Source organism: Falsiroseomonas sp. HW251 (assembly GCF_050563545.1).
Taxonomy (GTDB): Bacteria; Pseudomonadota; Alphaproteobacteria; order Acetobacterales; family Acetobacteraceae; genus Falsiroseomonas.
On sequence record NZ_JBNXUM010000011.1, the window covers coordinates 164,566 to 210,584 of the forward strand.

Consider the following 46,019-nt stretch of genomic DNA (forward strand, 5'->3'; position numbering starts at 1 on the left):
GGGGCGCCGCCTTGGCGCGGATCCCGATCGTGCCCCGCGTCATCGGCCGTCTCCCGCCCGGGCCCATGCGGCGCGCGCTTCGGGGGAGACGCTGGCCCATCGGCCGGCCGCGTCGAGCGACGCCGCGACGGCATCGTCGCCGCAGGCCTCGCGCGCCTGGCGCTCGGCGAGGCGCAATTCGGCCGCGCTTGCCGCGCCGGCCCGGTGGAAGCCTCGCATGAGCAGGACGAACTGGCCGGGCGTCACCGGTGTCTCGATCTGTTCGATCGAGCAGAGGCAGGGCCGCCCTGCATCGGCCTGGGGGCGGCAGAAGGCGATCAGGGCGTCGCCCCAGTCCTGGCCCGGCGGCGCGTCGGCCCCGGGCTGCTGGGCGGCGGTGAGCTGCCCGGCGCCGGCCCAGACCCGGGGAGCGGTGTCTGCCGGGTCCTTTGGCCGATCCTTCGGTGCGATCGCTTCCGCGGCCTTGCTGGCCGCGTGACCCGCTGCAACCGGGGCGATGCCGAGCACGGCCGCGAGGAGCAGGATCCGCGGCCGGCCGCGAGGCCGGCCCCGGAGCGGCTGTAAGACGTGCATGCTCGATCGCCTCCTTTCGTCGGGTGCCGCTCACCGATTGGGCTGGCGGATTTCCGAAGGCGGAGGGTCATCGAGTTGGATCGGCCCGCCGCGTCGAAGGGGATCAGGGCCCGGATTCCGTCGGCGGGTCCTGAAGGTTCGGTGAAATGACAGCGAAAGACCGGCTAAACCTGTATACGAAGCCCATCACGGGCGAGCCAGGAATGGACATCGGGAACCTACCGACGGAGAGCGCCTATCGCTTCGCCGGCTTCGTGCTGGAGCCGGCGCGCGCTGCCCTGCGCGGGCCGGACGATGCGCCCGTCGAGCTTCGGCCGAAGTCCTTCGATGTGCTCTGCCACCTCGTCCTGCATGCCGGGCGCGTGGTGACGCGCGAGGCCCTGCTCGACGCGATCTGGCCCCAGGTGACGGTCGGCGACGAGGCGATCACCCAATGCGTCCGCGACATCAGGCGCGCGCTGGGCGAGGCCGGCCCGGCGATCCTCAGGACGATCCCGCGGCGGGGCTACATGATCGACGCCGAGGTCACGCGTGTCCCGACCATGCCGGCGCTGGACCCGCAGCCGGCGTCGCTGCCCCCCGAGCCGCTCACGCCGCCGGCCTGGCCTCACCGGGAAGGACCGGGGACGGATGCGCCGTCGGGCAGACCAGGCCTTTCCGGCCCGCCGCCAGGCGTCGCCCGCCGTGTCCTGCTGCCGGCTGCCCTGCTACTTTCCGCGGCATTGGCGGTCGTGCTCGCCTGGCGGCCGGGCCAGTTGCCGGCCCCGGTCGCGGCAGCGGTCGTCGCGGCGCCGGCCATGCCGCCGGCCGCCGCCGAACCCGACATCGCCACGCGCCGCGCGCAGGCCGTCGAACTCCGCCGGCAGGCCTTGGCAATCCGCGGCAGCGGCGCGGGGCCATGGCTCGCGCAGCGCGCGCTCTTCGAGCGCGCGACGGCGCTCGACCCCGGCTTCGCCCCGGGCTGGGCCGGGCTCGCCTTCACCTATACCAACATGGCGGCATCCGGGCTCAGCGACGATTGGGCCGCGGACCTCGCCCGGGCCGAGGCGGCCGCGACGCGGGCGCTTGCCTTCGGCGCGGACCAGAGCAATGCCCATACCGCGCATTGCGCGGTGCTGCGCCAGTACCGCCGGCTGGAAGAGGCGTTGCAGGCATGCCGGCGCGGGCTGCTGCTGGACCCCACGGCGTATCCGGCGCGCGCCAATGTCGGCTACGTGCTCATCATGCTCGGCCGCCCGGCCGAGGCCGAGCCCTTCGTGCGGGACAGCATCGCCGCGGCTCCGCCCGATGATTCCCTGCAGCCCGCCTGGCGCTACTACCTCGGGATGATCGATCTCCTGCTGGATCGCGGCGACCACGGCGTGGGCGACTTCCGCCGTGCGCATTGCTGCTGGCCGCGGGAAGGGCGCACCGTGTTGCTGGGCCTCACCGCGGCGTTGGCCCTGAACGGGCAGCTTCCGGAAGCGCGCGAGATGCTCGACGAGACACGGGCGCGCTGGCCCGGCCTCACCCTGGCCGCGCTGCGCGCCGATCCGCCCTGGCCGAGCCGCGAGCCCGCCTTCGTCGCACAGGTGCAACGCGTCGCCGACGGGCTTGCCCTGGCCGGGCTGGACTAGGCGCGCCCGCCGCCATCGCCCCTCGGGCGTTCGCGCCCCCGGGCGCCTACCCCAGCAGCCCCATCACCTCCTCCGCCAGCGCCAGCGACGCCGTCAGGCCGGGGCTCTCGATCCCGAAGAGGTTGACCAGACCCGGCACACCATGCGTGGCCGGCCCCTGCACCACGAAGTCCTGCGCCGGTGCGCCCTTCGGCACGGTTTTCGGCCGGATGCCCGAATAGCCCGGCGCCAGGGCACCATCGGGCAACTCCGGCCAGTACCGCCGGATCGCGGCGTAGAAGCTGTCGCCGCGCCTGGGGTCCACGGCGTAGTCGATCCGATCGATCCACTCGACATCCGGCCCAAACCGCGCCTGGCCCGCCAGGTCGATCGTCAGGTGCGTCCCGAGGCCGCCCGGCACCGGCACGGGATAGATCAGGCGCGAGAAGGGAGAGCGGCCCGTCAGGGTGAAGTAGTTGCCCTTCGCGTAGTGGGTGGGCGGCACCTGGGCTTCCGGCATGCCCCGGATCGCGCGCGCCAGGCGCGGCGCGTGCAGCCCGGCCGAGTTCACCACCAGCCGCGCGCGCAGCGCCATGGGCTCGGCGCCGCCGACCTCGATCTCGATGCCGCTGTTCGTGACCCGGCCGCGCTCCACCGGTGCGTGGAAGGCGAAGATCGCGCCGGCGTTCTCGGCATCGCCCTGCAGCGCCAGCATGAAGGCGTGGCTGTCCACGATCCCGGTGGAGGGCGAATGCAGCGCGGCCGTGCAGTGCAGCTCGGGCTCCATCGCCAGCGCCTCCGCCCGCGTCAGGAGGCGCAGCTCGACGCCGTTGAGCGCGGCGCGCCGGCGGATGCCCTCGAGCCGTCCGGCCTCCTCCTCGTCCGTCGCGACGATCAGCTTGCCGCAGTTGCGGTGCGGCACGCCGCGTTCCGCGCAATAGGCGTAGAGAAGCTGCTTCCCCGTCACGCAGCTGCGCGCCATCAGGCTGCCCTGGGGGTAGTAGATGCCGGCATGGATGACCTCGGAATTGCGCGACGAGGTCTCGGTTCCGATGCCCTCCGCGGCGTCGAGTACCAGCACCTCGCGCCCTGTCAGCGCCAGCGCGCGCGCAATGGCGAGCCCCACCACCCCCGCGCCGACCACCACGGCGTCCACGTCTTCCAAGCCACGCTCCCCGGGTAACCCCTTCGGATTGCTAGGCCCGACGATCCCCCTGGGACAAGGCCTCGCCAGGCCCTATCCTTGGGCGGAACGCGGCCGGCGTCTCCCCCGATCGGCCTGCGCGAGGAAAGGCCTGATGTCCTATCGTCCCTACCAGCAGATCCTGCGCCGGAAGTCGCGCCAGATCCGGGTCGGCAAGGTGCTTGTGGGCGGCGACGCCCCGATCTCCGTCCAGACCATGACCAACACCCCGACCGAGGACGCCAAGGCGACGATCGAGCAGATCCGCCGCTGCGAGCTCGCCGGCGCCGACATCGTGCGCGTGAGCGTGCCGACCGAGGAAGCCACCGCTGCGCTGCACGAAATCGTCCGCGAGGTGAATGTCCCTGTTGTCGCCGACATCCACTTCCACTACCGCCGCGCCATCGAGGCCGCGGAGGCGGGTGCGGCCTGCCTGCGCATCAATCCCGGCAACATCGGCTCGAAGGACCGCGTGAAGGAGGTCGTAAAGGCCGCGCGCGACCATGGCTGCTCGATCCGCATCGGCGTCAACGCCGGCAGCCTCGAGAAGCACCTGCTGGAGAAATACGGCGAGCCCAACCCCGAGGCGCTGGTGGAATCCGCGCTGTGGCACGCCGCGCATCTGCTCGATGAGGGCTTCGACGAGTTCAAGATCAGCGTGAAGGCGTCCGACGTCTTCCTCGCTGTCGCGGCCTACCAGCAGCTGGCCGAGGCCTGCGACCACCCGCTCCACATCGGCGTCACCGAGGCCGGGGGCAAGCGCGCCGGCACGGTGAAATCAGCCATCGGCCTGGGGTCGCTGCTCTGGGCCGGCATCGGCGACACGCTGCGGGTGTCGCTGAGCGCCGAGCCCGAGGAAGAGGTTTCGGTCGGCTGGGAGATGCTGAAGTCGCTGCACCTGCGCCATCGCGGCGTGAAGGTGATCTCCTGCCCATCCTGCGCGCGGCAGGGCTTCGACGTCATCCGAACCGTCGAGAAGCTGGAGGAGCGGCTGGCCCATATCAGCGAGCCGATCAGCCTCTCCATCATCGGCTGCGTCGTGAACGGCCCGGGCGAGGCGCTGATGACCGACATCGGGCTCACCGGCGGCGGGGCGGGGACGCACATGGTCTACGGCATGGGCAAGACCAGCCACACCGTGAAGACCGAGGAGATGGTCGAGCATATCGTCGGCCTGGTCGAGGCCCGCGCCGAGGTGCTGAAGGCCGCGAAGGCCGCGGAGCTCACCAAGGCGGCGGCGGAGTAGCCCTCAGCCGAGCGCCGCCGCCGCGAACCGCGCCGCCAGCAGCGCGCGGTTCCCGGCCTCGAACATCCCGTGGTGCGAACCCGGCACCTCCACCACCTCGAGGTTGGCGCAGAGCCTGCCCCAGCCCAGGTCGGCCGGCGTTCCCGGGGGATGCCCGCCCGAGCGGAACAGCACGGTCCTGAGCCCCGCGGGCAGTCGCGGCGCCTGCGCCAGCCAGTCCCGCGACGCCTCCGCCCGCAGCAGCGCGTGCAGCCAAGCCTGCGTGGCGAAGCGGAGCCTCAGCGGCAGCGGCGGCGCCGTCACCCGCGCCAGGCCACGCAGCAGCGGCGCGAAGCCCGGCCGCGCCAGCGTCTCCGCGACGCCCATGCCGAGCACATCCGCGACGCGCCGCTCCACCAGCGCCTGGCGCATCACGCCATGTCCGGCGATGGCGCGACGCAGCGCGCGCCCATGCTGCGGCCGTGCGGGCAGCATCGCGGTGGCATCGATCAGCCCGAGGAACGCGACCTCCCGCCCCATCGCGGCCAGCCGCGCGACAGCCGCCGCCGCGACCACGCCGCCGAAGGAATAGCCGCCGAGCCGGACCGGTCCCTCCGGCGTCTCCGCCGCGATGCGCGCCGCCACCGCACCGGCGATCGCCTCCACCCCGCCGCCCTCGGACACCTGCTCCCGCCAGTCCGGATACTCGAAGGTCGTCGCTTCCAGCTTTTCGGCGAGCTCGGTCCGGAACAGCGCCAGCAGCGGCTCGTCGCCCGCCAGCCCCGGCAGGAGCCAGAGACGCGGCCGGGACGCTTGCGCCGGCCGGGCGCGCAGCGCGCCGCTGATCGCCGCGGCCATCTCGCCCGGGCGCATGTCGAGCGTGAACAGGTCGAGCGGCAGATAGGTGAAGGCGCCGAGCCCCTGCTCGATGTCGTAGACCAGCCGCAGCAGCCCCAACGAGTCCCCGCCCGCATCCTGGAAGCTCTCGTTGGCGCGCAGCGACGCGCGGCCGAAGCTCCGTCGCCAGGCGCGCGCCACGGCCCAGGTGATGTCGGCATCGACCTGCGGCAGCGCGGACGCTTCGACCGCCGCATCGAAGATCGAAAGCGCCGCGCGGTCCGGCTTGCCGGCCGATGTCAGCGGCAGGGACTCGATCACGTGCAGCCGCGAGGGCTGCATGGCGGTCGGCAGCGCCGCCCGCAGCCGCCGCCGCGCCGTCGCCGCCAGGTCCGGCGCCTCGCCCTTGGGCGCGACGAAGGCCACCAGGCGCGGCCGCGCGGGGTCCACCACGATGACGGCGGCGTCCTCCACCTCCGGCCAGCCGCGCATCACGGCCTCGATCTCGCGCGGCTCCACCCGCTGCCCCGCGATCTTCACCATGCCGTCCACGCGCCCGAGCAACTGCAGGCGCCCATCCGCGAGCAGCCGCGCGCGGTCGCCGCTGCGCAGGATACGGGACCGCGGATCCTCGGGATCCGGCGCCACCGGCCCGGCGACGAGGCGCCCGCGCTGCCAGAGCCCGAGCGCGACATGCCGTCCGCGCAGCACCAGCTCGCCCTCCGCCGCGTCCTGCCCGGCCTCGTCGAGGATGCGGAAGCGCCCGCCTGGCGCGATCCAGCCGCCGGGCACGGTCGGCGTGTCGCGCGGCGCGTCAGCCGGCACGAACCAGTGCGTCCCCGCGGCCTCGGTCGAGCTGTAGGCCGCCATGATATGCGCGCCGCCCGGCAGGTGCGGCCGCAGCGCGTCGAGGTCGGCCCAGTGGATCGCCTCGCCGCCGAGGCGCAGCACGCGCAGCGCCGTGAAGCCGCGCGCCGCGCCCGGCAGGCGGCAGAGCGCGCGCAGCAGCGTCGGCACGGCATAGACGACCGTCGGTCGCGTCGCGGCGAGGCGATCAAGCGTCGCCCCGGCCTCGCGCCCGCGCGGCTCGATCAGCAGGACGCAGGCGCCGGTGACGAGGCCGGTCAGCACCTCGCGCAGCCCGGCGATGCTGCCCGGCCAGCTCAGCGGCGCCAGCCGGTCATCGCTGCCGACGTGGCTGGCGCCGACGTGGTCGGCGACACGAATCGTCAGCGCGGCCTGGCTGAGCACGATGCCCTTCGGCGCCCCGGTGCTGCCCGAGGTCAGCAGCAGGAAGGCCGGCGCGTCGGGATCGGTCGCGGGCAGCTCCCCATCGGGGGTGGCGATGGCGAGCGCTTCCGCGTCCAGCCATTGCATGCCCGGCGGCAGGCCGCGCGCGGTCGCCGCATCGGTCAGCACGCAGGCCGCGCCGGCAGCCTCGATCAACTGTGCCTGGCGCTGCGGCGGCGCCTGCGGATCGATCGGCGCGGCGATGCGTCCGGCCGCGGCGACGGCGAGCAGCGCGACAGGCAGCATCGCGCCGACCGGCAGCGCGATCGCGACCGGGGCGCCCTCCGACGTCGCCTCCGCCACGGCGCGCGCCAGGCGGCGGACGCGGTCCAGCGTCGCCGCGAAGCTCAGCCGCGTCAGGCCGTCGTCGAGCGCCGGCGCCGCCGGCCGCCGCGCCGTGGCCTCGGCCAGCAGCGCGGCAAGTGGAAGATCCACCGCCTGTGCGGGCAGGGGTGTGAAAGGATGCGCGCGCGGCCCGTTCAGGTCCGGCGGCACCGAACCCGCGTCGAGCCATGCCTCGTCGAGCAGGCCACGGGTGTGCGGGTCACGATCGAAAACACCATCCATCCCATGGAAAAAGCATGAACAGCGCGCGCGTTGCCTGTCCTGATGGTAGCGTGTGGAACAAAGCTCCGTGTCGGCAACGAATGCCCGAGGCATCGTTCCCGCCGCGGGTACCGGCGCTCAGCTTGAGGGGCGGCCGGGCTGGTTGGCCGGCACCACCATCCCGCACGCGAGCGAGAGGCGCATCCGGTCCCATTCGTCCCAGCTCTCGACGATCCGGCCGTCCCGCACGCGCGCCATCGACATGCCGGTGAGCGTCACCGCCTTGCCCGTTGGATCTACGCCGAGCCCGTCGCCGCTATGGGTGAGCTTGGCGCTCCAGCGTCCGGCCGCGATCTCGCCGGACTCGATGACCTCGTGCATCGTGATCCAGATGTCGGGAAAGGCCGCGAGGATGCGCGCCTGGAAGGCGCGCAGCGCCGCCGGCCCGTGCGCGTCGCCGCCGGTCTCGTCGATGTTGTGGATGACGCAGCCCGGCGCGGCGAGCGCGTCGATCCGGTCCGCCCGCCGCTCGTTCCAGACCTCCTGGAACCAGAGGCGCATCAGCTCTGCGGGAGACAGCGTGGCCATGGTGTGATCCCTCGGGCGGTGTCCCGGGAGCCTACACCATCAGCCCGGCCTGATGGCCGAGAAGAAGATCGCCTCCATCGGCGCGCTGACCGGGGTGTTCATCGCGCCGCCCGCCAGCTTCCGCGCGAGCGCCTGTGCCGCGATCTCCGTCACGGCGTCGAGGCCGGGAACGCGCCGCGCCTCAATCTCGGCCCGCAGCGGCGTGCCCTGGCAGATCGCAGTCGCGGCCAGTCGCGCGGACGGGCTGCGGCAGGGCAGCTCCACGCGCTCCGCGCCGAAATCTGTGAAGCCCGCCGCCTCCAGCGCGGCCGTCATGCCGGGGATGTCGCCATGCCCATGCGGCGTCCGCGCCATGAAGAGCGGGGGATCGTCCGGGAACTGCGCGGCCACCGCCGCCTGCACGATCGCGGGGATCGGATTGCGGTCGAGGCCGCTCCAGACGCTGAACAGAAGCCGCCCGCCCGGCCGCAGCACGCGCCGCGCCTCGGCCAGCGCAGCCGGCTTGTCCGGGAAGAACATGACGCCGAACTGGCAGACCAGCGCGTCGAAGGCCCCGTCCTCGAACGGCAGGCGCTGCGCGTCGGCCTGGCGCAGCGTCACGCGCCCGGAAGGCAAGCGCGGCGCGGCACGGTCCAGCATGGGCGGGTTGAGGTCGGTCGCCGTGATCGCGACGGCAGCGGGCAGGGCGGCCGCCATGGCCGCGGTGACGATCCCTGTGCCGGCCGCGGTCTCCAGGACATGGCCCTCGGCCAGCCGCGGCAGGCGCGGCGGCACCTCGGCGGCATACGCCTCGAAGAGCATGGGGACCATGAGCCGGTCGTAGCCCTCGGCCACGCGCCCGGCGAAGACGGCGTCGGTGGCGGACATCGCGGGCTCCTTCCTTGCTGGCCCGGCCAGCATGGCACGGCCAAGCCGGCGGCGGCGATGCCGGCCAGCCCTTGCCCCCGCCGTTGCTCCCACGCGCTACCCGCGCCCCTGCTCCCACGCGCTACCCGCGCCCTTGCTCCCACGCGCTACCCGCGCCCTTGCTCCCACGCGCTACCCGCGCCCTTGCTCCCACGCGCTACCCGCGCGATAGCACGCCGCATGGCCAGCCCCCTGCAGCCCGTCCGCGGCACCCGTGACCTCATCGGCGAGGACTTCCGGGCCCATCACCACGTCGTCGAGACCGCGCGCCGCGTCGCCGCCCTCTATGGCTTCGAGGAATGGTCCACGCCGGTCTTCGAGGACACCCGCGTCTTCAGCCGCGGCCTCGGCGACACCTCCGACGTCGTCTCGAAGGAGATGTATTCCTTCACCGACCGCGGCGGCGATTCCATCACGCTCCGGCCCGAGGCGACCGCGGGCCTCTGCCGCGCGCTCGTCTCCAACGGCCTTGCGCAGTCCAACCTGCCGCGCAAGGTCTTCTACCAGGGGCCGATGTTCCGCTACGAGCGGCCGCAGAAGGGCCGCTACCGCCAGTTCCACCAGATCGACGTCGAGGTGCTGGGCGCCGCCGAGCCGCTGGCCGACGCCGAGGTCATCGCCTGCGGCTGGGACGTGCTGAACGCGCTGCAGATCGCGGACGGCGTGGTGCTCGAGATCAACACGCTCGGCGACGCCGCAAGCCGCGACGCCTATCGCAGCGCCCTCGTCGCCTATCTCTCCCGGCACCGCGACGCGCTGAGCCCGGACAGCCAGGTGCGGCTGGAGAAGAACCCGCTCCGTGTGCTGGACAGCAAGGACGAGGGCGACAGGCGCATCGTCGCGGACGCGCCCGTCATGCGCGACCACCTCACCCCCGACGCCGCGCGCTTCTACGACAGCGTGCTGGGCTACCTCACCCGCTTCGGCGTGCCCTTCCGGCAGAACGACCGCATCGTGCGGGGCCTCGACTACTACAGCCACACGGCGTTCGAGTTCGTGACCAACCGGCTCGGCGCGCAGGGCACCGTGCTCGGCGGCGGCCGCTACAACGGCCTGGTCGAGGAGATGGGCGGGCCCTCCACGCCCTCCGTCGGCTGGGCCGCGGGGATCGAGCGCCTGTCCATGCTGCTGAGCGCGCCGCCGCCCGCGCCGCGCCCCGTGGCGGTGATCCCCGTCGCGGAAGCCCAGGAAGCCGACGCACTCGGCCTGGTGATGCAGCTCCGCGCCGCCGGCGTCTCCGCCGAGATCGCGTACAAGGGCAACCTCAAGCGCCGCATGGAGCGCGCGAACAAGCTGGGCGCCCGCGTCGCGCTGATCCTCGGCGAGACCGAGGCCGCGTCCGGCCAGGTCCAGTTCCGTGACCTCGATGCCGGCAGCCAGGAGACGCTGGCCCAGGCCGAGGCCGTGCAGCGCCTGACGCGATGAGCGACACCGCCCGCCTTCTCACGCTCCGCCCTGTCCCCATTCTACCCATACCCTCTCCCCCCAAAGGGGGGAGAGGGCCGGGTGAGGGGGGCTCGCCTGACGCCGCACGCCGCGCGCGCATCCGCGTCGCCGCGGCCTGACCATGCCGCTCCCGCAGAAACTCGACCGCCTGCTAAACCGCGCCGACGAGCTCCGCCACCAGCTCGAGACCGCGGACGGCACGCAGTTCGGCGCGCTGTCGCGCGAGCTGTCGGAGCTCGATCCCCTCGTAGAGAAGGTGCAGGCCTACCGCGCCGCCGAACGCGCCCGCGACGAGGCCGAGGCCATGCTCGGCGACCCCGAGCTGAAGGAATTGGCCGAGGCCGAATATCTCGACCTCAAGGACCGTCTGCCCGCGCTGGAGCGCGAGATCCGCCTCATGCTCCTGCCGCGCGACATCGCGGACGAGCGCAGCGCGATCCTGGAAATCCGCCCCGCCGCCGGCGGCGACGAGGCCGCGCTCTTCGCAGCCGAGCTCTTCGGCGCCTACCAGCGCTATGCCGCCCGCCAGGGCTGGCGCTTCGAGGTGCTGGACTACGACGAGAGCGACCTCGGCGGCGTGAAGGGTGCGACGGCCTCGATCGAAGGCCGCGGCGTCTTCGCCAAGCTGAAGTTCGAGAGCGGCGTTCACCGCGTGCAGCGCGTCCCCGAGACCGAGAACCAGGGCCGCATCCACACCTCCACCGTCACCGTCGCGGTCCTGCCGGAAGCCGAGGAAGTGGACGTGCAGGTGAACGAGGGCGACCTCCGCATCGACACCTATCGCGCGTCGGGCGCCGGCGGCCAGCACGTCAACAAGACCGACAGCGCCGTGCGCATCACGCATATCCCGTCCGGCATCGTCGTCGCGATGCAGGAGGAGAAGTCGCAGCACAAGAACCGCGCCAAGGCGATGAAGGTCCTGCGCGCGCGGCTGTTCGATGCGGAGCGGTCGCGCGTGGACAGCATCCGCGCCGCCGACCGCAAGGGCCAGGTCGGCACGGGTGATCGGTCCGAGCGCATCCGCACCTACAACTTCCCGCAGGGCCGCGTGACCGACCACCGCATCGGGCTGACGATCCACAAGATCGACCGCGTGATGCTCGGCGAATTCGACGAGGTCATCGACGCCCTGGTCGCGGAGGACGAGGCAGCCAGGCTGGCAGCGGACGCGGAGTAGCTGAAAACCTCCCGCCAAACTTCCCTCTCCCGCTTGCGGGGGAGGGTGGCCGCGCAGCGGCCGGGTGGGGGTGAGCGCAACAGCGTCAGTCAATCGCGACGCTCGTCACGCGCCTCCCGCTCGCAGCAGTTCGCTCCGCCACCCCGGCGATGTCGCGATGCCCACCCGGACGCGGTCGCGCGGAATCCACGGCGCGGCGGCCATCAGGCGGGCAGGTCCCGCTCGGCGCACTGTTCTTGCGCTCAAACGACGGCGCCGACACGAAGTCGTTTCGGAGAGGCCACAACGGTTCCGCTGTCATGGCCGTCCCCACTATCCGCACGCGGCTATCCTCTACGCGAGGCGCCCCGTTCGCCTACCGCTCGCTCAGGCAATCCTCCGCAGTCTCGCCCGCTTCGGGCTGCGCGATGGAAGCCAGCAGCCGCGTCGTATTCGCGGGCGTGCCGAGTGGGTGGATCGTCTCGGCCTCACCTATCGACGCCGGCCGCCGGGGTCACGACCGCGCTCTCGCCAAGCTGGCGGGCACGCGCAGCGGCCAACCGCCGACGACAACGCGGTCCATACAATCCGCGAGGTTGTCGCGGAATCCCGTCTCGCTTGTCGTGTTGATCCGCTGCCAGAGGTCGCCGCTGGACCGCCATCCCAACACCAGGGTGCCGCGATCGCGCCCCCCATTTTCCTTGCTCCCGCCGAAAATGTTCCCGTATTGTTCCCGCCATGCCCCGACCCATTCCTCAACCCCCGCCGATCCCCTCGGCGGGAAAAGCGGGGCAATTTGTCCGAAGCTCCGCCACGCCACCCCGGACCACGCCGTTTGTCCGAAGCCCACCCGCCCTAAACGCTAAAACGCTAAAATCCCAAAACGCTAAAACTGGCGCCGACCCGCGCCGTCCGGGCCGCCTCCTACGGCGCGCTCCCCTCCGTCACGGCCCGGCTCGCCGGCCGCGCGGCGAGTTGCGCCCCGCCGCAGACATGGATCACCTCGCCCGTGACGAAGCGCGCTTCCTCGCCCGCCAGGAAGGCGATCGCGCCGGCGACGTCCTCCGGCGTCGCGATGCGGTCCAGCACGCCGAGCGCGATGTGCTCCGCCTCCGCCGCCCGCCGCGCTTCGTCCTGGCCGGGGAAGTTGAAGCCGCTGGCGAGGTAGCTCGGCGCTACCGCGTTGACCGTGACGCCGAGCGGGCCGAGCTGCACCGCGAGCGAGCGCGTCAGCCCGACCAGCCCTGCCTTGGACGCGGTATAGGCCGGCCCCGCGCCGCTGACCCAGACGCGCGAGGCGACATTGACGATGCTGCCCGCGCGCTGGCGTTGCCAGAAGCGCAGCGATTCCTGCGCCAGCAGCATCGGCGCGGTGAGGTTCACCGCCATCACCGCATCCCAGTCCGCGAGATCGACCTCCCCGATGCGGCGCGCGCGGCTGAGCCCCGCATTGTTCACCAGCACGTCGAGCCGCCCGAACGCGGCCTCGATCCGGTCCATTACCTGCCGCGGCGCGTCGCGGTCCGACAGGTCCGCGGGGATGCCGAGCGCGTTGGACGCGCCCTCCGCCTGCAGCGCGGCGACGCCGGCGGCCAGCGCCGCCGCGTCGCGATCCGCGAGCACCGGCACCACGCCGTCGCGCGCCAGGCGCCGCGCGGTCGCCATCCCGATCGCGCCGGCGCCGCCGGTGATCAGCGCGACCCGCCATTCCTGGGTCATGGCCCGCTATCCCACCGCCGCGACATGCTGCCGGAAGCGCGGCATCACGTCCTCGGCCAGGCGCCGCATCGTCTCCTGCTCCCAGGCCGCGTTCGGGCCGCTCCAGTCGAGCCCCGCCATCAGCAGGTGGTCGAAGGGCCCGACCCGCTCGCGCAGCGCGACCAGCCGGTCCAGCAGCCCCGCGGGAGAGCCGCAGATCACGCAATCCCCGATGATCGCCTCGAGGCTGACCGCGTCGTCCGGCATCGCCTCCTCCGGCTTGAAGGTGCCGAGCAGCCCGGCGCGGCGCGCCAGCGTCGAGAGGTAGTCGAAATAGTAGCGGTTGGCCGAGGCCGCGTCGAAGACCCGCGCGCGGGCTTCCGCCTCCGTCGCGCCGATGCAGATGTTGCGCGCGACGCGCCACTCCGTTCGGTGCCCGGCCTCCCGCGCGGCGCGCAGCGTGCGGCCATGCGCCTCCACGATGCGCTCGGCGACGAAGTTGGCGGAGACGACGCCCCAGCCGCGCTCCACCGCCGTCCGCACGCCGAAGCTGTCGCCGCTGCGCGCGGTGATGGCGATGGGCGGGTGCGGGCGCTGGAAGGGCTTCGGCATGGTGCCGACTCCGAACTCCGGCAGCACGGCCTTGGTGATGCGCGTGGTCCAGGTCGGGCCCTCGATGTCGTAGGGCGGGTCGCTGCGCCAGATCGCGAGCATCGCGTCGATCGCTTCCAGCATGCGTTGGCCGCGCTGCATCGCATCGGTGTTGCCGAAGAGCTCGAAGTCGGACGGCAGCCCGCCCGGCCCGATGCCGAGGATCAACCGCCCGCCCGTCATGTGGTCGAACTGCGCGACCTCCGCCGCGACCTTCGCGGGGTGGTGGTTCGGCAGGTTGATCACGCCCGTCGCGAAGGTCAGCTTCGTCCGCGGCGCAAGCCCCGCCATGAACATCAGCGGCGAAGCGATCGGCTCCGAGGACGCCGAGAAATGCTCGCCGACCCAGAGCTCCTCGAAGCCCAGGCGGTCGGCCAGCAGCGATTTCTCCGTATCCTCCGCCAGCATCGCCTGCATCGGCCGCTCGGGCGGGTGAAGTGGCATCATGAACAGGCCGAGACGCATGCTTCCCTCCCCCTCGCCGTGCCTTCGTCCCACGCCGCGGCGGCGCGCGGCAAGGGCGGCGTCCCGGCATCGGCCCTTCCGCCGCCGTGCCACTATGACAGCGCGATGCTCCCCGAAGCCATCACCGCGGCCGAGGCCGCCGCCGTGATCCCCGACGGCGCCAGCGCTATGTCCGGCGGCTTGGCCATCGGCACGCCGGAGGGCATCGTGGACGCCTTGGTTGCGCGGGGCGCGCGCGGGCTGACGGTCATCGGCAACGACACCGCGCGGCCCGGCCTGGGCGCGCGGGCAGCTCGCGAATTGGATCGTGCCGGGCAGGATCGTGCCGGCGAGGGGCCGCGCGATGGACCTGGTTTCCGGCGAGCGGCGCGTGGAACGCGAGCCCGGCGTCAACGTGCAGGACGTGCTGGCCGCGACCATCGCGGCGCTGATCGTCCCGGGCGAGGTGCCGGAAGTGTCGTTGTAGGTCAGACCTCCACGACGATGAGACTGTCCTCGACGCTGACGGGGATCGTCGTTGCGGCGAGCTCCTCCGCCGTCAGCTCGGCGGCGCCGACGGCGCCGGCGGGATAGCTGCGCGTGCGGATGCGCGCGGGCTCGGCGCGCGACAGGCCCGTGCGGATGTCGAATTCCCAGCCATGCCAGGGGCAGCGCAGGATCTCACCCGCCCGGGAATAGCGCACGCAGCCCGGGCGTGCAGGATCGGCCTCGACCAGGCCCGTCGTGATACCCGCGGCGAGCGGCCCGCCCTGGTGCGGGCAGCGGTTGAGCAGGCCGAAGAACTCGCCGCCGAGGTTGAAGATCACGATCTGCTTCCCGCCGGCCTCCGTCACCAGACGCCCGCCCGGCGGCACGGCGGAGACGGGTGCCACGACATGCCGCGCCATCACGCCAGCCCGTAGAGTGCCCGTGCGTTGTCGAGGAAGAAGCCCTGTCGCGCCGCGCCTTCCAGCGGGACGGGCAGGCTCCAGGCGGGATCGTCGTAGTCCCAATGCGGGTAGTCCGTGGCGAAGACCAGGCGATCGGCACCGATCCACTCGATCACGTCGTTGAGGTGCCGCTTGCGCTCCGGCTCCTCCATCGGCTGGGTCGTCAGCCAGACATGATCGCGGATGTACGCCGAGGGCTTGCGGCGGAGATGCGGCGTCTCCTCCCGCAGGCGGGACCAGACCTTGTCGAGCCGCCACGCATGCGCGGGCAGCCAGGCGAAGCCGGCCTCGATGAGGACCAGACGCAGGCGGGGGAAGCGCTCAAAGACGCCCTCGATCACCAGGCTCGTCAGTTGCGCCTGGCAGGCCTGGGCATGGCCGACCATCTCCTCGATGTAGAAGGATGGCCAGCCGCCGCCGGTGACGGGATAGCCGCCATAGCCGAAGGCGTGCACGCCGACGGGCAGGCCGGCTTCCTGCGCGGCCTCGTAGATCGGCCAATAGCGGCGCTGGCCCAGCGGCTCCGCGGTGCGGGACAGCAGCAGGACCTGCACGAAATCCTTGTGGCCGGCCCAGTGGCGGATCTCGGCGGCGGCGGCCTGCGCGTCCTCATACGGCACGACGACGGAGCCCTTGAGGCGGCTGTCCTTCGACGTCCATTCCGCGACCTGCCATTCGTTCAGCGCACGCGCCAGCGCGGCGCTGAAATCCAGGTTCTGCGCCGCGCCGGCCGCCGGCGCGATGACGTTCAACACGCCGAGCGCCACGTTATTGGGATCGAGGTGCTGGCGCTGCATGAAGCCCAGGTCGCTGCCGGGCCGTCCGCCCGGCGGCCAGGCATCGCGCCGCGCGGCATCGGGCTGGCCCTTGGGGTAAGCGGGGCCCGACTGATAGCCGTGCCGCGGCAGTATCCCGAAGCTCTGCATGTGGCGCTGCCAGCGCGTGGGCAGGTAGGGCAGTATGTCGCTGGCCTGCGCGAGGCAAGGATGGATGTCGCCATCCGCCATAGCGGGCCGGCTGCCCGCGGCGGGCCGCGGCGTCGTCGCTGGTGCCTGGACGTTCATGCCACGCACTCCTGCAGCCGCGCATAGGTCGCGCGCGGGTTGTCCAGCATGATCCGGCGCGCCAGCGCCTCCGGCAAGGCCGGCGGCAGCGCGCCGTCGCCGTCGAACTGCCAATGCGGCCAGTCCGTGGAGAACAGAAGCAGCTCCTCCGATCCCATCTGCTCGATCACGCGCATCAGGTCGGCTTCGTTCGGCGGGCCGTCCACGGGCTGCAGCGTCAGGCGGACCTGGTGGCGGATGATCTCGGGCGGCGGGCGGTCCACCCAGGGGATCTCCATCCGCAGCCCGCGCCAGTATTTGTGCAGCCGCCACATGTAGGCCGGCAGCCAGGTGAAGCCGGATTCGATCAGCACGACGCGGAGATTGGGGAAGCGGCCGAAGACGCCCTCGCAGACCAGGCTCGTCAGCGAGGTCTGCAGCCCCGCGGCCTGCGCGGCGTAGTCCTCGGTGTAGTAGCTCGGCCAGCCCACGGGCGTGACGGGATGGCGGTAGGCCGATCCGGCATGGATCCCGATCGCCAGGCCGTGGCGTTCCGCCGCCGCATAGATCGGCCAATGCGCGCGGCGCCCGAGCGGGAGGTCGTGCATCGCGGGCAGCAGCACCTGCACGAAGCGGCGGTCGGCGGCGCGGCGCTCGATCTCCTCCACCGCGAGCTCCGCATTCTGGATCGGCACGACAATGGACCCGCGCAGCCGCGGATCGCGATCGAGCCACTCCGCCGCAAGCCAGTCGTTGACCGCGCGCGCATAGGCCGCCGCCATGTCCTCGCTGAACAGCACGGTCACGCCGTAGAGCACGTTGCAGATCGCGGCCGAGAGGCCGAAGCCGTCCAGCGCCTGCGTCCGCAACTGATCGAGATCCGCGCCCGGCTTGCCCGCCGCAGGCCGCCAATCCGGCCGCGCCGACAGCGGGACGCGCAGCGGATACGCGACGGTGTCGAGGTCATGCACCCCGCGATGCACCAGCATGTCGCGCCAGTGATCGTCGAAATACGGCAGCAGCGCCTTCAGCGACGGCACCGCCGGATGGATGTCGCAATCTATCGCGCCGGCGGTTCGCATCACCGCGTGCCCTCCAGCAGCAGCGCGATTGCCGCCGTCCAGGAGAAGGTGGCCCCGCCGATGCCCTGGCCCGTGGTGGGGTCGAAGTATTCGCTGAAGCCGTGCGCGTCGATCAGCGTCAGCGTGTCGCCCTCCACGCGCCGCGCCAGCGCGTCGTGCCCGTTGCCGCGCAAGCCGTCCGCGATCATCCAGTTCACCACCGCCCAGACCGGCCCGCGCCAGTAGCGCAGGGGCTCGAATTGTGGATGGGCGGGATCGGTGGAGGGCACGAGCCATCGCACCATCCCCGCCCACGCTTGCAGCGTCGCCGCCAGCGCGGCTTCATGCGGCGACTCGCCCGCAAACAGCGGCAGGAACCCCGCCGAGGTCCGTACCGGGATCGCCGCGCCCGAAATCAGGTCGCGCGAGAGGTAGAAGCCGTCCTGCCAAAGCGTCTCCAGCGCCGGCGCCATGCGGGCGATGCGCCCCTCGATCTCCGTGCGCTCCGCCGGCGTGCCGAAGCGCGTGGCGAGCGCGGCCAGGTCGCGCTCCGCCCGCAGCAGGATCGCGTTCGTCCCGACATCGGCGACGCGCAACGGCGACGCGGCGAGCATCCCTGCGGGATCCCACCCCGCATCCGCGAAACACTCCACCAGGTGGATGAAGCGCTGGTAGTCGATCGCGCGTGGCCGGAAGGCGGGATCGACATGGCCGGTGTCGCGCCGGCGGATCGCGTTGCGCGTCGTGGTCGGCACGCGATCGAGCGCCGCGTCCCAGGCCGGGCTGTTGTCCATCCCCGTTTCCCAGGGATGCAGCGTCGTTACGAGGCCCGTTCCCTGCGGATCGCGCGCGCGGGCCCACCAGCGATGATTGTCGCGCAGCTTCGGCCAGATCGCGGCCATCCGCGCCTCGCTGCCGGAACCGGGCGCCGATTCCAGCACCTTGCGCGCCGCGGTCGCCAGCACCGGCGGCTGGGTGATGCCGGATGTTCGCGGATCGCGCTCGATCCCCCACACATCCGGGCCGGGAAAGTAGTCGTCGGACGGCGCGTGGAAGACGATCTGCGGGATCAGCCCGTCGTCCCACTCGCCGCGCAGCAGGCTCTCGATCTCGGCCCAGGCGCGCGGCGCGTCGAAGGTCGCGAAGCCCATCGCGACGAAGGCGGAATCCCAGTTCCACTGGAAAGGATAGAGCCGGTCCGTCGGCACGGTGTAGCCGCCGCGGTCATTCGCGCGCAGCACGCCCTGCGCGGCAAGGCGGTCGATCATTGCGCGCGCTCCAGCGCCATACCCGTATCGGCCTGCATCCAGTTCAAGCGATCCAGCCGCGGCTTCAGTTCCATCACGCGCCCGGGCCGCAGATCGGCATCGAGGTCGTGCGGCACGACGACGCGCATCTGCTGTCCTTCCGCCGTGCCGGTCAGCAGGACATGCGATCCCAGCGGTTCCGCCACGCGCAGTTCGAACCGGAAACCCTGGCCGGGCTCGGCGGGCGAGAGGTCCTCCGCGCGCAGGCCGAGCAGCACGTCGCCATCCCGCGCCTTGACCGGCAGCGAAAGCGCCCCCAGCCGCGCGACACCGCCCGCCGCGGACAGCTTCACGAAATTCATCGGCGGCGAACCCACGAAACCGCCGACGAAGCGCGTGCGGGGGTGGTGGTAGATCTCGGTGGGCGAGCCGATCTGCACGATCTCGCCGGCCTGCATCACCGCGATGCGGTCCGCCAGGCCCATTGCTTCCGTCTGGTCATGGGTGACGTAGATCGTCGTGGTGCCGCCATCGGCCAGGACCGATTTCAGCTCCGCCCGCATCTCCAGCCGCAGCAGCGCGTCCAGGTTAGACAGCGGCTCGTCCATCAGCAGGACCGCGGGTTCCACTGCCAGCGCGCGCGCCACCGCCACGCGCTGGCGCTGCCCGCCCGAAAGCTGTGCGGGGTAGCGCTGGAGATAGGGCTCGATATGCAGCAGCGCCGCGGCGCGCGCGACCTGCTGCTGCACGCGGTCCTTCGGTGCCCGCGCCATACGCAGGCCGAAGGCCACGTTCTCGAAGACCGTCAGATGGGGGAAGACCGCGTAGTTCTGGAAGACCATCGCCAGGCCCCGCGCGCGCGGGGGCAGGGTGCTGACATCGCGCTCCCCGATCAGCACGCGGCCCGCGCTCTGCGTCTCGAGCCCTGCGACGATGCGCAGCAGCGTGGTCTTGCCGCAGCCGGACGGGCCGAGCAGCGCCAGGAACTCGCCATCGCGCACTTCCAGCGCGACCTGCTTCAACGCCTGCACGCCGCCGAATTCCTTGCGGATGCCCTCGATGACGATGCGGGCCATGCTCTCCTACCGGTTGCCGATGCCCCACATCGCGAAGAGGCGATTGCGGACGAGGAAGATGAAGAGGATGGCGGGCAGGATCAGGATCAGCCCACCCGCGAATTGCAGGTGCAGCGGCGATTCCGACAGTACCGACAGCAGATAGGCCGTCAGCGTGCGGTGCCGCACCGTGAGCACCGAGGCCGCGAAGACCTCGTTCCAGGACAGCACGAAGGCGAAGATCGACGCCGCCGCAATCCCCGGCAGGGCCAGCGGCAGCACCACCCGGACGAACGCCGTGAAGCGGGAGCAGCCGAAGACCCAGGCGGCCTCTTCTAATTCGCGGGGGATCCCCTGGAACAGGCTGGCGCAGACCAGCGTCGCGAAGGGCGTCGCCAGCACCGCATGCAGCAGCGCGACGCCGAAGGGCGTGTCGTAGACGCCGAGGCGGATGAAGGACACGGTCAGCGGCAGCGCCAGGATCGCGACGGGAAAGGCGCGCGTCATCAGGATCAGCACGCGATAGGCGCCGGCGCCGCGGAAGCTGAATCGCGCCAGCGCATAGCCCGCCGGCACGCCGAAGAGCAGCGCGATCGCCATGCAGAGGGAGGCCGCCTGCACGCTGACCCAGGTCGCCGCCCATACCCCGTCGATCGCGAAGAAGCCGCGCAGCGTCTCGAGCCGCAGATCATCGAAGCCCACCGATTTCGGCCAGCGCGAGACGAAGTCCCGCCCGCCCAGCGCGCCGAGCGCCAGCAGCGCGATCGGCACCAGCGTCCAGGTGCAGAGCGCCGCGACGCCGCCGGCCAGCAGCCACTTGCCGAACGGCTTCACGACCGCTGCTCCGCCGGCGTGCGAAGGACAACCAGGTAGACCACGGTCGCCGCGAGCGAGATCGCCATGACCAGCACCGCATAGGCCGCCGCGACGCCGTAGTCCTGGCTCGCGTATTGCCAGTTGAAGGCCTCGCTCACCATCACCGGGAAGTTGCGGCCGCCCAGCGCCATGGCCATGGCGAACATCTCGAAGGCCAGCACGGTGCGCAGGATCAGCGCGGTCTGGATCGAGGGCCTGAGCAGCGGCAGCGTCACGCGGCGGAATCGCTGCCAGGGCGTGGCGCCGAAGACCTCGGCGGCTTCTTCGAATTCCTTGGGCAGAAGCTGCACGCCCGCCAGCAGGATGACGAAGACGATCGCGGTGGCGCGCCAGACCTCCGCCACCACGATCGCGGCGAGCAGCGCCATCGGCGTCTCATAGGTCAGCCAGCTCTGCGGCGTGCTGACGACGCCGAGGTGGAACAGCGCCGAATTCACCCAGCCAAGATCCGTCAGCAGCGCCAGCCAAACCAGCCCCGCCGCGAGGTCAGAGATGCCGAGCGGGATGCTCCACACCCAGAGGATCAGGTCGCGGCCCTTGCCGACATGCCGCAGCATCATCGTCATCGCCAGCGCCAGCGCGACCTGCAGCGGCACCGCCAACAGCACGACGCTGAAGGTGTTGCGGATCGCCTCCTCGAAATTGAGGTCGTCCGCCATCCGCGCGAAATTGCCGGCCGACCAGGCGCCGGTCGCCTGGAAGGCCAGCATGGCCGTCTGCACCAGCGGCGTGATGAACAGCACGCCGAGGAAGATCACCGAAGGCGCGACCAGCAGATAGGGCAAGGCGCGGCTTCGGTGCGACGGCATCAGGCCACCTGGCAGGCGCCGGTCGAGGCCGGATCCGGCTTCCAGCAGGGCGCGCCAGTTTCCTGCATGATGCGGCGCAGCGCCTCGGCCTGGCGGTCCAGCGCCGCGCGCGGACGCTCCCGGCGCAGCACGATGCGCTGGAAGGTGTCCATGTACACCTTGTCGAACTCGCCGCCCTTCTGGTCGAGGCCGACCGGCAGCAGGCTGACCATCGCGTCGCGCGCCGCGGTCTGCCTGGCGATCGCCTCCGCCGCGATCTTCAGCCCGGGCGAGAGGTCGTTCGGCATGGTCACGTTCACCACGGGGAAGAAGGCGGTGGCGCGCAGCGTGGCCACCTGCACCTCCGGCCTGGTGAGGTAGTCGATCAGCCGCGCCGCGCCGGCCGCATCCGGGGCGCCTTCCGGGATCGAAAGGCCGGCGACGACCGGCATGAAGCCGCGGCCCTTCGGCCCGGCGGGTGCGGGGAAGGCCACGAATTCCTCGGGCTTCGCGTTCAGCGCGTCGATCAGCCGCGCGACATGGTCGAAGGCGATCCAGACCTCGCCGCTCATCAGCGGTTCCTGCATGAAGCCGTAGTTCGTGGAGTTCGGCTGCACGAAGCGCCACATGTCCGCGAACTTCGTCCACATGTCCTCCGCCGCGTCCGACCGAAAGGTCGTCACCACGCCGCCGGTGAAGGACGGGTAGAGGTAGCCCTGGAAGAAGCGGTGCATCAGCCCCGTCGGCCCCGCGGGGAAACCGAGCCGCCGCTGCCCCGTGCGCGTCGCGATGTTGTTCGCCCATTGCGCGAGCTGGTCGTAGGTCAGCGCGTTGATGTCGGCGCCTTCCGGCAGGAAGGGCAGGGCCTGGCGATGCGCGGCCATGTGGTAGGTCGCCTGCATCCAGGGGATGTAGCGCTGCTGCGCGGTGCCGAGCTTGCCGGATTCCACCATGTCCGCGTTGAACCCGCGCGGCGCGAGTTGCGCCATCAGGCTGTCGAGCGAGGACAGCGAGTTCGTCGAGACCAGCGGCAGCACCTCACCATGCAGTGCCCCGATGACGCTGGTAGTGCGCGTCCCGCCCTGCTGCTCCGCGCGGACGCGCACGCCGAGCTGTGGAGGCTGCTCCGGCACGAAGTTCACGGGCGATCCGAAGCCCGAGAGGATCTCGCTGCGCATGCGCTGCGCGGATTCGATCGGGCGGAGCTGGGTCGAGAGGAAGACCAGCTCGCGCGCTTGCGCCCGGAGGTGGCGCGGCAGCGCGGCGAGAAGCGCGCCCAGTCCGGCGGCGCCGAGCCCTCGGCGCGTCAGGCCATCAACGGTCATGGATCCTCTCTCCCTCCTGCTTCTTGCGCGTCGCTGCGCGCAGCGTCCGTCCTGGCGCCTTCCCGTCGGAGGCGCGCGGCACCAGCCTCGCCTGGCGCAGCACGCTCATCCCAGCGGGCGAGGCGCCGCCGAGGAGCGCCAGCATCATCTCCACCATTGCCGCGGCGGTTTCCTCCACCGCGGGCTCGAAGCTCGTCAGCGGCGGGTCCGTGTAGGTCGCAACGGGCAGGTTGTCGTAGCCGATGACGGAGACGTCGCGCCCCGCGCGCAGCCCGGCAGACGCGATGGCGTGCAGCGCGCCCACGGCCAGCCGATCCGTCGCGCAGAGAATCGCGGTCGGCGGCTGCGACGCGTGCAACAGGGATTGCGCCAGGCGGAAGCCATTTTCCTCGGTGGCCTCGGCGTCCAGCATGACGCCGGGGGCGACGCCGGCCTCCTTCAGCGCGGCGCGCCAGCCGGCTTCGCGGTGATGGGCGAAGCTGTACACGGCCGGCGCGTTGACCAGCGCGATCTTCCGGTGGCCGAAGCGCAGCAGGCGTTCCGTCGCCTCGCGGAAGGCCGCGGCCCCGTCCACGTCGACATGCGCATGTGCGCGGCGTTCCCGCGTGCGGCCATGCACGACGAAGGGCATCCCGCTGTCGAGGAGATAGCCGATGCGCGGATCGCGCCGGCGCGTGCGCGCGACGAAGATCCCGTCCACGCGCCGGTTCTCCACGAGCTGGCGATAGAGCGCCATCTCCTGCTCGCCTGCCCGCGCGGCGGAGACGACGAGGTCGAGACCCGCCTGCGCCAGCAGCGGCCCGATCGTGCCGATCAGGCGGAGGAAGAACGCGTCCTCGAGCTGCCCCGGCCCGGTCGGCAGCACGATGCCGACGGCGTCGTTGGTGCCGGTGCGGAGGCGTCGCGCGGTGCGGTTGGCGCGGTAGCCGATGCGCGCGGCCTCGGCCTGGACGCGCGCGCGGGTCGCCGCCGCCACGTCGTCATAGCCCGCAAGCGCGCGGGAGACCGTGGTGACGGACAGCTCGAGCGCGGCCGCGATGCGGGCGAGCGACACGGTTCCGGGACGTCCCTCTCTTGCCCGGAATGAGGCGTCCAAATCGTTTTGGACGTCAAGCCCGGAGCAGCGCGCGGCTTGCCGCGCCGGCGCGCCGCGCGCGCTCCGCCGGCGACATCGCGGCGAAGTCGGAACGCGGTGCCTCGACCGCCAGCGGCGTGTCCGGCGGAAAGGCTGCGACAAACTCGGCCAGTTTCAGCCCGCCCTCGCTGGGATAGAGCCGTCCGCCGCGCGCCTCCGCCCTGATCGCCTCGGGGGGCGGCAGGCGCGCGGGCGCGTCGCAGAGATGGGCGTAGCTGAACAGCGCGGGGTCGTGGCCGGCGAGATCGGCCGGGCTGCCGCCGGAGCGGCTGAGATGCAGCGCGTCCACCAGGATGCCGGCATCGGCCGGCGCGACCTCGGCCAGGAAGGAAGCGGCCTCGCCCAGGCTGCGCAGCGCGGAATAGGGGATGAACTCCAGCATCGCGCGCAGGCCGCGCTCGTGGCAGGCCGCGCAGAACGCCGCGAAGCGCGCGGCCATCCGTCCGCGGTCGGGATCGTTGCCGACGGTCAGCACGTGCCTCGCGCCCAGCGCGACGGCGGTGTCGAGGGCGGGCAGCAGCGTCTCGACCTCGGTCGATGGATGCAGCCAGAACGCCTCGACATCCAGGATGAAGAGGCCGGTGGCGCGCAGGCGTTCCAGGATGCGCCGCTGCAGCGGCAGGTCGCCCACGACCTCCACGATGCGGTCGGCCGGGAAGGGCGGGACGATGCGCAGCCCGACAGCGTCGAAGCCGCCCGCCGCGCCGGCTTCCACTAGGCCGACGGGATCGGCATCCATCACGGTGAAGTGCGCGAGCGAGAGCAGTCGGCCTGGCGACATGGCGCGGGTCTCCTCGATCTTTGCCCACCCTGTTGCCACGATGCGCGACGGACCGCACGATCCCCCCGCAGGCCGGGAAATCGGATGGGACAGACACGACCGCTCGCGGGGCAGGTGGCGCTGGTGACGGGCGGAGCGCGCGGCATCGGCCGCGGCATCGCGGCACGGCTGGCCGAGGAGGGCGCGCGGGTGATCCTGTGGGACCTCGGCTTCGACGCCTTCGACGCGACGGCGGCCGGGTTCGAGCCGGCGCTGAAGCAGGTGGTTGATGTCGCGGACTACGCATCCGTCGAGGCCGGCGTGGCGCAGGCCGTCGCTGCCCTCGGCCAGGTGGACATCATGGTGAACAACGCCGGCATCAACGGGCCGGTGGTGGACATGTGGGACTACCCGCTCGATGCCTGGCACCGCGTCATTGCCGTGAACCTGACCGGCGTGTTCCATGGCTGCCGTGCGATCGTGCCGCATATGCGCGCGCGCGGCACCGGGCGGATCGTCAACGTCGCATCCATCGCCGGCAAGGAAGGCGTCCCCCGCATCGCGCCCTATTCGGCATCGAAGGCCGGCGTCATCGCGCTGACGAAGTCGCTCGCCAAGGAACTTGCGGAGACCCGCATCACCGTCAACTGCATCGCGCCCGCGATCACCGAGACCGAGCTCTTCAACGAGATGACGCAGGACCACATCACGGCCATGAAGGCGAAGATCCCGATGGGCCGCTTCCTGACCATCCCGGAGATCGCGGCCATGGTCGCCTTCATCGCCGGCCCCGATTGCACCTTCACCACCGGCTTCGCCTTCGACCTGACCGGCGGCCGCGCGACCTATTGAGGAGAAGCGTCATGGAAATCCGCAACCTCGGGACATCGGGGCTTCGCGTCTCGGCGATCGGGCTGGGCTGCAACAATTTCGGCGGCCGCATCGACCTCGAGGCCAGCCGCCAGGTCGTCCACGCCGCGCTCGATGCCGGCATCACGCTGCTCGACACCGCGGATGTGTACGGCGAGCGCGGCGGGTCGGAGACGGTGCTCGGCGAGATCCTGGGGCCCCGCCGCAAGGACATCGTGCTGGCGACGAAGTTCGGCATGGCGATGGACGATGCCGGCGTGAAGAAGGGCGGCAGCCGCCGCTACATCATGGCAGCGGTGGAGGACAGCCTGCGCCGCCTCAGGACCGACTGGATCGACCTGTATCAGCTGCACACCACGGATCCGCTGACGCCGATCGAGGAGACGCTGCGCGCCCTCGACGACCTGATCCGCGCGGGCAAGGTGCGCTACATCGGCTGCAGCAACCTGCCGGCCTGGGAGGTCGTGGAGGCCGCCTGGACCGCGAAGACCTGCGGATTGAACCTCTTCGTCTCCTGCCAGGACGAGGTCTCGCTGGTCGTCCGCAAGCACGAGGCCGAGCTGATGCCGGCGATGCGCCAGTATGGCCTGGGCCTGCTGCCCTATTTCCCGCTGGCGAGCGGGCTGCTGACCGGCAAGTATCGCCGCAACGCGACGATGCCGGCGGATGCGCGGCTGACGAAGACGCAGCGCCTGGCGGACAAGTACCTGACGGACCGCAACTGGGCGGTCGCGGAGAAGCTCGGTGACTTCGCGGAGGCGCGCGGGCATACGCTGCTGGAGCTCGCCTTCTCCTGGCTGCTGGCGAAGCCGCCGGTCACCAGCGTCATCGCCGGCGCGACGAAGCCCGAGCAGATCCAGGCCAACGTCGCGGCAGGCGGGTGGAAGTTGACCGCGGAGGATCTGGCGGAGATCGACGCGATCACAGGTTGACCGGTGCGCGAAAGACCCTCCCCACCCGCACACCAGGAACCCTCTCCGCCCGAAGGGGGGAGAGGGCAGGGTGAGGGGGGGCGTGAAGGACTGGCAACGACTGCTCGTCGCCAACGTCCCCCTCACCCATCCCTCTCCCCCATAAGCGGGGGAGAGGGCTTTCGCCCGTACGTCAGCCGGCCAGCTCCTTCCGCACGATTGCCGCACCCTCCGCCAGCGCCTTCAGCTTCGCGAACGCCCGCTCGCGCGGCAGATACTTCATGCCGCAATCCGGCGCCGCCACCAGGCGCTCCGCCGGCACGCGCTTCAGCCCCTCGCGCAGCCGCGCGGCAACGACCTCCGCCGTCTCGACCTCCTCCGTGCCGAGGTCGAGCACGCCCAGCATGATCGTCTTGTTCGACAGCTCCGACAGGATGCCGAGATCGAGCTTCGGCTGAGCCGCCTCGATCGAGATCTGCGCGGCGCTGCTGTCCGACAGCTGCGGCAGGAAGGAATAGCCGGACGGCTTGTCCGACACGACCGCGGCATAGCCGAAGCAGAGATGCACGACGGTGGTCCCCGGCACGCCTTCCAGCGCGCGGCTGATCGCCTTCACGCCGAAGCGCTTGGCCTGCTCGGGCCGCGCCTGCAGCCAGGGCTCGTCGAGCTGGATGACGTCGGCGCCGGCGGCGACGAGGTCCTTCGCCTCGACATTGACGACCTCAGCGTAGGCCATCGCGAGTGCCTCGTCGTCGTTGTAGAACTCGTCATGCGCCTGCATGGACAGCGTGAAGGGCCCGGGCAGCGTGATCTTCGCCTTGCGGTCGGTGTTGGTGCGCAGGAACTGCATGTCCCGCACCTCCACCGGGTTGCGCCGGCGCAGCGGCCCGACGACGCGCGGCACCGGCGTCGGCTTGCCCATGCGGCCCGTCACCATCGCGGGGTTGTCGACGTCAACGTTCTCCAGCGCGAGGGCGAAGCGGTTGGAGTAGCTCTCCCGCCGCATCTCGCCATCGGTGATGATGTCGATGCCCGCGCGTTCCATGTCGCGGATGGCGATCAGCGTCGCGTCGTCCTGCGCCTGCTCCAGCGCGTCCTCGGCCACCCGCCAGATCTCCTTGAGGCGCACGCGCGGCACGACGTTGTTCCTGCGCAGGATGCCCTGGTCCACCAGCCAGGCGGGCTGCGGGTAGCTGCCGACAACGGTGGTCGGCAGCAGCTTGGTCGTGGTCATCCGCGGAACTCCCTGGCGGCTTGTCGTCACGCGGCGCGACGGCGCACGCGGGCTTTGGATGTCTGTCGGCCTTCGAGGGCAACACGCACGAAGTCGCCCGTTGCGCCGAGATGCTGCGACAGCAGCGTCGCCGCGCGGTCGGCGTCGCGGTCCAGCGCCGCTTCGGCAATCGCCGCGTGCTCCGCGCCGACGTCGCGGCCGGGGTAAGCGACCGCATTGGCCAGCGCGCGGTAGCGGTCGGCCTCCTCGCGCAGGCGCTCGCAGAACGCCAGCAGCGGCGGCGCGTCGCAGGCCGCGATCAGCGCACGGTGAAAGGCGCGATGCGCGACCTCCCAGTCGGGGTTGGAGACGAAGCGCGTCGTCTCCAGCGACCGCGGCAGGCGGGCCAGGCGACGCTCCGCCGCCGCGACCTGGTCCTCCCACGCGGCATCGCCGCGCGCGATGGATTCGCGTAGCGCCAGCGCCTCCACCAGGCAGCGCGTGCGGATCAGCGCGGCGAAGCCGGCAGGATCGGCGTCGGCGACGCGGAAGCCGCGCTGCTCGATCCGCCGCGCGAGGCCCTCGGCCGCCAGCTGCGCCAGCGCTTCCCGCAGCGGCGCCGGGCCGGCGCCGTATTCCGCGGCGAGGTGCTGTACCTTCAGCCGCATCCCCGGCACGAGCCGGCCATCCAGGATGTCGGCGCGCAGCCGCCGGTACACCGCCGTCGCCTGGGTGTCCGGTGAGCGCATTCCCTGTTCGGTCGTGACTGGCGTCGTCATCTCGGCCGCACCATGACGATCCCGCGCCGCGTAGGCAAGAGCGGCAAAATGCATTGACAGCGGCATTTTATCGGGAAAATAAGCTGGGTTGGAAGGACCCCTCCCATGCCCCTGCCGATCCCCGGCGCCGTCATCGCCGGTCCGCGCGCGTGATGGCCGCGCCCGCCGTCACGCTGACCTTCGACAACGGGCCGGACCCCGAGGCGACGCCGGCCGTGCTCGACGTGCTGCGCCGCCGCGGGCTGCGCGCAACCTTCTTCGTGGTGGGATCGAAGCTTGCCGAGCCCGGCCGCCGCGCGCTGGCGGAGCGCGCGCATGACGAGGGCCACTGGATCGGCAACCATACCTGGACGCATGGCGGCCCGCTCGGCCAGCGCCGCAACAGCGGCCACGCGCAGGCCGAGATCGCCCGCACCCAGGACCTCATCGGCGACCTCTCGCATCCCGACCGCCTGTTCCGCCCGGTCGGCGGCGGCGGCCGGCTCGGGGCGCATCTGCTGAGCACGGAGGCGCGCCACCACCTCGTCGCGCATGGCCACACCGTCGTGCTGTGGTCCGCCGTGCCCGGCGACTGGCGCGACCCCGAGGGCTGGCCGGCGACCGCGCTGGCGCAATGCCTGGCGCAGGAACGCCCCGTGCTGGTGCTGCACGACCTGCCGGGCGGGGCGATGCGTCACCTCGACCGCTTCCTGGACCGGCTGGAGGCGGCGGGCGCGACCTTCGTCCAGGACTTCCCCGATGCCTGCGCGCCGATGCGCCGCGGCGTCGCGGCCCCTGCGCTTGCGGATTGCGTGGCGCCGCAACAGATGCAATGACCCCGCCCGTCCGCGGGCGATTGGCTTGAGGCAACCGGTGCGCGGCCGATCCAGGGCGCGCCAGGCGGCAGGAGGAAGCGATGCAGGACCTCGACGTCAACGAGATCACCGACGCCGTCATCGAGCAGATGGCGACCACCCCTGATCCCCGCCTGAAGGAGATCATGGAGGCCGCGGTCCGCCACCTCCATGACTTCGCGCGCGAGACCAACCTCACGCCCGACGAATGGCTGAAGGGCATCGCCTTCATGACCGCGGTCGGCCAGGCCTGCACGCAGTACCGGCAGGAATTCATCCTGCTGTCGGACGTGATCGGCCTGTCGCGCCTGGTCAACGTCATGCACGACAGCAAGGGCCGCGAGGCCGCGGGCACCGAGACCAGCCTGCTCGGCCCCTTCTTCCGCGAGGGCGCGCCGAAGATCCCGCTGGGCGGGACGCTCGCTGCCGTGTCGAAGGGCACGGAGATCATGCTCTACGGCCAGGTCCGCGACGCCGAGGGCAAGCCCGTGCCGCATGCCGTGATGGATGTCTGGCAGACCAGCGAGGACGGCGCCTACGACCTGCAGGCCTACGACCCCGGCGTGATGGACATGCGGGGACAGCTGCAGTGCGACGCGGAAGGGAAGTTCCATTTCCGCACCTTCCGCCCGCTCGGCTACTCCATCCCGATGGACGGGCCGGTGGGCGAGCTCGTGCGCGCGCAGAAGCGCCACGGCATGCGGCCGTCGCACATCCATGCCCTGATCGCCGCCCCGGGCTACCGCGAACTCGTCACCGCGCTCTATTTCGGCGACGACGTGAATGTGGGGAGCGACACGGTGTTCGGCGTGTCGAAATCGCTGGTGGTGATGGCGCGCAAGGACCTTCCGGACGCGCCGGTGCCAGGCATGCCGAGCGTGCGCTACGACTTCACCATGTCGAAGGACACGGATGGCAGCGGCGGGCGCGTCGGCGCCGATCCGTCGCAGCTGGTGCCGTCCGGGCGCGTGGGGTCCGATCCGTCGAAGCTGATGCCCGCGGGCTGAACCGGCCGCGCGAAGACTGAGGGAGAGAAACGAAAATGATCACCCGACGTTCGCTGGCCGCGTTCGCGGCCGGGCTGGCGCTGCCCGCCATCGCCCGCGCACAGGACGCCTTCCCGAACCGCGCCGTGCAGGTCGTGTTGCCCTATCCCCCGGGCAACGCCATCGACCTGCTGGTCCGCGCGCTGGGGGCGCAGATGCAGCCGATCCTCGGCCAGCCCGTCGTGGTGCTGAACCGCCCCGGCGCGGCCGCGGTCGTCGGCTCGGTCTCCGTCGCGCGCGCGCCGGCCGATGGCTACACGCTGCTCTTCGTCCCGGCGCTGGTCGCCTCGGTGCTGCCGGTCGTGCAGCCGACCTCCGGGCTGCAGGTCAATTCCTTCGTGCCGGTCTGCCAGGTCTTCAACAACTCCATGGCGCTGGTGGTGAAGCCGGACAGCCCGATCCGCAACCTGCGCGACCTTCAGGCCCGCGCGCAGGCGCAGCCGGGCCGGCTGACCTACGGCACGCTCGGCGTCACCTCGATCCCGCATCTCGCGATGGTGCAGTGGCTGCAGGCCGCGCGCGTGGAGATCGAGCACGTGCCCTTCAACGCCGACGCGCCGGTGATGACGGAAGTGCTGGCCGGGCGGCTCGACATCGGCTCGATCGTGCTGGGGTCGGCGGCGGGGCGGAACGACGTCCGCGTGCTGGCCGTCTTCGACGCGCAGCGCCATCCCGACTTCCCGGATGCGCCGACCGCGCTCGAGCAGGGATTCGACGTGCTACCCGCGAGCTTCGGCGGCCTCTTCGCACCGGCCGGCACGCCGGAGGACCGCATCGCCCGCATCGAGGCCGCCTGCACCACGGCGGCGGCGAGCGAGGCCTATCGCCAGGCCGCGCGCACGGGGTCGCAGCCCACCAATTTCTTCCTCGACCGCGCCGCCTTCGCGCGCCGGCTGCAGCAGGACATCGAGACCAAGGCGCAACTCCTGCGCGGCATCCAGCTGAACTGAGCGAACCGCTCAGTCATCCGCGCGCGCTTCCGCGACCAGCCAGTCGCGGAAGGCCGGGGCGTCGCGGCGCGGGCGGCCAGGCGGCAGCAGCAGCCAGTAATGCTCGCCGGTCGCGGCGATGCGGCCGGGCAGGGGCGACAGTCGCCGCCGCCGCACCTCCTCCGCGACATAGGCGGGCGGGCAGATCACCGCGCCGAGGCCCTCGAGCGCGGCCTGGATCGCCAGCGACGTGCTCTCGAACAGCAGCGGCGCGGTGGGCGGGCCCGTCCTGTCCTGCGCGCGCTGCCAGGCTGCCCAATCGCCCGGTCTGATCCGGCTGCCGAGCCTGGTCAGCCGCGCCGGCCCGTCGCGTCGCAGCGCCGCCGGCGTGGCATAGGGCGCGATCGTCACGGGCTGCAGCTTCAGCGCGCCGGGCAGCGGCGCCGCCGCCCCGCTGCGGATCGCTGCATCCAGACCGTCCCGCGCGAAATCCACGACGGGCGCGGTCGAGGTCAGCACCTCGATCTCCAGCCCCGGATGCTTCGCGCGGAAACGCGGCAGGCGCGGGATCAGCCAGCGCAGCGCCCAAGTCGTGTAGGCGCGCACGCGCAAGGGCGCGGCCGGCCCCGCGCCGAGCGTCACGGTCGCCGCGCGGATCGCGCCGAAGGCGTCGCGCAACGCCGCGGCATAGCGCGCGCCTTCCGGGGTCGGCAGTACCGCATTGGCGCCGCGATGCAGCAGCGCGACGCCGAGCGCCGCTTCCAGTTCCCGCACGCGGCGGCTGATCGCGGGCTGGGTCACGTTCAGCCGCACCGCCGCCGCTGCCAGGCTGCCATGCTCCACGACCAGCGCGAAGGCGTGCAGCGCAGCAAGCGGCGGGAGGCGGTCCATCTGTGCAGCCTAACCTGATCTTGGGGTGGGGCAAAGATTCCGCGCTGGCGCCGCGTCGCGTGATGGCGCACACCCCATCCTGAAGCCGGCAGCACGGTCGGCACCGGAGGAGACATCCATGCGCCGCCGTACCCTGCTGCTCGCCTCCCTTCTGCCCTTGCCGGCCGTCGTCCGCGCGCAGGAAGCCTTCCCCAGCCGATCGGTCCGCCTCGTCGTCCCCTTCACCGCCGGCGGGTCCAACGACATCGTGGGCCGCCTGCTGGCCGAGGCGATGGCCGCGCGGCTCGGCCAGCCTGTCGTGGTGGAGAACCGCGGCGGCGCGGGCGGGCTGCTCGGCAACGACGTCGTCGCAAAGGCGCAGCCCGACGGCTACACCCTGCTGCTCGCGGGGAGCGGCAGCTTCATGATCTCCTCCCTCGTGCAGTCGCGGCTGCCCTATGACCCCGTGCGCGACTTCGCCCCCGTCGGCTATATCGGTGCCGCGCCGAACGTGATCTGCGTGAACCCTCGCGTCGCCGCGCGCGACCTGAAGGAATTCCAGGCCATCGCGCGCGCCGCGCCGGCGCCGCTGCGCTATGGCACGCCGGGGGTGGGCACCACCGGCCACGCGCTCGGCGCGATGATCGGCGTGGTGCTGGGTGTGGAGCTCGAGCCCGTGCATTACCGCGGCACCGGCCCCGCGCTGACCGACGTGCTGGCCGGCAGGCTGGAGCTAATCACCAACGCCTCCGCGCCGCTGCAGCCGCATATCGCCGCCGGCACGCTGCGCGCGCTGGCCGTCGCGGGGAAAAGCCGCAGCGCTGCGTTGCCCGATCTGTCCACCAGCGTAGAGCAGGGCTTCCCCGAGCTCGACAGTGCGACCTGGTACGCGGTCCTCGGCACCGGCGGCACGCCGCCCGAGCGCATCGCCATACTGCACCGCGCGCTGAACGAGGTGCTGGCCGAGCCCGAGATCCGGCGCAAGCTGGTGGAGAACGGCGTGGACGAGATCGCGCCGAGTGCGGCGCCTGCCGACCTCGCCCGCCTGCTCGACGAGGACCGCGCGCGCTGGAGCCGCGTAGTCGCGCGCGCGAACCTGCGCGCCGACTGAAGGAACGAACGGATGTCCGACAGCCCCATCGTCTTCGCCGTCGAGGACGGCATCGCCACGCTTCGCCTGAACCGCCCGGAGCGCCGCAATCCCATCGACGACGCGACGCGCGGCATGATGATCGAGGCGCTGGAGACCGCCGCTGCCGATCCCACCGTCCGCGCCCTGGTCGTCACCGGGACGGGCAGCGCCTTCTGCGCCGGCGGCGATCTGCGCGGGATGCAGCAGCGCCTCTCCGCGCCGCCCGAGGAGGTCGCCTTCAACGGCTGGCGCCGCCAGGGCCGCACGCATCGCGCGGTCGCGCTGCTGCACAACCTCCCGAAGCCCACCATCGCCGCGGTGAACGGCGCGGCGGCCGGCCTCGGCTGCGACGTGGCGCTCGCCTGCGACTTCGTCATGGCGGCGGAGAGCGCGCATTTCACCATGAGCTTCGTCGCCCGCGGCCTGATCCCCGACGGCGGCGGCATGTATTTCCTGCCCCGCCGCGTCGGCCTGGCGCACGCCAAGGAACTCGTCTTCAGCGGTCGCCGCGTCGGCGCGGCGGAGGCGCTGGCGATGGGCATGATCGAGCGCGTCGTGCCCGACGCCGATCTCACGTGTTCGGCGGCGGCATGGGCGAAGGAGCTCTCCGCGGGATCGCAGCCCGCCCTCGCGCTGGCCAAGTCCGTCCTCGACCGCTCGCTGGAGATGAGCTTCGAGGACGTGCTGGCCGAAGGCGCGAAGGCGCAGGCGATCTGCTACACCACCGGCGAGCACCGCGCCTCCGTCGCCGCCTTCCTCGAGAAGTCGAAGCGATGAGCGCGCTGTCCCGCCTACTGCGGCCGCGCAGCGTCGCGGTGGTCGGTGCCTCCGCCGATCCCACCAGGACCACGGGCCGGCCCGTCGGCTATCTCCGCAAACACGGCTTCGACGGCGCGATCTGGCCGGTCAATCCGCGCGTAACCGAGATCGGCGGCCTGCCCTGCTTCCCCGACGTCGCCAGCCTGCCCGGCGCGCCCGACGCCGCCATCGTGCTGCTCGGCCCCGACCGCGCCGAGGCCGCGGTGCGCGACCTCGCGTCGCGCGGCTGCTTCGCCGCCATTGTGCTCGCGGGCGGCTTCGCGGAGAGCGGCGATGACGGTGCATCGCGCCAGCAGTCGCTGCGCGAGGCCGCCGGCGGCATGCGCCTGCTCGGCCCCAACACGATCGGCCTGGTCAACCTGACGGACCGCCTGGTGCTCTCCGCCTCCGGCGCGCTGGAGGTGGACGACATCGCGCCCGGCCGCATCTCGCTGGTGTCGCAATCCGGCGGCATCCTGGGCTCCGTCCTGTCGCGCGGCGCGGCGCAGGGCATCGGCTTCGCGCGGCTCGTCTCCACCGGCAACGAGGCCGATCTCGACGTCGCGGATTTCCTGGACGAGCTCGCGGAGGACGAGGCGACCTCCGTCATCGCTCTCTATGTCGAGGGGCTGCGCCGCCCCGGCGCCTTCCGCGCCGCCGCGCGCAAGGCCGCGGCCGCGGGCAAGCGCATCGTCGCCTTCAAGGTCGGGCGGTCGGCTGCCGGCGCGCAGGCCGCGATCTCCCACACCGGCGCGCTGTCCGGCGAGGACCGTATGTACGACGCGCTGTTCCGTCAGCTCGGCATCATCCGCGCGGAGCGCTTCGCCGACCTCCTCGACATTCCCGCCGCGCTGGCGACTGGGCGCACCATGCACGGGAAGCGCGTCGCGGTGCTGACCACCACCGGCGGCGCCGGTGCGCTGCTGGCGGAGAGCTTCGGCCTTGCCGGCTTCGAGCTGCCGCCGCCCGACGAGGCCACCGCCGCGCGCATCGCCGCACTGTCCGGCGAGGCCGCAATCGCCAACCCGCTCGACCTCACGCTGGCCGGGCTGAAGCCCGAGGTGATGCGCGGCACCATGGCCGCGCTGCTGGAAAGCCCGGCCTATGACGCGCTCGCCGTCGTGGTCGGCTCGTCCGCGCTCGCGCAGCCGCGCCTGGCGGCGGATGCGATCGCCGACTGCCAGGCGCTGGGCGACAAGCCCGTCATCGCCTATCTCAGCCCGCATGCGCCGGCGATCGGCGCGGCGCTGCAGCGCCAGGGCATCCCGGCCTCCGCCGCGCCGGAATCGGTCGCCGCGATGCTGAGTGCGCTGGCGACACCTGTCCTGCCGCCGGCCGCGTCCGAACCGGCGCCTGTCCCGGACCTGTCCGCACTGCCCGCCGGCCCGCTCGACGAGGCCGAGAGCAAGGCGCTCTTTGCGCGCTTCGGCATCGCGCCGGTGCGCGAGATCGCCTGCGCGACGCCGGAGGACGCCGCGGCGGCCGCGCAGGCCCTCGGCCCGCGCGTCGTGCTGAAGGCGCTGTCTCGCCACATCGCGCACAAGTCGGATGTCGGCGGCGTCCGCATCGGCCTGGCGCCCGGCGAGCTCGCGGCGGAAGGCCGCGCCATGCTCGCCCGCGTCGCCGCCGCCGCCGGCCGCGCGCCAGAGGGGCTGCTGGTGCAGGAACAGGTCGCCGGCGGCGTCGAGGTCATCCTCGGCCTGCAGTGTGACCCCCATCTCGGCACCGCGATCCTGCTCGGCATGGGCGGCGTCGCGGCGGAGCTGTTCGGCGACACCGCCCTGCGGCTGCTGCCGATCGACCGCGCGGAGGCCGAGGCGATGCTCGCCGAGCTCCGCGGCGCTGCCCTGCTGCGCGGCTTCCGCGGCCGACCCCATGCCGACGTCGCGGCGCTGCTCGACGCGGTGCTGGCCTTTGCGCGCATGGGGGAGGCGCTGGGCGAGCGGCTCGTCACGGCGGAGATCAACCCGCTTTTCGTCATGCCGGCGGGCCAGGGCGTGCTGGCCGCGGACGGGCTGGCGGTGCTGACCTAGAGCAGCGCCCGTTCGAGTGGAACCGCTTCGCGGTTCCGCCGAACGGGCATGAGCTGCTCTAGAAATTGCAGTTCTAGAGCCCGTTCCGCCCCGCGATGCGCGCTTGCGCATCGCCGCCGTTTCGCTTCACCTGGGCGCGGATCCGAGCGGGGGCCGTGCCGGCGGCCAGCCCGTGGGATCGGGAGGGCGGCGTTGCTGTTCACGCGTGGTCTGACATCGCTCCTCGCGGCGTCGCTGCTGCTCGGCGGCGCGGCGTCCCGGGCCCAGTCGCCCCAGGGCCAGCCACCCCAGGCCCCGTTGCCCCAGGCCGATGAGGCCCTGCTCGCCCGCCAGGCCCTGGCGTGGCGCAACCAGGCGAATCTCGGGGATTGGCAGCGCATCGGAGTCTACTGCGACTTCGTCGACGACGAGCCCGGGTCCCTGGCGCGCATGATCTGCGATGCCGCGATCGTCCAGACCCGCCGTGCGGCGGAGGCGGCGCGGGTCGAGCTCTACCTCGCCCAGAGCCCCGAGGCCTTCGGCATGACCAGCACGGCCGGCCTGCCCTATCTCGTCGCGCGCATCGCCACCACCGGCCCGCGGCGGTCGGCCGGCGCCTTCCATGTCTCGCTCCGCGCCGTCATCGCCTACCGCGGCACCGTGACGATGCTGGCGGGGCGCGAGAGGGTGGAGCGCGAGCGTCGCGGCGACCTGCTGCTGTGGGAGGCGACCATGACCGGCAGCGCCGCCGACCGCGTCCCCGCGCGGGAGCTGGAGACGGCGGTGCGCCAGCTCGTGGACGGCTTCTTCGCCGCGCGCGGCGCGACGCGATAGCGCGTCCGCGGCAGGGGCGACGCCGCTCTAGCCGAAGCCTTCCATCACCAGCTTGCCGCGGGTATGGCCGGATTCGAGCATCGCATGCGCGCGCCGGAGGTTCGCCGCGTTGATGGCGCCGAGATTCTCCGCCAGAGTCGTGCGCAGCGTGCCGGCGTCCAGCATGCGGCTGACCTCCGCCAGCAGGCGGTGCTGCTCCTCCATGTCCGGCGTGGCGAAGACCGCGCGGGCGAACATCATCTCCCAGTGCAGCGACCCCGCGCGCGTCTTCAGCAGCCGCACGTCCGGCGGCGTGGCGGGATCGTCGATGATGCAGATTGCGCCCTGCGGCGCCAGCGCCTCGCACACCGTGGCCCAGTGCTGGTCCGTGTGCGTGGTGATGAAGGCATAGGGCAGCGGGACCTCGGCCGCCTTCAGCTGCACGCCGAGATGCGAGGAATGATCCAGCACGTGATGCGCGCCCATCCGCCGCGCCCAGTCCTGCGACTCCCTCGTCCCCGCCGTCGCAATGACGATCAGGCCCGTGAGCTGGCGCGCCAGCTGAATGGCCATGGAGCCCACGCCGCCGGCGCCGCCGACGATCAGCACGCCTTCCTTCCGCGCGGGCCCGCCGCGCGGGATGCGCAGGCGATCGAACAGCGCCTCCCACGCCGTAATGGCGGTCAGCGGGACCGCGGCGGCTTCCGCGAAGGAGAGCTTCCTCGGCTTCGGGCCGACGATGCGCTCATCCACGAGGTGCAGCTCGGCGTTCGTGCCCGGCCGCGCGATGGAGCCGGCGTAGAAGACCTCGTCGCCGCGGTGGAAGAGCTTCGCCTGCGGGCCCATCGCCCGGATCACGCCGGCGCCGTCATAGCCCAGGATCTTCGGCTCGCCCGCGGGCTCCGTGCGCATGCGCACCTTGCCGTCCACGGGATTGACGGCGATGGCGCGCACCTCGACCAGCAGATCGCGGCCCTTGGGTGCGGGCGGGTCGGGCAGGACCATGTCCTGCAGCGAATCGGGATCGCCGATCGGCAGGATGTGGGTATAGGCAACGGCCTTCATGTCGTGCTCCGCCAGACGGGCGCGCAGGCTAGCGGGCGGCGCGCGCCAACAAGCCTCAGTTCGACGTGATGTTGGCCTGGCGCACCACATCGCCCCATTGCGCGGTCTCCCGCACCATCGTGGCGTGCAGATCCTCGGCACCGGACCAGTCGGCATCGGCACCGGCGCGGAACAACGCCTCGGTCAGCGCGGGCTCGCCCGCGGCCTGGCGCGCTGCTTCCGCGACGCGCGCCACGATCGGCGCGGGCGTGCCGTTCGGCGCGAAGATCGCGATCCAGGTGCCGGCGACGCAGTCCGGGATGCCGGATTCCGTCATGGTCGGCACGTCCGGCAGCAGCTGGTGACGCTTCGCCCCGCACATCGCCAGTGGCCGGATCACGTTCGCCCGGATCTGCGGATAGGAGGACGGCATGGAATCGAACATCGCCTGGATGTTGCCCGAGACCAGGTCCTGCATCGCCGGCCCGCCGCCGCGATAGGGGATGTGCACGAGGTTGACGCCCGCGCGCAGCTTGAAGAGCTCGCCGGCCAGGTGAAGCGAGGATCCGGCGCCGCCCGAGCCGTAGTTCAGCTGCCCCGGCCGCGCCTTCGCGAGCTCGATGAACTGCTGCACTGTCTGCGCGGGCACGCCGGGATTGACGACCAGCAGCTGCTCGATGCGCAGGATGATGCCGATCGGCATCATGTCCTTCAGCGGGTCGTGCTGCATGTCGCGATAGAGGAAGCGGTTGACCGTCAGCGGCCCGTTGCTGGTCAGCAGGATGGTGTAGCCGTCGGGTGGCGTGCGCACGAACTGCTCGGCGCCGAGGTTGCCGCCGGAGCCGCCGCGGTTGTCGATGACCAGCTGCTGGCCGAGGATCTCGCTCATCCGCTGCGCCCAGATGCGCGCGGAGACGTCGGTGCCGCCGCCCGCGGCGAAGGGCACGATCACGCGGATCGGGCGGTTGGGGTAGGCGCCCTGCGCATGGGCGCCCACGGGCACGATGCCGGGTGCGGCCAGCGCAGCGGCGAGGAGGTGGCGGCGACGCGTCATGTCGGCTCCTTCCATTCCCTCAGCGCCGCGGCGACGCGGTCCGCGCCGTAGTCGCGCTCGGCCGCGGCGCGGCTGACCTTGCCGTCCAGGATGTCGGCCGCCAGCGCGCGCGGATCGCGCTTCGCGGGATCGCCGAAGCCGCCGCCGCCCGGCGTCTCCATCCTGACGCCGAGGCCCGCCGTCATCGGCAGCGCGGTCGTCGCGGTCGGCAGCAGACGCTCGTTCGGCGTGCCGGGCTCGATCAGGAGTTCCGCGCGCCCGCCGGGCAGGCCGCCCTCGATCCCGGGCGCGACCTTCACATGCCCCTCGCCCCGCGCCGTCAGCAGCGATCCGTCCACGCGCGAGCTGATCTGCCGCGCGATGCCGAGGCCCCCGCGCCACTGCCCCGCGCCGCCGGAATCCGGCACCAGCGCGTATTCGTCGATCAGCAGGGGATACTCGATCTCGAAGGCCTCGGCCGGCAGGTTGGAGGAGTTGGTGACGTGCATCTGCACGGCCTCCGCGCCATCCGCGCCAAGGCGCGCGCCGGCGCCGCCGCCGATCGTCTCGATATAGACATAGGTGCCGTAGCGCCCGGTGCCGGAGACCAGCAGGGCGGGCACGGAATCATGGCTGTGCGCCATGCGCTTTTCCGGCGGCAGCACCTTGTTCAGCGCGTCGAAGATCGCCCCCGACAGGCGGTTCGCGCTGATCGCGCGCGCGGCCGTCGCGGCGGGGAAGCGCGGGTTCACGATCGTGCCTTCCGGCGCGCTGATGCGGATGGCGCCGAACAGGCCGGAATTAGCGGGCAGGTCGGGATCCAGGAGCGCCTTGACGGCGTAGTAGCAGGTCGCCTCCAGCGCGTTCGTCGCGATGTTGAGCGCGCCGCGGGCCTGCGGTGCGGATCCCGCGAAATCCAGCAGCAGGTCGTCGCCCTTCACCACGACCTTGGCGCGCAACACGATGGGATCGCCGCCGGGCACGCCGTCGCCGTCCATCCAGCGCTCGCCGCTATATTCGCCGTCGGGCAGCGCGGCGATGCGCGCCTTCAGCCGCCGCGCGGTATAGGCCAGTAGCGAGTCCACGGCGGCCTCGATCGCCTCCAGGCCATCGGTCGCGACGAGGCGCTGCATGAGTTCCGCGCCACGCTCGTTCACCGCGATCTGCGCGCGCAGGTCCAGCACGCGCTCGGTCGGCGCGCGGGAGTTGTGGGCAATCATCTCGAGCAGGTCGCGATCCAGCTCGCCCGCCCGCATGATCTTCATGATCGGGATGCGCAGCCCTTCCTCGAAGATCGTGCGCGCGGATTGCGACATGGATCCCGGGTTCGGCCCGCCCACGTCGGAATGGTGGCCGGTGTTGACCGCGAAGAAGGCGACGCGGCCTTCCACGAAGACCGGCGTGATGATGTTGATGTCGGGCTGGTGCGTTCCGCGGGCGAGGAAGACGTCGTTGCAGATGAAGGCGTCGCCGGGCTGCATCTGGTCGGGCAGGTATCGCTCCAGCAGCGTCACCACGCTGCCCATAAGCGATCCCAGATGCATCGGCATGTGCGCGGCCTGGGCCAGGCAGCGGCCTTTCACGTCGAACATGCCGACGGAGCAGTCCTTGCGTTCCTTGATGTTGGTGGAGAAGGAGGCGCGGACGAGGACGTTGCCCATCTCCTCGGTGATGGAGAGCAGGCGGTTGGCGAAGACCTCCATCGCGATGGGGTCGGCCGGGTCGTGCGAAGCACGCGGGTCTGATGATTGCGGCGCGACGGCGTCAAGCATGGGCGGGCTCCCGCGCACTGGCCTGGGGGGCGGCCGCGTCCTCGTGGCGGATGATGACGTTGCCGTCGCGATCGAGCGTCGCCCATTGGCCGGGAAAAACAATGGAGGTGGAGGACATCTCCTCGATGATCGCGGGGCCGGGGATGCGCAGCCCGACGGCCAGCTTCTCCCGCGCATAGACCGGCGTGTCGTGCCAGCCATGGCGCGGGTCGTAGTAGACGCGCCGCGCGCCGATCACCGCCCCCTCCAGCGTGCCGCCCTCCGGCGGCGGTTCCGGCGCGCCGCGCGGGACATGGCCGATGGCGGTCAGCCGGCAGTTCACGAGCTCAACCCCGCGTCCGGGGATGTCATAGCCGTTGGTGCGCGCATGCTCCTTCGCGAAGTCGGCCAGCACCTGGTCGAGGCTCGGCATGGCGTCGCCGAGCGGCACGCGCACTTCGAAGTTCTGCCCCTCGTAGCGCAGTTCCACCGCGCGCACCGAGGCGCGCCGCGCCTGCGGCACGCCTTCCTGCGCCAGCCAGGCATCGGCCTCTGCCGCCATCTCGGCGAAGAGCCTTCCGGCCAGTTCCCACGTCACCTCGTTCATCGGCGCGATCTCGCTGCGCACGAAGTCTAGCGCGATATCGGCCAGCAGGATGCCGCGCGCACACATCGTCCCGGGCTCGCGCGGGATGATGACGGTCGGGATGGAGCATTCCGCCGCGACCTCCGTCGCATGCAGCGGCCCAGCACCGCCGAAGGCAAACAGCGCGAAATGCTCGGGCGAGTAGCCGCGTTCGGTCGTCACGCCGCGGATCGCGCGGCCCATATTCGCAACCGCGATGCGGATGATACCGAGGGCGGCCTGTTCCAGCGTCAGGCCGAGCGGCCCGCAGATCCGCTCTTCGATGGTGTGGCGCGCGGCGGCGGCGTCCACCGGCATCGCGCCGCGCAGCAGCGCGGTCTGGTCGAGCCGGCCGAGCACGATGTTCGCATCCGTCAGCGTGGGCTCGGTCCCGCCGCGGCCATAGGCGGCCGGGCCGGGATCGGCGCCGGCGCTGCGCGGCCCGACCTTCAGCGCGCCGCCCTCGTCGAGAAAGGCGATGGACCCGCCGCCGGCGCCGATGACGTCGATGCCGATGGAGGGCACCTTCACGGGATAGCCCGCGACATCGCGCGAGGACGACGACGTCGCCTTGCCGCCCGCAACGACCGAGACGTCGGTCGAGGTCCCGCCGGCGTCGAAGGTCACGATGTCGGGGAAGCCCGCCTGGCCCGCGACGACCGCCGCGCCGATCACGCCGGCGGCCGGGCCCGACAGGCAGGTGCGGACCGGTGTCGCCGCGGCGGTCGCCACCGACATCAGGCCGCCATTGGAATGCACGGTGTAGGGCTCCGCCGCGATGCCGGTGTCGCGCACGCGGGCCAGCAGGCGGTCGAGGTAGGTCGCCATCCGTGGCCCGACGAAGGCGTTCAGCACTGTGGTGGAGAAGCGGTCGAACTCGCGGAACTCCGGCAGGACTTCCGACGAGACCGACAGATACGCATCGGGCATCAGGCGCCTGAAGACCTCCTTCGCGGCGCGCTCGTGCGCGGCATCGCGCCAGGCGTGCAGGAAGCAGATCGCGACCGAGGTCACGCCGTCCGCCCGGAAGCTCTCCGCGGCCTGCTCGGCCTGCGCGAGGTCGATGGGCGCGAGTTCCGTGCCCTCCGCGGTGATGCGCTCCGCGACCTCGATGCGCCGCCGGCGTGGCACCAGCGGCGCGGGGCGCCGGATGTCGTAGTCGTAGAGATGCGGGCGGATCTGCCGCGCGATCTCCAGCACGTCGCGAAAGCCCTTCGTCGTGACCATGCCGGTGCGCGCGCCGCGGCGCTCGATCACCATGTTGGTCGCGACGGTCGTGCCGTGGCCGAGGAAGGCGACCTGGTCGGCCCTGCCGTCGTTCAGCGCGAGGATGCCGCGCACGCCGGCCTCGATCGCCTGGGACGGATCATGCGGCGTGGAAGGCACCTTGTGGAAGGCGATGCGGCCCGTCGCCTCGTCCACCATGGCGAGGTCGGTGAAGGTCCCGCCGACATCCACGCCGATCCTGAGCCGCCTGCCCTGCACCTCGGCCATCATCCGCTTCCACGTGGAATGAGGCCTGGAACGGTGCGCTGAACGCGCGCCGCGCGCAAGTCAGCGGCGGAAAGCTCCGCTCACCATCGCGAAGGCCGGCGCGATCACGTGCTGCACAGTGGGGATCAGCGCCGCGCCGAGCACCACGCCGACGATGCCCGACACCGCCGCGCCGAACAGCCAGCCCACGAAGCCCGAGATCGCCTGGCCCGCATGCTCCGCGCCATGCAATAGCGCACCGGCGGCGTGCAGGCCGAACGCCTCCAGCCCATGCAGCACGATCCCGCCGCCGACCCAGAGCATCGCCGCCGTGCCGACCGCGCCCAGCGCCTTAAGGAAGGGCGGCATCCCCGCGACGATCCCGCGCCCGACCGCAGCCAGCGCCCCGCCGCGGCGCGCCAGCGCCATGCCCACATCGTCCGCCTTCACGATGATTGCGACGGCGCCGTAGACCGCGACCGTGATGCCGATGCCGACCACGGCGAGGATCACCGCCTGCATCACGAAGGATCCCGCGGGGATGGCGGAAAGCGCGATGGCCATGATCTCGGCGGAGAGGATGAAGTCGGTGCGGATGGCGCTGGCGACCTTCGCATCCTCGAGCGCCTTCGCATCGGCCGGCGCGGAGCCTTCGCGCTCCTCAATCGCATGGGCGGCGTGCGGCACGATCGCCTCCCGCAGCTTCTCCGCGCCCTCGTAGCAGAGGAACAGGCCGCCCAACACCAGCAGCGGCGTGATCAGCCAGGGCGCGAAGGCGCTCAGCGCCAGCGCGGCGGGCAGCAGGAACACCAGCTTGTTCCGCAGCGACCCCGCGGCGATGCGGCGCACGATCGGCAATTCGCGCTCGGCGGCGAAGCCGACGACGTAGCGCGGCGTGACCGCGGCATCGTCGATCACCACGCCGGCCGCCTTCGCCCCGGCCTTGGCGCCCTGCGCGGCCACGTCGTCCAGCGAGGCCGCGGCGACCTTGGCAATACCCGCGACGTCGTCCAGCAGGGCGAGCAGGCCCGAGCTCATGCATCTTCCTTTTCTGCGGCCGCCGGCACGGCCCGATCGGGCGACAGATTGCCTGCCCTCCCGCTTACGCCAAGGGGGGCGGGGATGACGATCGCTCGGGGCGCGTCAGTCCGCGGCCTGCGCCATGCCCTGGTCGAGCCCGTGCTTGGCCATGCGGTAGCGCATGGTGTCGCGACTGATGCCGAGGCTGCGCGCCGCGCGGGAGACGTTGCCCCCGGCCTCGTCCAGCGCGCGGACCAGCGCCTCCCGCTCCACCTGCGGCAGGGTCTGCGGGATGCGTGGCGGTTCCGCGCCACTGCCGGCGGCCGGCGCCACGGCGATGCTCGCCACGCCGATCTCGCTCGCCGCGCCGCAGGACAGCACGGCCTGCTCCATCGCGTTGCGGAACTCGCGCCCATTGCCGGGCCAGGGATGCCGTGCGACCAGCGCGCGCCGCGGCGTCCAGCGTGAGCCCGGGCTTGCCGTAGCGCCTTGCGTGCAGGAGCCAGGAAATGCCAGGCCAGCAGCTCCGCGTCGCCGGCGAGGATGCCACCGGAGAAGACCAGCAGGCCCTTGGTCCCGGTGGAGAAGCCGGCGGCCCAGGCGAAGGCGTCGTCTTCGCCCTCGCCGGCCTTGGCGTCGATGGCCGAGAGGTCGATGCTGTCGAGGCCCGTCGCGAAATCCTCGATCCGGTCGCGCGCGGCGCCGGTGGAGGCGTCGCCGCCGCGGCCCTGCAGCCGGTTGCCGCCTGCATTGCCCGAGACGTCGTCCCTGCCGCCGCGGCCGAAGGCGTCCTCGAAGCCGGAGAGCGTGTCCGCCCCCGCCCCGCCGCCGCTCGCCCGCCCGGTCGCCAGGTTCACCGTCACGCCGAGCGTCAGCGCGGCATAGGAGATGACGTCCCGCCCCGTGCCGCCGGCGTAGTCGTCGCCGACGCCGTCGGCATCGGCCGTAACGCTGTCGTTGCCATCCTCGCCGGCCGCGTCGTCGGCGCCCTGGCCGCCGCGCAGCGTGTCGACGCCGATGCCGCCATGCCCGTGGTCGTCGCCGCCGCCCTGCAGCGTGTCCGCCCCGTCGTCGCCGAAGAGGTCGTCGTTCCCGTCCCCGCCGAGACGTCGTCGTCGCCGCTGCCGCCCCGCACGCTGTCGTCGCCGGCGTCGCCCGCGACGTCGTCATTGCCCTTGCCGTCCGAGACGTCATCGTTGCCGTTGCCGCCGTGCAGGCTGTCGTCGCCGGTCTCGCCGCGCACCAGGTCCGACCCGTCGTCGCCGCCGAGGTCGTCGTTGCCGCTGCCGCCATCCACCCAGTCGTCGCCGCCGCCATGCAGGCTGTCATTGCCCTCGCCGCCCGAGACGTCGTCGTCGCCGAGCCCGGCATCGGCGCTGTCGTAGCCGGCATCGTCGTCGATCTCGTCGTCGTTGCTGCCGTCGCCATCGGCGTTGTCGGCGGCAGCGACCGTGCCGGTGTCCTCGGGGTCGTCGGGCAGCACCTGGCCGTCATCGGCGATGAAGGTCTTGGAGGTCGGCACCCAGTCGTCGGTGGTGCCGGCGACGCGCGTGTAGACGCGGATGGCGCGGTAGCCGCTCTCCTGCTCGGTCTCGGTGATGGTGCCGGCGCCGATCACGAAGGACTGGTTCGGCCGGATCGGGTCGTCGTCGAGCGAGCCGTCGTTGGGGTCGATCTCGGCGAAGAGGGACACGGCGCCGTCCACGATGAGGATGCGGTAGGTGTCCTCGGTGCCGTCGTTGCCGCTGTTCGACATGCCGCCATTCTCCATCCTGGGCCCGTGCGTCCGGGTGGGCCGCACTGGCCCGCTGGCGCCCTGCGCTGCACGGTGCGTGCCACGCCGCTGCGTGTCGGCAAGTGCCTGGGACTGCTCGATCCTGCGAGGGGCGGGCGAAATCGGTGGGGGATTTCCACCACCCAGGGTGTCGCGTGACTGGGGGAAATCCCCCAGCAGCCCCGGTGAGCGTCAGCGCATGATCAGGATGTAGTTCACCGTCAGGTCGATGGTCGCGCCGTTCGGGTCCACCGGCGGCGGGAAGGCGGGCAGGCGCGCGCCCTCGAAGGGGAAGGTCGTGCCGAAGTTGAGCGAGGGCGAGGCGCTGCCCTGCGTCAGCCTCACGTCGCGCACCGTGCCGTCGGCGTTGACGCGCACCTGCACGCGCACCTGGCCCTGCTCGCGCAGTTGGATCGCGCGCTGGGGGTAGCGCATGTTCTGGTCGAGCCAGCGGCGGAAGGCGGCGCGCCAGTCCGGCCCGACATTGGCGCCGGTGACGCGCACCGTGGGATCGGCGCTGAAGGCGCCTTCCGAGAAGCGAGGATCCACCGTGGTGTCGGTGCCGCGCCCCTGCGGCCGGCCGGAGGGCGGGCGTGGCGGGGCGGGCGGGCCGAAGCTCGGCGCCTCCGGCAGCATCAGGCTGCCCGGCGGCAGGGTCGGTCGCGGCTGCTGGAGGGGCGGCTGCGGCCGGGGCTGGGGCGCGGGCTGCGGGCGC

General features: G+C 72.1%; 44 protein-coding genes and 1 pseudogene (1 of these 45 running past the window's edge). 14 read left to right on the forward strand and 31 right to left on the reverse strand.

The window, feature by feature from the left end; all coding sequences use genetic code 11:
- Window positions 1–43 carry the beginning of a dienelactone hydrolase family protein gene (locus ACLF3M_RS15385; RefSeq protein ID WP_430657825.1) on the reverse strand. 815 nt of this gene lie to the left of the window's left edge, so only the first 43 of its 858 coding nucleotides appear in the window; its start codon is at window positions 41–43; its stop codon lies off the left edge, out of view.
- A complete protein-coding gene (locus tag ACLF3M_RS15390) occupies window positions 40–507 on the reverse strand; it encodes a hypothetical protein (RefSeq protein ID WP_430657826.1) in 468 nt (155 codons plus the stop codon). The genes ACLF3M_RS15385 and ACLF3M_RS15390 overlap by 4 nt, the downstream gene beginning before the upstream one ends.
- Window positions 508–776: 269 nt before the next feature.
- Between ACLF3M_RS15390 and ACLF3M_RS15395 the strand changes: the two genes are divergently transcribed.
- Window positions 777–2,189 (forward strand): winged helix-turn-helix domain-containing protein, encoded by a 1,413-nt coding sequence (locus ACLF3M_RS15395; RefSeq protein ID WP_430657827.1) that lies wholly within the window; start codon window positions 777–779, stop codon window positions 2,187–2,189.
- Between the two features lie 46 nt (window positions 2,190–2,235).
- On the opposite strand, the gene ACLF3M_RS15400 is transcribed toward ACLF3M_RS15395, so the two are convergent.
- Window positions 2,236–3,324: an NAD(P)/FAD-dependent oxidoreductase gene (locus ACLF3M_RS15400; RefSeq protein WP_430657868.1), complete on the reverse strand. Its 1,089-nt coding sequence runs from the start codon at window positions 3,322–3,324 to the stop codon at window positions 2,236–2,238.
- Window positions 3,325–3,463: 139 nt separating this feature from the next.
- On the opposite strand from ACLF3M_RS15400, the gene ispG reads away from it, so the two are divergent.
- The gene (ispG, locus tag ACLF3M_RS15405; RefSeq protein WP_430657869.1) at window positions 3,464–4,597 is read left to right on the forward strand and encodes a flavodoxin-dependent (E)-4-hydroxy-3-methylbut-2-enyl-diphosphate synthase; all 1,134 of its coding nucleotides are present in this window, start codon (window positions 3,464–3,466) and stop codon (window positions 4,595–4,597) included.
- Between the two features lie 3 nt (window positions 4,598–4,600).
- Here the strand turns inward: ispG and ACLF3M_RS15410 are convergent, their stop codons facing one another.
- The 3 genes from ACLF3M_RS15410 to ACLF3M_RS15420 form a co-directional block, all read right to left on the reverse strand.
- Window positions 4,601–7,270: an AMP-binding protein gene (locus tag ACLF3M_RS15410; RefSeq protein ID WP_430657828.1), complete on the reverse strand. Its 2,670-nt coding sequence runs from the start codon at window positions 7,268–7,270 to the stop codon at window positions 4,601–4,603.
- Window positions 7,271–7,387: 117 nt separating this feature from the next.
- Window positions 7,388–7,837 (reverse strand): ester cyclase, encoded by a 450-nt coding sequence (locus tag ACLF3M_RS15415; RefSeq protein ID WP_430657829.1) that lies wholly within the window; start codon window positions 7,835–7,837, stop codon window positions 7,388–7,390.
- Window positions 7,838–7,876: 39 nt separating this feature from the next.
- The gene (locus tag ACLF3M_RS15420; protein WP_430657830.1) at window positions 7,877–8,704 is read right to left on the reverse strand and encodes a class I SAM-dependent methyltransferase; all 828 of its coding nucleotides are present in this window, start codon (window positions 8,702–8,704) and stop codon (window positions 7,877–7,879) included.
- A gap of 219 nt (window positions 8,705–8,923) precedes the next feature.
- On the opposite strand from ACLF3M_RS15420, the gene hisS reads away from it, so the two are divergent.
- Window positions 8,924–10,168: a histidine--tRNA ligase gene (hisS, locus tag ACLF3M_RS15425; protein ID WP_430657831.1), complete on the forward strand. Its 1,245-nt coding sequence runs from the start codon at window positions 8,924–8,926 to the stop codon at window positions 10,166–10,168.
- Window positions 10,169–10,310: 142 nt separating this feature from the next.
- A complete protein-coding gene (gene prfA, locus ACLF3M_RS15430) occupies window positions 10,311–11,366 on the forward strand; it encodes a peptide chain release factor 1 (RefSeq protein WP_430657832.1) in 1,056 nt (351 codons plus the stop codon).
- A gap of 903 nt (window positions 11,367–12,269) precedes the next feature.
- Here prfA and ACLF3M_RS15435 read toward each other — a convergent pair.
- The 3 genes from ACLF3M_RS15435 to ACLF3M_RS15445 form a co-directional block, all read right to left on the reverse strand.
- Window positions 12,270–13,064, reverse strand: a complete 795-nt coding sequence (locus tag ACLF3M_RS15435) for an SDR family NAD(P)-dependent oxidoreductase (protein ID WP_430657833.1) — start codon at window positions 13,062–13,064, stop codon at window positions 12,270–12,272.
- A gap of 6 nt (window positions 13,065–13,070) precedes the next feature.
- Window positions 13,071–14,159: an LLM class flavin-dependent oxidoreductase gene (locus ACLF3M_RS15440; RefSeq protein ID WP_430657834.1), complete on the reverse strand. Its 1,089-nt coding sequence runs from the start codon at window positions 14,157–14,159 to the stop codon at window positions 13,071–13,073.
- A 92-nt stretch (window positions 14,160–14,251) separates the two neighbouring features.
- Complete coding sequence (locus tag ACLF3M_RS15445; RefSeq protein ID WP_430657872.1) at window positions 14,252–14,410, reverse strand: hypothetical protein; 159 nt, start codon at window positions 14,408–14,410, stop codon at window positions 14,252–14,254.
- On the opposite strand from ACLF3M_RS15445, the gene ACLF3M_RS15450 reads away from it, so the two are divergent.
- Window positions 14,340–14,732 (forward strand): hypothetical protein, encoded by a 393-nt coding sequence (locus ACLF3M_RS15450; protein ID WP_430657870.1) that lies wholly within the window; start codon window positions 14,340–14,342, stop codon window positions 14,730–14,732. The two genes, ACLF3M_RS15445 and ACLF3M_RS15450, sit on opposite strands and share 71 nt — an antisense overlap.
- On the opposite strand, the gene ACLF3M_RS15455 is transcribed toward ACLF3M_RS15450, so the two are convergent.
- The 10 genes from ACLF3M_RS15455 to ACLF3M_RS15500 are packed head-to-tail and all read right to left on the reverse strand — an operon-like array spanning window position 14,627 to window position 24,399.
- Window positions 14,627–15,046 carry a Rieske (2Fe-2S) protein gene (locus tag ACLF3M_RS15455; protein ID WP_430657835.1) on the reverse strand — a complete coding sequence of 140 codons (420 nt, stop codon included), beginning with the start codon at window positions 15,044–15,046 and terminating at the stop codon, window positions 14,627–14,629. The two genes, ACLF3M_RS15450 and ACLF3M_RS15455, sit on opposite strands and share 106 nt — an antisense overlap.
- A complete protein-coding gene (locus tag ACLF3M_RS15460; RefSeq protein WP_430657836.1) occupies window positions 15,046–16,152 on the reverse strand; it encodes an amidohydrolase family protein in 1,107 nt (368 codons plus the stop codon). The genes ACLF3M_RS15455 and ACLF3M_RS15460 overlap by 1 nt, the downstream gene beginning before the upstream one ends.
- Complete coding sequence (locus ACLF3M_RS15465) at window positions 16,149–17,213, reverse strand: amidohydrolase family protein (protein ID WP_430657871.1); 1,065 nt, start codon at window positions 17,211–17,213, stop codon at window positions 16,149–16,151. The genes ACLF3M_RS15460 and ACLF3M_RS15465 overlap by 4 nt, the downstream gene beginning before the upstream one ends.
- Window positions 17,213–18,460, reverse strand: a complete 1,248-nt coding sequence (locus tag ACLF3M_RS15470) for an MGH1-like glycoside hydrolase domain-containing protein (protein WP_430657837.1) — start codon at window positions 18,458–18,460, stop codon at window positions 17,213–17,215. Before ACLF3M_RS15470 ends, ACLF3M_RS15465 begins: the two co-directional genes overlap by 1 nt.
- Window positions 18,457–19,515, reverse strand: a complete 1,059-nt coding sequence (locus ACLF3M_RS15475) for an ABC transporter ATP-binding protein (RefSeq protein WP_430657838.1) — start codon at window positions 19,513–19,515, stop codon at window positions 18,457–18,459. The genes ACLF3M_RS15470 and ACLF3M_RS15475 overlap by 4 nt, the downstream gene beginning before the upstream one ends.
- 6 nt (window positions 19,516–19,521) lie before the next feature.
- A complete protein-coding gene (locus tag ACLF3M_RS15480; protein ID WP_430657839.1) occupies window positions 19,522–20,328 on the reverse strand; it encodes a carbohydrate ABC transporter permease in 807 nt (268 codons plus the stop codon).
- Window positions 20,325–21,179 carry a carbohydrate ABC transporter permease gene (locus ACLF3M_RS15485; protein ID WP_430657840.1) on the reverse strand — a complete coding sequence of 285 codons (855 nt, stop codon included), beginning with the start codon at window positions 21,177–21,179 and terminating at the stop codon, window positions 20,325–20,327. The genes ACLF3M_RS15480 and ACLF3M_RS15485 overlap by 4 nt, the downstream gene beginning before the upstream one ends.
- Window positions 21,179–22,483, reverse strand: a complete 1,305-nt coding sequence (locus ACLF3M_RS15490) for an extracellular solute-binding protein (RefSeq protein ID WP_430657841.1) — start codon at window positions 22,481–22,483, stop codon at window positions 21,179–21,181. Before ACLF3M_RS15490 ends, ACLF3M_RS15485 begins: the two co-directional genes overlap by 1 nt.
- Window positions 22,473–23,537 carry a substrate-binding domain-containing protein gene (locus ACLF3M_RS15495; protein WP_430657842.1) on the reverse strand — a complete coding sequence of 355 codons (1,065 nt, stop codon included), beginning with the start codon at window positions 23,535–23,537 and terminating at the stop codon, window positions 22,473–22,475. The genes ACLF3M_RS15490 and ACLF3M_RS15495 overlap by 11 nt, the downstream gene beginning before the upstream one ends.
- 55 nt (window positions 23,538–23,592) lie before the next feature.
- A complete protein-coding gene (locus ACLF3M_RS15500; RefSeq protein WP_430657843.1) occupies window positions 23,593–24,399 on the reverse strand; it encodes a sugar phosphate isomerase/epimerase family protein in 807 nt (268 codons plus the stop codon).
- Between the two features lie 84 nt (window positions 24,400–24,483).
- Here ACLF3M_RS15500 and ACLF3M_RS15505 point away from each other — a divergent pair, with 84 nt between their 5' ends.
- Window positions 24,484–25,230: an SDR family NAD(P)-dependent oxidoreductase gene (locus ACLF3M_RS15505; protein WP_430657844.1), complete on the forward strand. Its 747-nt coding sequence runs from the start codon at window positions 24,484–24,486 to the stop codon at window positions 25,228–25,230.
- Window positions 25,231–25,241: 11 nt separating this feature from the next.
- On the forward strand, window positions 25,242–26,180 hold the full coding sequence (locus ACLF3M_RS15510; RefSeq protein ID WP_430657845.1) for an aldo/keto reductase: 939 nt from the start codon (window positions 25,242–25,244) through the stop codon (window positions 26,178–26,180).
- Between the two features lie 172 nt (window positions 26,181–26,352).
- On the opposite strand, the gene ACLF3M_RS15515 is transcribed toward ACLF3M_RS15510, so the two are convergent.
- Window positions 26,353–27,393, reverse strand: coding sequence for a 5-methyltetrahydropteroyltriglutamate--homocysteine methyltransferase (locus ACLF3M_RS15515; protein WP_430657846.1), 1,041 nt, complete (start codon window positions 27,391–27,393; stop codon window positions 26,353–26,355).
- A 26-nt stretch (window positions 27,394–27,419) separates the two neighbouring features.
- Window positions 27,420–28,151: a GntR family transcriptional regulator gene (locus ACLF3M_RS15520; RefSeq protein ID WP_430657847.1), complete on the reverse strand. Its 732-nt coding sequence runs from the start codon at window positions 28,149–28,151 to the stop codon at window positions 27,420–27,422.
- A gap of 152 nt (window positions 28,152–28,303) precedes the next feature.
- On the opposite strand from ACLF3M_RS15520, the gene ACLF3M_RS15525 reads away from it, so the two are divergent.
- The 3 genes from ACLF3M_RS15525 to ACLF3M_RS15535 all read left to right on the forward strand — a co-directional run bounded on the left by ACLF3M_RS15525 (window position 28,304) and on the right by ACLF3M_RS15535 (window position 30,980).
- On the forward strand, window positions 28,304–28,966 hold the full coding sequence (locus ACLF3M_RS15525; protein ID WP_430657848.1) for a polysaccharide deacetylase family protein: 663 nt from the start codon (window positions 28,304–28,306) through the stop codon (window positions 28,964–28,966).
- An 80-nt stretch (window positions 28,967–29,046) separates the two neighbouring features.
- The gene (locus tag ACLF3M_RS15530) at window positions 29,047–29,991 is read left to right on the forward strand and encodes a dioxygenase (RefSeq protein ID WP_430657849.1); all 945 of its coding nucleotides are present in this window, start codon (window positions 29,047–29,049) and stop codon (window positions 29,989–29,991) included.
- Between the two features lie 35 nt (window positions 29,992–30,026).
- On the forward strand, window positions 30,027–30,980 hold the full coding sequence (locus ACLF3M_RS15535) for a tripartite tricarboxylate transporter substrate binding protein (RefSeq protein ID WP_430657850.1): 954 nt from the start codon (window positions 30,027–30,029) through the stop codon (window positions 30,978–30,980).
- 9 nt (window positions 30,981–30,989) lie between these two features.
- Here ACLF3M_RS15535 and ACLF3M_RS15540 read toward each other — a convergent pair whose 3' ends face one another.
- Window positions 30,990–31,850, reverse strand: coding sequence for a LysR substrate-binding domain-containing protein (locus tag ACLF3M_RS15540; RefSeq protein WP_430657851.1), 861 nt, complete (start codon window positions 31,848–31,850; stop codon window positions 30,990–30,992).
- Window positions 31,851–31,968: 118 nt separating this feature from the next.
- Here ACLF3M_RS15540 and ACLF3M_RS15545 point away from each other — a divergent pair, with 118 nt between their 5' ends.
- The 4 genes from ACLF3M_RS15545 (at window position 31,969) to ACLF3M_RS15560 (ending at window position 36,605) form a co-directional block, all read left to right on the forward strand.
- Window positions 31,969–32,940, forward strand: coding sequence for a Bug family tripartite tricarboxylate transporter substrate binding protein (locus tag ACLF3M_RS15545; RefSeq protein WP_430657852.1), 972 nt, complete (start codon window positions 31,969–31,971; stop codon window positions 32,938–32,940).
- 12 nt (window positions 32,941–32,952) lie between these two features.
- Window positions 32,953–33,738, forward strand: coding sequence for an enoyl-CoA hydratase/isomerase family protein (locus tag ACLF3M_RS15550; RefSeq protein WP_430657853.1), 786 nt, complete (start codon window positions 32,953–32,955; stop codon window positions 33,736–33,738).
- Window positions 33,735–35,792: an acetate--CoA ligase family protein gene (locus ACLF3M_RS15555; RefSeq protein ID WP_430657854.1), complete on the forward strand. Its 2,058-nt coding sequence runs from the start codon at window positions 33,735–33,737 to the stop codon at window positions 35,790–35,792. Before ACLF3M_RS15550 ends, ACLF3M_RS15555 begins: the two co-directional genes overlap by 4 nt.
- Window positions 35,793–35,984: 192 nt before the next feature.
- Window positions 35,985–36,605, forward strand: a complete 621-nt coding sequence (locus ACLF3M_RS15560) for a hypothetical protein (RefSeq protein WP_430657855.1) — start codon at window positions 35,985–35,987, stop codon at window positions 36,603–36,605.
- A gap of 27 nt (window positions 36,606–36,632) precedes the next feature.
- Here the strand turns inward: ACLF3M_RS15560 and ACLF3M_RS15565 are convergent, their stop codons facing one another.
- The 9 genes and pseudogenes from ACLF3M_RS15565 to ACLF3M_RS15605 all read right to left on the reverse strand — a co-directional run.
- Window positions 36,633–37,649 carry a zinc-binding alcohol dehydrogenase family protein gene (locus ACLF3M_RS15565; protein ID WP_430657856.1) on the reverse strand — a complete coding sequence of 339 codons (1,017 nt, stop codon included), beginning with the start codon at window positions 37,647–37,649 and terminating at the stop codon, window positions 36,633–36,635.
- Window positions 37,650–37,704: 55 nt separating this feature from the next.
- Window positions 37,705–38,682, reverse strand: coding sequence for a Bug family tripartite tricarboxylate transporter substrate binding protein (locus ACLF3M_RS15570; protein WP_430657857.1), 978 nt, complete (start codon window positions 38,680–38,682; stop codon window positions 37,705–37,707).
- Window positions 38,679–40,433, reverse strand: a complete 1,755-nt coding sequence (locus tag ACLF3M_RS15575; protein WP_430657858.1) for a hydantoinase B/oxoprolinase family protein — start codon at window positions 40,431–40,433, stop codon at window positions 38,679–38,681. The genes ACLF3M_RS15570 and ACLF3M_RS15575 overlap by 4 nt, the downstream gene beginning before the upstream one ends.
- On the reverse strand, window positions 40,426–42,531 hold the full coding sequence (locus ACLF3M_RS15580) for a hydantoinase/oxoprolinase family protein (protein WP_430657859.1): 2,106 nt from the start codon (window positions 42,529–42,531) through the stop codon (window positions 40,426–40,428). The genes ACLF3M_RS15575 and ACLF3M_RS15580 overlap by 8 nt, the downstream gene beginning before the upstream one ends.
- 60 nt (window positions 42,532–42,591) lie before the next feature.
- Window positions 42,592–43,548, reverse strand: coding sequence for a DUF808 domain-containing protein (locus tag ACLF3M_RS15585; protein ID WP_430657860.1), 957 nt, complete (start codon window positions 43,546–43,548; stop codon window positions 42,592–42,594).
- A gap of 105 nt (window positions 43,549–43,653) precedes the next feature.
- Window positions 43,654–43,923, reverse strand: coding sequence for a helix-turn-helix domain-containing protein (locus tag ACLF3M_RS15590; RefSeq protein ID WP_430657861.1), 270 nt, complete (start codon window positions 43,921–43,923; stop codon window positions 43,654–43,656).
- A gap of 293 nt (window positions 43,924–44,216) precedes the next feature.
- A pseudogene (locus tag ACLF3M_RS15595) lies at window positions 44,217–44,393 on the reverse strand (hypothetical protein); the annotation flags it as partial.
- 8 nt (window positions 44,394–44,401) lie between these two features.
- Window positions 44,402–45,286, reverse strand: coding sequence for a hypothetical protein (locus tag ACLF3M_RS15600; RefSeq protein WP_430657862.1), 885 nt, complete (start codon window positions 45,284–45,286; stop codon window positions 44,402–44,404).
- Between the two features lie 210 nt (window positions 45,287–45,496).
- Window positions 45,497–46,019, reverse strand: a 523-nt coding sequence (locus tag ACLF3M_RS15605; protein WP_430657863.1) for an energy transducer TonB, incomplete at its 5' end; no start/stop codon positions are given.

Excerpts from the sequence above, each read along its gene's own strand:
- ACLF3M_RS15395 (WP_430657827.1), top strand. The coding sequence starts at position 777 with ATGGACATCGGGAACCTACCGACGGAGAGCGCCTATCGCTTCGCCGGC.
- ACLF3M_RS15410 (WP_430657828.1), bottom strand. The coding sequence starts at position 7,270 with ATGGATGGTGTTTTCGATCGTGACCCGCACACCCGTGGCCTGCTCGAC.
- ACLF3M_RS15415 (WP_430657829.1), bottom strand. The coding sequence starts at position 7,837 with ATGGCCACGCTGTCTCCCGCAGAGCTGATGCGCCTCTGGTTCCAGGAG.
- ACLF3M_RS15420 (WP_430657830.1), bottom strand. The coding sequence starts at position 8,704 with ATGTCCGCCACCGACGCCGTCTTCGCCGGGCGCGTGGCCGAGGGCTAC.
- hisS (WP_430657831.1), top strand. The coding sequence starts at position 8,924 with ATGGCCAGCCCCCTGCAGCCCGTCCGCGGCACCCGTGACCTCATCGGC.
- prfA (WP_430657832.1), top strand. The coding sequence starts at position 10,311 with ATGCCGCTCCCGCAGAAACTCGACCGCCTGCTAAACCGCGCCGACGAG.
- ACLF3M_RS15435 (WP_430657833.1), bottom strand. The coding sequence starts at position 13,064 with ATGACCCAGGAATGGCGGGTCGCGCTGATCACCGGCGGCGCCGGCGCG.
- ACLF3M_RS15440 (WP_430657834.1), bottom strand. The coding sequence starts at position 14,159 with ATGCGTCTCGGCCTGTTCATGATGCCACTTCACCCGCCCGAGCGGCCG.
- ACLF3M_RS15445 (WP_430657872.1), bottom strand. The coding sequence starts at position 14,410 with ATGACCGTCAGCCCGCGCGCGCCCCGCGCAACCAAGGCGTCCACGATG.
- ACLF3M_RS15455 (WP_430657835.1), bottom strand. The coding sequence starts at position 15,046 with ATGGCGCGGCATGTCGTGGCACCCGTCTCCGCCGTGCCGCCGGGCGGG.
- ACLF3M_RS15460 (WP_430657836.1), bottom strand. The coding sequence starts at position 16,152 with ATGAACGTCCAGGCACCAGCGACGACGCCGCGGCCCGCCGCGGGCAGC.
- ACLF3M_RS15465 (WP_430657871.1), bottom strand. The coding sequence starts at position 17,213 with ATGCGAACCGCCGGCGCGATAGATTGCGACATCCATCCGGCGGTGCCG.
- ACLF3M_RS15470 (WP_430657837.1), bottom strand. The coding sequence starts at position 18,460 with ATGATCGACCGCCTTGCCGCGCAGGGCGTGCTGCGCGCGAATGACCGC.
- ACLF3M_RS15475 (WP_430657838.1), bottom strand. The coding sequence starts at position 19,515 with ATGGCCCGCATCGTCATCGAGGGCATCCGCAAGGAATTCGGCGGCGTG.
- ACLF3M_RS15485 (WP_430657840.1), bottom strand. The coding sequence starts at position 21,179 with ATGCCGTCGCACCGAAGCCGCGCCTTGCCCTATCTGCTGGTCGCGCCT.
- ACLF3M_RS15490 (WP_430657841.1), bottom strand. The coding sequence starts at position 22,483 with ATGACCGTTGATGGCCTGACGCGCCGAGGGCTCGGCGCCGCCGGACTG.
- ACLF3M_RS15500 (WP_430657843.1), bottom strand. The coding sequence starts at position 24,399 with ATGTCGCCAGGCCGACTGCTCTCGCTCGCGCACTTCACCGTGATGGAT.
- ACLF3M_RS15505 (WP_430657844.1), top strand. The coding sequence starts at position 24,484 with ATGGGACAGACACGACCGCTCGCGGGGCAGGTGGCGCTGGTGACGGGC.
- ACLF3M_RS15510 (WP_430657845.1), top strand. The coding sequence starts at position 25,242 with ATGGAAATCCGCAACCTCGGGACATCGGGGCTTCGCGTCTCGGCGATC.
- ACLF3M_RS15515 (WP_430657846.1), bottom strand. The coding sequence starts at position 27,393 with ATGACCACGACCAAGCTGCTGCCGACCACCGTTGTCGGCAGCTACCCG.
- ACLF3M_RS15520 (WP_430657847.1), bottom strand. The coding sequence starts at position 28,151 with ATGACGACGCCAGTCACGACCGAACAGGGAATGCGCTCACCGGACACC.
- ACLF3M_RS15525 (WP_430657848.1), top strand. The coding sequence starts at position 28,304 with ATGGCCGCGCCCGCCGTCACGCTGACCTTCGACAACGGGCCGGACCCC.
- ACLF3M_RS15530 (WP_430657849.1), top strand. The coding sequence starts at position 29,047 with ATGCAGGACCTCGACGTCAACGAGATCACCGACGCCGTCATCGAGCAG.
- ACLF3M_RS15535 (WP_430657850.1), top strand. The coding sequence starts at position 30,027 with ATGATCACCCGACGTTCGCTGGCCGCGTTCGCGGCCGGGCTGGCGCTG.
- ACLF3M_RS15540 (WP_430657851.1), bottom strand. The coding sequence starts at position 31,850 with ATGGACCGCCTCCCGCCGCTTGCTGCGCTGCACGCCTTCGCGCTGGTC.
- ACLF3M_RS15545 (WP_430657852.1), top strand. The coding sequence starts at position 31,969 with ATGCGCCGCCGTACCCTGCTGCTCGCCTCCCTTCTGCCCTTGCCGGCC.
- ACLF3M_RS15550 (WP_430657853.1), top strand. The coding sequence starts at position 32,953 with ATGTCCGACAGCCCCATCGTCTTCGCCGTCGAGGACGGCATCGCCACG.
- ACLF3M_RS15555 (WP_430657854.1), top strand. The coding sequence starts at position 33,735 with ATGAGCGCGCTGTCCCGCCTACTGCGGCCGCGCAGCGTCGCGGTGGTC.
- ACLF3M_RS15565 (WP_430657856.1), bottom strand. The coding sequence starts at position 37,649 with ATGAAGGCCGTTGCCTATACCCACATCCTGCCGATCGGCGATCCCGAT.
- ACLF3M_RS15570 (WP_430657857.1), bottom strand. The coding sequence starts at position 38,682 with ATGACGCGTCGCCGCCACCTCCTCGCCGCTGCGCTGGCCGCACCCGGC.
- ACLF3M_RS15575 (WP_430657858.1), bottom strand. The coding sequence starts at position 40,433 with ATGCTTGACGCCGTCGCGCCGCAATCATCAGACCCGCGTGCTTCGCAC.
- ACLF3M_RS15580 (WP_430657859.1), bottom strand. The coding sequence starts at position 42,531 with ATGGCCGAGGTGCAGGGCAGGCGGCTCAGGATCGGCGTGGATGTCGGC.
- ACLF3M_RS15585 (WP_430657860.1), bottom strand. The coding sequence starts at position 43,548 with ATGAGCTCGGGCCTGCTCGCCCTGCTGGACGACGTCGCGGGTATTGCC.
- ACLF3M_RS15590 (WP_430657861.1), bottom strand. The coding sequence starts at position 43,923 with ATGGAGCAGGCCGTGCTGTCCTGCGGCGCGGCGAGCGAGATCGGCGTG.
- ACLF3M_RS15600 (WP_430657862.1), bottom strand. The coding sequence starts at position 45,286 with ATGTCGAACAGCGGCAACGACGGCACCGAGGACACCTACCGCATCCTC.